At 69.3% G+C, this 56,912-nt stretch carries 50 protein-coding genes (1 of these 50 only partly in view); 30 read left to right on the top strand and 20 right to left on the bottom strand.

Annotation, left to right across the window (positions count from 1 at the left end; translation table 11 throughout):
• Positions 1-1,830, bottom strand: partial view of a M3 family metallopeptidase gene (locus tag CYFUS_RS07450; protein WP_095984608.1) — the 5' portion only. Its footprint begins 282 nt before the window's first position; the window shows 1,830 of its 2,112 coding nt (coding positions 1-1,830); it begins with the start codon at positions 1,828-1,830; the stop codon falls past the left edge of the window.
• A gap of 185 nt (positions 1,831-2,015) precedes the next feature.
• Here CYFUS_RS07450 and CYFUS_RS07445 point away from each other — a divergent pair, with 185 nt between their 5' ends.
• Positions 2,016-2,462, top strand: a complete 447-nt coding sequence (locus CYFUS_RS07445) for a hypothetical protein (RefSeq protein ID WP_095984607.1) — start codon at positions 2,016-2,018, stop codon at positions 2,460-2,462.
• Here CYFUS_RS07445 and CYFUS_RS07440 read toward each other — a convergent pair.
• Both CYFUS_RS07440 and CYFUS_RS07435 read right to left on the bottom strand, forming a co-directional pair.
• The gene (locus CYFUS_RS07440; protein WP_095984606.1) at positions 2,449-3,483 is read right to left on the bottom strand and encodes a hypothetical protein; all 1,035 of its coding nucleotides are present in this window, start codon (positions 3,481-3,483) and stop codon (positions 2,449-2,451) included. The genes CYFUS_RS07445 and CYFUS_RS07440 overlap by 14 nt on opposite strands.
• A 2-nt stretch (positions 3,484-3,485) precedes the next feature.
• Entirely contained in the window at positions 3,486-4,229 is a 744-nt protein-coding gene (locus tag CYFUS_RS07435) for a hypothetical protein (protein WP_095984605.1), read from the bottom strand.
• A gap of 179 nt (positions 4,230-4,408) precedes the next feature.
• Here CYFUS_RS07435 and CYFUS_RS07430 point away from each other — a divergent pair, with 179 nt between their 5' ends.
• Positions 4,409-5,224: a shikimate 5-dehydrogenase gene (locus CYFUS_RS07430; RefSeq protein WP_095984604.1), complete on the top strand. Its 816-nt coding sequence runs from the start codon at positions 4,409-4,411 to the stop codon at positions 5,222-5,224.
• Between the two features lie 21 nt (positions 5,225-5,245).
• Here the strand turns inward: CYFUS_RS07430 and CYFUS_RS07425 are convergent, their stop codons facing one another.
• From CYFUS_RS07425 to CYFUS_RS07405, 5 genes are all read right to left on the bottom strand, one after another.
• Complete coding sequence (locus CYFUS_RS07425) at positions 5,246-5,872, bottom strand: pentapeptide repeat-containing protein (protein WP_095984603.1); 627 nt, start codon at positions 5,870-5,872, stop codon at positions 5,246-5,248.
• Positions 5,873-5,883: 11 nt separating this feature from the next.
• Entirely contained in the window at positions 5,884-7,428 is a 1,545-nt protein-coding gene (locus tag CYFUS_RS52410) for a hypothetical protein (RefSeq protein ID WP_232537420.1), read from the bottom strand.
• Positions 7,429-7,573: 145 nt separating this feature from the next.
• The gene (locus tag CYFUS_RS07415) at positions 7,574-8,197 is read right to left on the bottom strand and encodes a pentapeptide repeat-containing protein (protein ID WP_095984602.1); all 624 of its coding nucleotides are present in this window, start codon (positions 8,195-8,197) and stop codon (positions 7,574-7,576) included.
• 10 nt (positions 8,198-8,207) lie between these two features.
• On the bottom strand, positions 8,208-9,731 hold the full coding sequence (locus CYFUS_RS52405; RefSeq protein WP_232537916.1) for a hypothetical protein: 1,524 nt from the start codon (positions 9,729-9,731) through the stop codon (positions 8,208-8,210).
• A 168-nt stretch (positions 9,732-9,899) separates the two neighbouring features.
• Complete coding sequence (locus tag CYFUS_RS07405; protein ID WP_232537419.1) at positions 9,900-11,165, bottom strand: hypothetical protein; 1,266 nt, start codon at positions 11,163-11,165, stop codon at positions 9,900-9,902.
• A gap of 115 nt (positions 11,166-11,280) precedes the next feature.
• Here CYFUS_RS07405 and CYFUS_RS07400 point away from each other — a divergent pair, with 115 nt between their 5' ends.
• From CYFUS_RS07400 to CYFUS_RS07370, 7 genes are all read left to right on the top strand, one after another.
• Positions 11,281-12,696 (top strand): hypothetical protein, encoded by a 1,416-nt coding sequence (locus CYFUS_RS07400; protein ID WP_095984600.1) that lies wholly within the window; start codon positions 11,281-11,283, stop codon positions 12,694-12,696.
• 21 nt (positions 12,697-12,717) lie between these two features.
• Positions 12,718-14,280 carry an acyl-CoA carboxylase subunit beta gene (locus tag CYFUS_RS07395; protein ID WP_095984599.1) on the top strand — a complete coding sequence of 521 codons (1,563 nt, stop codon included), beginning with the start codon at positions 12,718-12,720 and terminating at the stop codon, positions 14,278-14,280.
• Positions 14,281-14,377: 97 nt separating this feature from the next.
• On the top strand, positions 14,378-14,980 hold the full coding sequence (locus CYFUS_RS07390; protein WP_095984598.1) for a malonic semialdehyde reductase: 603 nt from the start codon (positions 14,378-14,380) through the stop codon (positions 14,978-14,980).
• 129 nt (positions 14,981-15,109) lie between these two features.
• Positions 15,110-15,742, top strand: coding sequence for a hypothetical protein (locus CYFUS_RS07385; protein WP_095984597.1), 633 nt, complete (start codon positions 15,110-15,112; stop codon positions 15,740-15,742).
• A gap of 50 nt (positions 15,743-15,792) precedes the next feature.
• Positions 15,793-17,304, top strand: coding sequence for an acetyl-CoA carboxylase biotin carboxylase subunit (accC, locus tag CYFUS_RS07380; RefSeq protein WP_095984596.1), 1,512 nt, complete (start codon positions 15,793-15,795; stop codon positions 17,302-17,304).
• Positions 17,305-17,334: 30 nt separating this feature from the next.
• Positions 17,335-17,844: an acetyl-CoA carboxylase biotin carboxyl carrier protein subunit gene (locus tag CYFUS_RS53805; protein ID WP_095984595.1), complete on the top strand. Its 510-nt coding sequence runs from the start codon at positions 17,335-17,337 to the stop codon at positions 17,842-17,844.
• A gap of 17 nt (positions 17,845-17,861) precedes the next feature.
• Complete coding sequence (locus tag CYFUS_RS07370) at positions 17,862-18,377, top strand: YfbM family protein (RefSeq protein ID WP_095984594.1); 516 nt, start codon at positions 17,862-17,864, stop codon at positions 18,375-18,377.
• A gap of 2 nt (positions 18,378-18,379) precedes the next feature.
• Here CYFUS_RS07370 and CYFUS_RS07365 read toward each other — a convergent pair whose 3' ends face one another.
• Positions 18,380-19,147, bottom strand: coding sequence for a TSUP family transporter (locus CYFUS_RS07365; protein WP_095984593.1), 768 nt, complete (start codon positions 19,145-19,147; stop codon positions 18,380-18,382).
• A gap of 83 nt (positions 19,148-19,230) precedes the next feature.
• On the opposite strand from CYFUS_RS07365, the gene CYFUS_RS07360 reads away from it, so the two are divergent.
• Positions 19,231-20,037 (top strand): hypothetical protein, encoded by an 807-nt coding sequence (locus CYFUS_RS07360; RefSeq protein ID WP_095984592.1) that lies wholly within the window; start codon positions 19,231-19,233, stop codon positions 20,035-20,037.
• 121 nt (positions 20,038-20,158) lie between these two features.
• Here the strand turns inward: CYFUS_RS07360 and CYFUS_RS51625 are convergent, their stop codons facing one another.
• Complete coding sequence (locus tag CYFUS_RS51625; protein WP_198316489.1) at positions 20,159-20,506, bottom strand: hypothetical protein; 348 nt, start codon at positions 20,504-20,506, stop codon at positions 20,159-20,161.
• A 943-nt stretch (positions 20,507-21,449) separates the two neighbouring features.
• On the opposite strand from CYFUS_RS51625, the gene CYFUS_RS51620 reads away from it, so the two are divergent.
• Both CYFUS_RS51620 and yhbY read left to right on the top strand, forming a co-directional pair.
• Positions 21,450-23,432: a DUF4388 domain-containing protein gene (locus tag CYFUS_RS51620; protein WP_232537771.1), complete on the top strand. Its 1,983-nt coding sequence runs from the start codon at positions 21,450-21,452 to the stop codon at positions 23,430-23,432.
• Between the two features lie 55 nt (positions 23,433-23,487).
• Positions 23,488-23,778 carry a ribosome assembly RNA-binding protein YhbY gene (yhbY, locus tag CYFUS_RS07350; RefSeq protein WP_095984591.1) on the top strand — a complete coding sequence of 97 codons (291 nt, stop codon included), beginning with the start codon at positions 23,488-23,490 and terminating at the stop codon, positions 23,776-23,778.
• Between the two features lie 6 nt (positions 23,779-23,784).
• Here the strand turns inward: yhbY and CYFUS_RS07345 are convergent, their stop codons facing one another.
• The gene (locus CYFUS_RS07345) at positions 23,785-25,089 is read right to left on the bottom strand and encodes a neutral/alkaline non-lysosomal ceramidase N-terminal domain-containing protein (RefSeq protein ID WP_095984590.1); all 1,305 of its coding nucleotides are present in this window, start codon (positions 25,087-25,089) and stop codon (positions 23,785-23,787) included.
• A 145-nt stretch (positions 25,090-25,234) separates the two neighbouring features.
• Here CYFUS_RS07345 and purF point away from each other — a divergent pair, with 145 nt between their 5' ends.
• From purF to CYFUS_RS07330, 3 genes are read left to right on the top strand one after another with little or no spacing between them, the layout of a single operon-like run.
• The gene (purF, locus tag CYFUS_RS07340) at positions 25,235-26,632 is read left to right on the top strand and encodes an amidophosphoribosyltransferase (protein ID WP_095984589.1); all 1,398 of its coding nucleotides are present in this window, start codon (positions 25,235-25,237) and stop codon (positions 26,630-26,632) included.
• A 25-nt stretch (positions 26,633-26,657) separates the two neighbouring features.
• Positions 26,658-28,322, top strand: a complete 1,665-nt coding sequence (locus CYFUS_RS07335; protein ID WP_095984588.1) for an ATP-binding protein — start codon at positions 26,658-26,660, stop codon at positions 28,320-28,322.
• The gene (locus CYFUS_RS07330) at positions 28,319-29,686 is read left to right on the top strand and encodes a sigma-54-dependent transcriptional regulator (RefSeq protein WP_095984587.1); all 1,368 of its coding nucleotides are present in this window, start codon (positions 28,319-28,321) and stop codon (positions 29,684-29,686) included. Before CYFUS_RS07335 ends, CYFUS_RS07330 begins: the two co-directional genes overlap by 4 nt.
• 25 nt (positions 29,687-29,711) lie before the next feature.
• On the opposite strand, the gene CYFUS_RS07325 is transcribed toward CYFUS_RS07330, so the two are convergent.
• Genes CYFUS_RS07325 through wecB form a run of 3 tightly spaced genes read right to left on the bottom strand, consistent with a single transcriptional unit; the run spans position 29,712 to position 34,397 of the window.
• Positions 29,712-32,231, bottom strand: a complete 2,520-nt coding sequence (locus CYFUS_RS07325; RefSeq protein WP_095984586.1) for an ATP-binding protein — start codon at positions 32,229-32,231, stop codon at positions 29,712-29,714.
• 9 nt (positions 32,232-32,240) lie between these two features.
• A complete protein-coding gene (locus CYFUS_RS07320) occupies positions 32,241-33,236 on the bottom strand; it encodes an RluA family pseudouridine synthase (RefSeq protein ID WP_095984585.1) in 996 nt (331 codons plus the stop codon).
• A gap of 33 nt (positions 33,237-33,269) precedes the next feature.
• Complete coding sequence (gene wecB, locus CYFUS_RS07315; RefSeq protein ID WP_095984584.1) at positions 33,270-34,397, bottom strand: non-hydrolyzing UDP-N-acetylglucosamine 2-epimerase; 1,128 nt, start codon at positions 34,395-34,397, stop codon at positions 33,270-33,272.
• A 93-nt stretch (positions 34,398-34,490) separates the two neighbouring features.
• On the opposite strand from wecB, the gene kdsB reads away from it, so the two are divergent.
• From kdsB to CYFUS_RS07280, 7 genes are all read left to right on the top strand, one after another.
• Positions 34,491-35,231 carry a 3-deoxy-manno-octulosonate cytidylyltransferase gene (gene kdsB / locus CYFUS_RS07310; RefSeq protein ID WP_095984583.1) on the top strand — a complete coding sequence of 247 codons (741 nt, stop codon included), beginning with the start codon at positions 34,491-34,493 and terminating at the stop codon, positions 35,229-35,231.
• A 151-nt stretch (positions 35,232-35,382) separates the two neighbouring features.
• A complete protein-coding gene (locus CYFUS_RS07305) occupies positions 35,383-37,089 on the top strand; it encodes an ABC transporter ATP-binding protein (RefSeq protein WP_095984582.1) in 1,707 nt (568 codons plus the stop codon).
• A gap of 355 nt (positions 37,090-37,444) precedes the next feature.
• Positions 37,445-37,678 (top strand): hypothetical protein, encoded by a 234-nt coding sequence (locus CYFUS_RS07300; RefSeq protein WP_051256490.1) that lies wholly within the window; start codon positions 37,445-37,447, stop codon positions 37,676-37,678.
• Positions 37,679-37,771: 93 nt separating this feature from the next.
• Positions 37,772-39,400, top strand: coding sequence for a CTP synthase (locus CYFUS_RS07295; protein ID WP_095984581.1), 1,629 nt, complete (start codon positions 37,772-37,774; stop codon positions 39,398-39,400).
• Positions 39,401-39,405: 5 nt separating this feature from the next.
• Positions 39,406-40,224, top strand: coding sequence for a 3-deoxy-8-phosphooctulonate synthase (kdsA, locus tag CYFUS_RS07290; protein ID WP_095991854.1), 819 nt, complete (start codon positions 39,406-39,408; stop codon positions 40,222-40,224).
• A gap of 40 nt (positions 40,225-40,264) precedes the next feature.
• Complete coding sequence (locus tag CYFUS_RS07285) at positions 40,265-40,843, top strand: KdsC family phosphatase (protein WP_095984580.1); 579 nt, start codon at positions 40,265-40,267, stop codon at positions 40,841-40,843.
• A gap of 82 nt (positions 40,844-40,925) precedes the next feature.
• Complete coding sequence (locus CYFUS_RS07280) at positions 40,926-41,525, top strand: response regulator (protein ID WP_232537418.1); 600 nt, start codon at positions 40,926-40,928, stop codon at positions 41,523-41,525.
• 121 nt (positions 41,526-41,646) lie between these two features.
• On the opposite strand, the gene CYFUS_RS07275 is transcribed toward CYFUS_RS07280, so the two are convergent.
• The 3 genes from CYFUS_RS07275 to CYFUS_RS07265 form a co-directional block, all read right to left on the bottom strand.
• A complete protein-coding gene (locus tag CYFUS_RS07275; RefSeq protein WP_095984579.1) occupies positions 41,647-42,090 on the bottom strand; it encodes an Hsp20/alpha crystallin family protein in 444 nt (147 codons plus the stop codon).
• A gap of 186 nt (positions 42,091-42,276) precedes the next feature.
• Positions 42,277-42,471 carry a CPXCG motif-containing cysteine-rich protein gene (locus CYFUS_RS07270; RefSeq protein ID WP_095984578.1) on the bottom strand — a complete coding sequence of 65 codons (195 nt, stop codon included), beginning with the start codon at positions 42,469-42,471 and terminating at the stop codon, positions 42,277-42,279.
• Entirely contained in the window at positions 42,471-42,830 is a 360-nt protein-coding gene (locus tag CYFUS_RS07265) for a DUF309 domain-containing protein (RefSeq protein ID WP_157758297.1), read from the bottom strand. Before CYFUS_RS07265 ends, CYFUS_RS07270 begins: the two co-directional genes overlap by 1 nt.
• Positions 42,831-42,872: 42 nt before the next feature.
• On the opposite strand from CYFUS_RS07265, the gene CYFUS_RS07260 reads away from it, so the two are divergent.
• Positions 42,873-43,709, top strand: coding sequence for a general secretion pathway protein GspE (locus CYFUS_RS07260; RefSeq protein WP_095984577.1), 837 nt, complete (start codon positions 42,873-42,875; stop codon positions 43,707-43,709).
• Between the two features lie 6 nt (positions 43,710-43,715).
• On the opposite strand, the gene serB is transcribed toward CYFUS_RS07260, so the two are convergent.
• From serB to CYFUS_RS07245, 3 genes are all read right to left on the bottom strand, one after another.
• Positions 43,716-44,918, bottom strand: a complete 1,203-nt coding sequence (gene serB / locus CYFUS_RS07255; protein WP_095984576.1) for a phosphoserine phosphatase SerB — start codon at positions 44,916-44,918, stop codon at positions 43,716-43,718.
• 21 nt (positions 44,919-44,939) lie between these two features.
• Positions 44,940-46,397 carry a serine/threonine-protein kinase gene (locus tag CYFUS_RS07250; RefSeq protein WP_095984575.1) on the bottom strand — a complete coding sequence of 486 codons (1,458 nt, stop codon included), beginning with the start codon at positions 46,395-46,397 and terminating at the stop codon, positions 44,940-44,942.
• A 63-nt stretch (positions 46,398-46,460) separates the two neighbouring features.
• On the bottom strand, positions 46,461-47,216 hold the full coding sequence (locus CYFUS_RS07245) for a TIGR02266 family protein (protein ID WP_095984574.1): 756 nt from the start codon (positions 47,214-47,216) through the stop codon (positions 46,461-46,463).
• Positions 47,217-47,320: 104 nt separating this feature from the next.
• Between CYFUS_RS07245 and nuoE the strand changes: the two genes are divergently transcribed.
• The 7 genes from nuoE (at position 47,321) to CYFUS_RS07210 (ending at position 55,589) form a co-directional block, all read left to right on the top strand.
• Positions 47,321-47,809 (top strand): complex I 24 kDa subunit family protein, encoded by a 489-nt coding sequence (gene nuoE / locus CYFUS_RS07240; RefSeq protein ID WP_071901486.1) that lies wholly within the window; start codon positions 47,321-47,323, stop codon positions 47,807-47,809.
• A gap of 26 nt (positions 47,810-47,835) precedes the next feature.
• Positions 47,836-49,170, top strand: a complete 1,335-nt coding sequence (nuoF, locus tag CYFUS_RS07235; RefSeq protein WP_095984573.1) for an NADH-quinone oxidoreductase subunit NuoF — start codon at positions 47,836-47,838, stop codon at positions 49,168-49,170.
• On the top strand, positions 49,167-49,679 hold the full coding sequence (locus tag CYFUS_RS07230) for an NADH-quinone oxidoreductase subunit J (protein ID WP_095984572.1): 513 nt from the start codon (positions 49,167-49,169) through the stop codon (positions 49,677-49,679). Before nuoF ends, CYFUS_RS07230 begins: the two co-directional genes overlap by 4 nt.
• Before the next feature lie 62 nt (positions 49,680-49,741).
• On the top strand, positions 49,742-50,053 hold the full coding sequence (nuoK, locus tag CYFUS_RS07225; protein ID WP_095984571.1) for an NADH-quinone oxidoreductase subunit NuoK: 312 nt from the start codon (positions 49,742-49,744) through the stop codon (positions 50,051-50,053).
• Positions 50,054-50,099: 46 nt separating this feature from the next.
• Entirely contained in the window at positions 50,100-52,337 is a 2,238-nt protein-coding gene (nuoL, locus tag CYFUS_RS07220; RefSeq protein ID WP_095984570.1) for an NADH-quinone oxidoreductase subunit L, read from the top strand.
• A complete protein-coding gene (locus CYFUS_RS07215) occupies positions 52,334-54,013 on the top strand; it encodes a complex I subunit 4 family protein (protein WP_095984569.1) in 1,680 nt (559 codons plus the stop codon). The genes nuoL and CYFUS_RS07215 overlap by 4 nt, the downstream gene beginning before the upstream one ends.
• 16 nt (positions 54,014-54,029) lie before the next feature.
• The gene (locus CYFUS_RS07210; protein WP_095984568.1) at positions 54,030-55,589 is read left to right on the top strand and encodes an NADH-quinone oxidoreductase subunit N; all 1,560 of its coding nucleotides are present in this window, start codon (positions 54,030-54,032) and stop codon (positions 55,587-55,589) included.
• The last annotated feature ends 1,323 nt before the right edge of the window (positions 55,590-56,912 follow it).

Genomic DNA, 56,912 nt, shown 5'->3' with positions numbered 1-56,912 from the left:
GCAGAGGAAGCGATCCTCCGGCAGCGGAGCCAGCACCGTGTTCTCCCGGGCCACGCGCCGCTGGATGTCGAGCACCTTGTCCGTGCCTCCCGGCTGGTAGCGGTGGTGCAGCTCCAGGTCGAGCGTGGCGAAGTACACCTGGCGCAGCGTCATGGAGGCGGCGCGGTAGATGCGCCCGGCGCGGATCTTGTCCTGCAACGCCTTGGGCAGCATCTCCCCGGTGTCCACGTGGCGCGCGAGCCGCGAGAGCGTCTCCTCGTGGAAGCACCAGTTCTCCATGAACTGGCTGGGCAGCTCCACCGCGTCCCACTCCACGTTGTTGATGCCGGCGGCCTCGGGGAAGTCCACGCGCGTGAGCATGTGCTGCAGGCCGTGACCGAACTCGTGGAAGAGCGTCTCCACCTCGCGGAAGGTCAAGAGCGCGGGCTTGCCGCCCACCGGCGGCGTGGCGTTGCAGACGAGGTAGGCCACCGGCAGACGCAGTCCACCCTGGGGCAGGCGCTTCCTGTCCAGCGCGCTGTTCATCCACGCTCCGCCCCGCTTGGTGGCCGGACGGCTGTAGGGGTCCAGATAGAAGGCGGCGATGTCCTGACCCGACTCGTCCGCCACGCGGAAGAAGCGCACGCTCTCGTGCCACACGGGCACCTCGCCATCGGCGGCGCGCACGGTGACGCCGAAGAGCCGGTGGGCGGTGTCGAACAGGCCCTCCAGCACGCGCGGCAGCGCGAAGTACGGGCGCAGCTCCTCGTCGGTATAGGCGTAGCGCTCCTCGCGCAGGCGCTCGGCCCAGAAGGCCGAGTCCCACAGCTTCAGCTCGAACGAGGCATCCCCCGTCTTGCGACGGGCGAACTCCGTCAGCTCGGTGAGCTCGCCCTGGGCGCGCGAGCGGGCCGCCCCGCGCAGCTCCCCGAGCAACTGCTCCACCGCCGGCACTCCGGGCGCCATCTTCGCCGCCAGGCTCACCTCGGCGAACGAGCCGTAGCCGAGCAGGCGGGACTTCTCCTGGCGCAGGGCGAGGATGCGCTCGATGAGGGGCTGGTTGTCCACCTCGCCCGAGGCGGCCCGGGTGATGTAGGCGCGGTAGACCTTCTCGCGCAGCTCCCCGCGGCGCGAGTGCTCCATGAAGGGCTGGAAGCTGGGGGCATCCAGGGTGATGCGCCACGGACCCTGCTCCGCGGTGGGCTCGGGGGCTCCGGGCTCCAGACCCTGCCGGGCGGCCTGGGCGGCCATGGCGAGCGCGCTGGGCGGCAGCCCCTCCACCTCCTCGCGCCGGGTGAGCGTCATGGACCAGGACTTGGTGGAGTCGATGACGTTGTTGGAGAAGCGGGTGGACAGCTCGGCCAGCTCCCGCTCGATGGCCTGGAAGCGCTCACGCGCCTCGCCCTCCAGCCCCACGCCGGACAGCTCCGCGTCGCGCAGGGCCGCCTCGATGATGCGGTGCTGGGCCTCCTCGAGTGACTTCCACTCACCGCCCTCGCGCAGCGCCTTGTAGGCCCGGTACAGGGGCACACTCTGCCCGATGCGCATGAAGCTCTCCACCACGTCGCCCTCGACGGCGGCGTGCGCCTGGCGCAGCTCCGGGCTGTTCTGCACCCCCATCAGGTGGTTGACCATGCCCCAGGCCAGGCCCAGCGGCTCGGTGATGGCGGACAGACGCTCCACCGTGCCCGCCCAGGTGGGCTGGACCTCGCGCTCGAGCTCGTCCAGCTGCGCGTTCATGCGCTGGAGCAGCTCGCGGAGCGCGGGCTCCACGTGCTCGGGGCGGATACGGTCGAACTGGGGAAATCCTTCGGTCTGAAGCAGCGGATTCTCGGCGACAGAGGCGTTCATGGCCCGCAAGGGTAAGACTCCCGCTCCGCGTTGGCAGCATTCTTGGAAGGTGGACCGGACGAGCCGTCGGGGAGTGCACGTCCCCGAGGCCCTCCCTCCCCACGGGACTTCCCTCGTCCGCCTCCCCATGCCTAGGGTGGCCCGGCTCCACCTCCCGGCCTCCGCCCATGATGAGATCCTCAGTGATGGCCCCCGTCCCCTCTCACGTGCCTCCTCCGAGAGCGAGCCTGCTGCCTGGCGCAAGGCACGTCCTGCGCACCCCCCACTTCATCGTCCGGGCCGACGATTTCCTGGGAATCCTGCTCACCGAGCGCACGGAGCTCCCCTACGCCTCACTCCAGGAACTCGAGGATGTCATGGACGAGCTGTGCGACACCCTGGATGAGCAGGGGCGCGCGCGCTACGCCCTCCTGGCGGATCTCCGGGCCGCCCCTGGCCGCAATGATCCCGCCTTCGAGACCACCATGAACAGCCTCACGCCCCGGTGGCTCGAGGGCTTTCGCAAGGTGGGCGTGCTGGTGCAGACGGTGATCGGTCAGATGCAGGTGCAGCGCTATGCCCGACAGGATGGCATCGAGCGGTTGATCACGACCGACGAGGCCCAGCTGATCGACTACCTCACCGCTGAGTGAACATCCCCCCGGGGAGGTGGCCGAAGATACGGCCCCTGATCTCGGCTCCCGCGCCCCACTCCAGCCCGTGAATGGTGGCGTCGAGCAGCCCGGTGTTCACATGCTCCCAGGTGCGTCCGCCATCCTCGCTGTGGTGGTACCAGTAGTTTCCCCCGTCCTTGAACGGATCACGGGCATAGGTGAGCACGCGCACGGTGTCTCCCGACACGGCGAGGTCATGAACGGAGTGGGGCTGGTCCGTGATGGGCCTCCACTCCTCCCCCGGCGCATCGCGGCGGATGGCCAGCCACGCACCCACCCGGCCGGCCAGCACACCTCCATCCCCCGCCTGCAACTCGACCTCCGGCATGGGCTCGTACGTCCAGGTCCGACCCTGGTCCGACAACCGGAAGAGCCCGCTGGGACCCAGGAGCCAGACGGTCCCATTCGGACCCGGTACGAGCCGATCCCGGATGAAATCCGGTTTGCCGGCGAGCGCCACGTTGGAGAACGTCCGTCCCCCATCCGTGCTGACCACCAGCATCCAGCTCGACAGCGCCCAGACCTCCCGCGGTGACACGGCGAGCAGCTCCCCCCACTGGGGAAGCACCCCTCGCTCCTCCCAGGAGTCCCCCTCGTCGACAGAGCGGATGATCTGGTGGATGCGCTCGTCGCTCCCGCCCCCCTCCACAGGTTTGGAGAGCACCCCGAACCAGACACCCTCGGCGCTGCTCAGATCCAACACGATCCCGTCGAAGAACGACACCAGGCACATCCCATGGCGACTCACCCGCCAGAGCGCACTCGAACCGGCATCCCAATGCCGGGTGATGAACGCGGAGTGGTCACCCACGAAGAACTCATCATGGAGCCTCCACCCGGGCTCCTCCGGCTCCACGGGCATCCACCTGCTGTTGCCCATGCCGATACCCCACCCCTCGCGCAGCGTGTGGCGGCCCCAGAGATAGGCACCTCCTCCCAGACAGAGCAGACAGGGCGAGAACAGGAGGACCAGCAGCACCTTCATCAGATGGCGCATCATGGTCAGTGCATCCCTCCATCCCACCAGCGCTGGTACATGAATGACTTCACCTCGCGATCCATCCGATCGGCCTGGTCCTGAAGCTCCTGCCGGACCTGGGTCGATGTCGCGTTGACGATGGTCGCCACGTCCTTGGACCCCACCCGGTCAAGGACCTCGAGGATCTGCTCCAGCCCATCCTTGTTGAGCAGATCCTGGAGGTCCGGCGTGGTGAGGATGGTCGTCAAATCCTGCGTGGACAGGGAGAGAAGCCCCGCTTCCAGATAGGCAGTCACGTGGGTCTTGTAGGCGAACTTCCGGAAGTCCTCCGGATGGCGTTCGAGTTCGGCGAAATCAGAGCCGCCCGCGACGCGCGCCTTTTCCATCTCCACCTGAAGCAACTTCAACGTCTTGTCGCGCCACTCGAGGCCGGCGAGAGACAACTGCTCGGGCCCCAGCGCGGCGAAGGCCCGAACGTACTTGTCGCCGTATTGCAGGTAATACGGAGGCGGCTGCATGCCCGGGTTGCGCGCGCGGAAGTCCTCCTCCCTCCGGCGGTAGTAATCCATCCGTCCCGGAGGCACCTCGCGCGGCGAGTTGGCGCCCGGCGAAGCAGCGGGAGCCTGGGAGAGGGTGTTGCGCGCTGGCGCGGCCAGGATCCTGGCTCCCGGCGCGTTCGGGAGCGGCGGCGCCGCGCCCTGGGTCGCGGCGGTTTCATCCAGGGAGGGAGCGGTTGCACCGGCACGGCCGGTCACGGGAAGGGACATGACAGTTCCTGAAGGGGGTTTTCACCCGCCTCGAGCAAGGCGCCTGCCACGGACTGCTTCCTCTGAAACACCCTCCGCGCCGACCTCCGACGCATCCACGCCGTGGATGGAACCTCCCGCGGTGTGGATGGGCGCACCGTTGCTGACCACCCCGGACAGCCGCCCTACACTCGCGGAGAATGAAACCCCCCATCGGACGCGATACGCAGCTGTGCATGTCATTGGCGGGAAGGCCCGGCAACTTCGGGTCCCGCTTCCACAACCACCTCTACGAGGCGCTGGGCCTCGACTACGTGTACAAGGCCTTCACGACGAAGGATCTACCCGCGGCGATCGGCGGCATCCGCGCGCTCGGCATCCGCGGCTGCGCCATCTCCATGCCGTTCAAGGAGGCGGTGATTCCGCTGCTCGACGGGCTGGAGGCCTCGGCCAGGGCCATCGACTCGGTCAACACCCTCGTGAACGATGGCGGCCGGCTCACCGGGTACAACACCGACTATGTCGCGGTGCGCAGGCTCATCGAACAGGCCCGGCTCGATCCCGACACGCCCTTCCTGCTGCGTGGCAGCGGCGGCATGGCGAAGGCGGTGGCCGCCGCGTTCCGGGACGCCGGGCTGCGGGCCGGGACGCTCATCGCCCGGAACGAGGACACTGGCGCCGCGCTCGCCCGGACCTATGGCTACCGCTGGCGAGCCGAGCTTCCCGACGAACCAGCCCCACTCCTGGTGAATGTCACGCCCCTGGGCATGGCGGGCGCCGACCAGGAGGCGCTCGCCTTCCCCGAGTCCCTCATCGCCGCGTGTGACATCGCCTTCGACGTCGTCGCGCTGCCCATCGAGACGCCGTTCCTCAAGCGGGCCCGCGCGCTCGGCAAGCGGCTGATCTCTGGCGGCGAGGTCGCCATGATCCAGGCGCTGGAGCAGTTCATCCTCTACACCGGCGTCACGCCGACGGAGGCCCAGGCCCAGGCGGCGGCGGCCTTCGCCCGGAGCTGAGGCCCACGAGCACGCACCCCTTCAGTAGACGATGCAGTCGAACTGCTCGATGACGGCCCTGAGTGCATCCGGGGTCGTCTCGTGCCGCCTGGCCATGGCGGGGGCGAACAACGTCACGGCAGCCGTGGGCGGCGGCTGCCGATCGAGTTCCTGCACGGTGACCTCACCAAAGCTGCCGGGCCATGTCGCGCGACGGAGTTCGCTGGCATTTTGAATAGGGTTCAAAATGGTGAAACATGGCCACTTGGGGAACCGCAAGGTCCGAGGATCACAGCCCATGAAGCGGCAACCATCCAGGCGCGCCTCGCTGAAGTCGCAGTCCTCGATGGCTCCGTTCTCCGCCCCTGTCGAGTAGTCGGGCCAGTGGCCAAAGTCACACCCCGAAAGGCTTCCCTTGAACCGGCAGCCCTTCAGGGAGGCATACACCCACTGCTGATGGTTCTTCAGTTCCTGCTTCACCTCGAAGGTGCAGTCGATGAACCGGGCATCCTTGATGATCAGATTCCTGGCGGACACCTTCAGGACAATGGTGCAGTCTTTCAAGGTCAGGTTGGAGCTGAGGAAATAAAGCGCGCCCTTATCCGTCAGCTCCAATCTTTCATTTTTGATTTCCTTGTCCCTGAAGATGACATTCCTCAACCCTGTCATGGCTGGACCTCTCAGAAGGTAAGCATCCGGAAGAGTTCGCCCGCCATGCGCCTGCCATGCAACGTGAGATTCGACTCCGTTCCGGAGAGAATCTCGTACTTGTGGCCTGTTGCAGGATCAATCACGTCGACCCCCTTGGGTCTCCACTCAAGGAGTCCCTCGAACTGGTCCTGGACCCTGCGATGAACGAAGCGGCCCCTGGCCTCACGTTCCAGCAAACGCGCCAGCCAGTACTTGCCTCGCTTCGTCGCCTTGGCGATGGCATCCCGCTCACCGAAGCTCAGTTTGTCGGGACCCCACTCCCTCGCCGCCTGCGTCACCGCTTCCTGGAGCTGGTCTCCCACGGAATCCTTCGCGGGGATGTCGCCGAGCCACTTCCCCCGTGGCAGGTGCCAGCGCTGCCCATTGCCCAGCAACACCTGCTGGTTGCCTCCCCGATGCCGGATGACCGTGGACCCTCCACGTCCAGGAGTCCCTCCTCCCGCCCCCTTCTTGAGCATCACCAGCGTGAGCCCACCTTCAGCACTCACCGCCACCGTGTGCACCGACTCCACCGCCTCGACCAGGGCTCGCGCCGCCTCTTCCGCCCGTGCCCGTCCCAACACCCCCGCTCCACCCGCCTGGGCCTCCCACTGCACCCCCGCCTGCACGAAGCCCGGCAACGCACGCACCCGGCTCGCCACCTGCCCCAGCGCTCCTCCCGCCACCGCCCCCACTCCCAGAATCAGCCCCCGCGCCGCCTCCCGCCCCAACACCCGCGCGAACTCCTCGCCCGCCTCGCGCAGTTCCTCGAAGCTGCTCGCCTCGTGGGCCCGCGTGGCCATACGCGCCCACCCGTCCATCAACCCCCAGACGGTGTCCACCCCCAACCACCCCACCAGAATCACCGTGAGCGTCGCCGCCAGCCCCTTCGTCACCGGCTCCGGCACCACCCACAGCGCCAGGTACAACCCCACCGTCCACACCACCAGCGCCACCACCGCCCTCGGATTGAGTTCGCGCGCCACCGCCTCACGTGTTTCGTCCACCACCGGGCCCAACGCCAACGCGAGCGCCAGGATGCGCCGGTCATCCGTGCGCAACCAGGGCCCATCATCCAACAAGCCCAGACAGTCTCCCCCTCCCCTCTTCCCGCACCACGTCAGGTAGCGCTCGCGCAGCGCCACCTCGGCCTCGGGAGACAGGGACACCTCCGCCCCCAGGGGCGCCAGGGTGAGCACCCGGTCGCGGTACACCTCCGCCAGCCACTCCTCCTCCAGCCCCAGTTCCAACAGCCTCCGTGCCTCCTCCCGCGGCCCCGCCTCCAGTTGCATGGAGCGCACGAGCCGTGAGATGGCCCGCTGCAAATCCTCGCGCGTGAGCGGCACCGGACACGTGGCCACACGCCCCGGCTCGATGACGTCCACGTCGTACACGGCCTCCCGCTCCATGCCGGATGCGGAGGAACGCGCCGCGGGTGCCGCCAACAACCCCCGCCCCGTCGCGCCCGTCGCACACGCGGCCTGCAGCACGAGCACCACGAGGAGCGCCACTCCCTCCATCTGCCCCTTCCTCATGCATCCCGAGCCTGAGCCCGTGGGCGCCCACCTCCGCGCCTCGCCTCCATGGACATCCGTCATCTCGAGACTCCCAATGCCACTGCTCCGCTCGTCCATAAATGCCTGATGAGATCGTCGCTGAGGCCCACGAGCGAGCACCCCTTCAGTAGACAATGCAGTCGAACTGCTCGATGACGGCCCTGAGTGCATCCGGGGTGGTCTCGTGCCGCCTGGCCATGGCGGGAGCGAACAACGTCACGGCAGCCGTGGACCGCGGCTGCTGATCGAGTCCCTGCACGGTGACCTCACCAAAGCTGCCGGGCCAGGTCGCGCGGCGGAGTTCGCTGGCATTTTGAATAGGGTTCAAAATGGTGAAACATGGCCACTTGGGGAACCGCAAGGTCCGAGGATCACAGCCCATGAAACGGCAGCCGTCCAGGCGCGCCTCGCTGAAGTCACAGTCCTCGATGGATCCGTTCTCTGCCCCTGTCGAGTAGTCGGGCCAGTGGCCAAAGTCACACCCCGACAGGTTTCCCTTGAACCGGCAGCCCTTCAGGGAGGCATACACCCACTGCTGATGGTTCTTCAGTTCCTGTTTCACCTCGAAGGTGCAGTCGATGAAACGAACTCCCTCGATGAACAAGTTCCTGGCGGGCACCTTCAATACGAGCGTGCAATGGCTCAGCGTCAGCTTGGAACCCAGGAAGTAGAGCGAACCCTTATCCGTCAATTCCAAACGCTCGTTTTCGATTCTCCTGTCTTCATAGAAAACCTTGTTGAAAATCATCCGCCGTCCCCTAGAAGGTGAGCATCCGGAAGAACTCTCCCGGCATCCGTCTGCCATGCCGTGCCAGATTCGACTCGGTCCCAGAGAGAATCTCGTATTGGTAGCCTGTCGCTCGATCAATCACGTCGACCCCTTTGTTCCGGCTGAAGTCGTAGAGGCGTTTGAACTGATTGGACACCCGTTCTTCCACGAAGCGGCCCCTGGCCTCACGTTCCAGCAAGCGCGCCAACCAGTACTTGCCTCGCTTCGTCGCCTTGGCGATGGCATCCCGCTCACCGAAACTCAGTTTGTCGGGACCCCACTCCCTCGCCGCCTGCGTCACCGCTTCCTGGAGCTGATCTCCCACGGGGTCCTTCGCGGGGACGTCTCCGAGCCACTTCCCCCGTGGCAGGTGCCAGCGCTGCCCATTGCCCAGCAACACCTGCTGGTTGCCTCCCCGATGCCGGATGACCGTGGACCCTCCACGTCCAGGAGCTCCTCCTCCCGCTCCCTTCTTGAGCATCACCAGCGTGAGCCCACCTTCAGCACTCACCGCCACCGTGTGCACTGACTCCACTGCCTCGACCAAGGCCCGCGCCGCCTCTTCCGCCCGTGCCCGTCCCAACACCCCCGCTCCACCCGCCTGGGCCTCCCACTGCACCCCCGCCCGCACGAAGCCCGGCAACGCACGCACCCGGCTCGCCACCTGCCCCAGCGCTCCTCCCGCCACCGCCCCCACTCCCAGAATCAGTCCCCGCGCCGCCTCCCGTCCCAGCACACGCGCGAACTCCTCGCCCGCCTCGCGCAGTTCCTCGAAGCTGCCCGCCTCGTGGGCCCGCGTGGCCATACGCGCCCACCCGTCCATCAACCCCCAGACGGTGTCCACCCCCAACCACCCCACCAGAATCACCGTGAGCGTCGCCGCCAGCCCCTTCGTCACCGGCTCCGGCACCACCCACAGCGCCAGGTACAACCCCACCGTCCACACCACCAGCGCCACCACCGCCCTCGGATTGAGTTCGCGCGCCACCGCCTCACGTGTTTCGTCCACCACCGGGCCCAACGCCAACGCGAGCGCCAGGATGCGCCGGTCATCCGTGCGCAACCAGGGCCCATCATCCAACAAGCCCAGACAGTCTCCCCCTCCCCTCTTCCCGCACCACGTCAGGTAGCGCTCGCGCAGCGCCACCTCGGCCTCGGGAGACAGGGACACCTCCGCCCCCAGGGGCGCCAGGGTGAGCACCCGGTCGCGGTACACCTCCGCCAGCCACTCCTCCTCCAGCCCCAGTTCCAACAGCCTCCGTGCCTCCTCCCGCGGCCCCGCCTCCAGTTGCATGGAGCGCACGAGCCGTGAGATGGCCCGCTGCAAATCCTCGCGCGTGAGCGGCACCGGACACGTGGCCACACGCCCCGGCTCGATGACGTCCACGTCGTACACGGCCTCCCGCTCCATGCCGGATGCGGAGGAACGCGCCGCGGGTGCCGCCAACAACCCCCGCCCCGTCGCGCCCGTCGCACACGCGGCCTGCAACACGAGCATCACGAGGAGCGCCACCCCCTCCCCCCGTCCCTTGCACCCAACTGGCCGGTGGTTCAATCCAGGCTCCGTGGAATTCAATCCGTTCTCCGGCTTCGCCGCGATTGGTGGAGGCATGGTCTGGCGTGTCACGACCTCTCGGCGAACAGGCCGCGCGGACAGCATTTCCACGGAGCGCGCCATCACTCAGTTGTCGAAGTAGGGCGAAAGCGGACCCGCCCAGAGACTGGGTACGTCTCGCGCGTTGGTGCCAGATGCAGGGGTCGGTTGATATGCGCGAAACTCGCCGTTCGCGGTGCCGACCTGCGGAAACAACAGGCGTTGAGAGTAATCCATCTTCATGATTTCGACGGAGCCGGTGGAGCTCACCGTATAGCTCTGCCCCACGGCAACCGACACGGCGGTGGGCACCGTGCACTTGCGGAAACCATAGCCTTGCGAGGGCGTGCAGCTCGACTGCGCGCCAGTCGACGTGTTCCTGATCGTCAGGGTGCCCACGTTCGTACCCGATGCGATGAATCCGCCGAGTTCGGTGAAGGTACGGGCATAACGCGCGTTCGCGTACGCGACAGTACAGCCGACGCAATCCGTCAAGTAGGCATAGTAGGGTTGCCCTCCCAGGTTCGTACCGTTCGACAACCGGAAACCGTATTGCGGCAACCGCGTTGCCGGATGCGCGGTGTCGTGGTCGTTCATGTAGGAACGGTACTGGCCATTGGCGGAGCCATATCGCCACGTGCCGCCATTATCCTCGGACCAGGCCACATGTTCGCGTGGATCGAGTGACAGGAGGGCGCCAGTCGCCGTCGCGCTCAACTCATTGCGAGCATGGGGGCCCGCCAGGGCGGTGTCGGCGAGCGGCGCGTTGAACGAGAAGAAGTTGGTCGCCGGGCTGGCGTGTGCATTGCTCACAATCAATCCGTACATCGTCCCGCCTTGGAGCGTCGCGGGAGTGTTCACCCAGGCGAGAACCGGGATCGCGTCATTGAACTCCGCCTTGGCCTCATTGTGACGGGTGCAGCCGTTGACGGTTTCCGTGGCGATCACGTTCGCCGGAAGCCCCGTGGTGGGGTTGATCTGCACGAGACTCCCGCGAAGAAGCCCGCCGTCTCCAGCGCCATAACCCGCATTGTTGGCGTCCCAGCAAGTCGCGCCGCGCAACTTGAAGCCGAAGTAGAACCGGTCGATGGTGATGGTGCTGGTTGGCACGAAGCGCAGCAGCGTCCGATAGTTCGCGGCTTTCAACGGCGAGTCGTTGACGTTCTCGATTCCGATTGGAATCGAGGCGGCCCTTCCACCCGCTGCCACGGCCACTGCCGCGACCGCTGCTGGTGCTGGGTTTCCATCCACCCACCGGGGGTTGCCGTCGTCGTTGCCGCCACCACACGCGGTGAACAGGGCCACCGAGGTGGCAAGCGCGGCGCTCAGCGTCGAGGATCGAAATGGAGTCATGATTGGCATGGTAGGCAGGTGCCGGAGCGCGCGTCCGGAAAAGCGGAGAGGTTCCCGCGCTCCCTCCGCCCCCCGCCTTGACAGGGCACCGCCCCCCTTGTTCTCACCTGAAGCCATGCTCTGCCTCGTCCTCGCGGCCTCGCTCGCCGCCGCTCCCGCGCCCCGCGCCGCCACCGCCACGGAAACCCTCGTCCATATCCCCCGGATGGATGCGATCCAGGGCCTCACCGCCTTCCTCGAACGGGCGGGCGAGCCCGCCGCGATGCTGCGGCCCGATGTCTGGTTCGCCGAGCTCCACCCCTTCCTCTCGCTCGATCCCCGCCAGCCCGACACCCTCACCCGCGCGGGCATCGATCCCGCCAGCCCCCTCACCCTGTCCCTGCTGTCCTCGGGTCGCATCTCCTGCACGCGCCTGGCCGACCCCAAGCTCTTCCAGGAGCGGGCCGCCGCGATGCTCCAGACCGCCAACCCCAAGGTGACGGAGGTGAAGCCCACCACCAGCGCGGGCATCACCTCCGTGCTCGTTCCCCGCGACTCCGGAGGCGACATCGGCTACGCCCTCAAGGGGAAGGAGGCGTGTGCCTTCGCGAGCGTGGGCGGGGGCTTCGTCGACGACGGCCAGGGCAAGGTGCTGTTCAAGGAGGCCTCGCGGCTGGTGGGCCTGACGCCCAAGGCCGACGCCCGGATGGTCAAGCTCCCCGGCACCGTCTACGTGTCCATCCCCAAACGCGGCCTCACCATGGGCCTGGACGGCTCCGCCACGGCGCTCCAGGTGGAGGGCACGGGCACGAACCTGCCTCTGCCCGCCTTCCAGTCCTCGGGCACGAGCCCCTACGGCACCATGATGCCCACCGGGCTGCTCTTCTCGCGCGCCCGCCTCGGCCCCGCCGGCGTGTCCGACGCCATGGACCACGTGCGCGCCCTCCTCCAGCAGATCTGCCCCGCCTGTCCCCAGGCCGAGCTGTCCTCCATCACGCGCGCGGTGAGCGGGCGGCTCACGGGCCACGTGCTGATCGCGGTGGACGGGGTGCGCCCACGGCCCAACCTGCGCACCCCCGACGGCCGCTTCTTCGCATCGCGTCAAGCGCTCGTCGCCGAGGTGACGGACCCGGCCGCGGTGAAGAGCGCGCTCGCCCCGCTCGCGAAGTTCCCCGGCGCCCGGGTGCTCGAGGATGGATATTCGCTGGACGTGAAGGGAGGCACCGTCTTCCTGCGCACCCGGGGCCGGCACCTCGCCCTGGGCAACGACGAGACCGTGGCCTCCAGCCTGCTCGCCGTCGTGCCCGCACAAGGCGCGAAGCCGCCCCACGCCGTGGACTTCACCGTGGACCCGGCCCGGTTGGCCAGCGGCCTCAAGCAGGTGTCCCTGATGGACGTGATCAGCGACAAGCGCCTCGCCGGCATCTTCACCGTGGGGCTCGAGCTGGGCCCCCTGCTCGCCCGGAGCAAGGGTATCGAGGGTTGGCTCGACAGCCTTCCGGGGGGAGGCCATCGCTTCTCCAGCCGCTGGACGCTGCCCGCCACGCCCTGATCGTGCTAGATGCGCGGACCTATGGACGGAACCTCGGAAACGGATCCCCTTCGCGCCCGGCTGCGGCAGTTGGAGAAGCAGGCGGAGCTGGGCGGCGGCGCCGACCGCATCGCCAAACAGCACGAGGCCGGCAAGCTCACGGCCCGCGAGCGCATCGACCTGCTGCTCGACCCCGGCTCCTTCACGGAGATGGACAAGTTCGTCACCCACCGCAGCAGTGACTTCGGCATGGGCGACAAGAAGATCCCGGGCGACGGCGTCGTCACCGGCTACGGCACCGTCGAGGGCCGGCAGGTGTTCGTCTTCGCCCAGGACTTCACCGTCTTCGGCGGCTCGCTCTCCGGCGCCTATGCCCAGAAGATCTGCAAGATCATGGACATGGCCATGCGCGTGGGCGCGCCCGTCATCGGACTGAACGACTCGGGCGGCGCGCGCATCCAGGAGGGCGTGGAGAGCCTCGCGGGCTACGCGGACATCTTCCTGCGCAACACGCTCGCCTCGGGCGTGGTGCCGCAGATCTCCCTCATCCTGGGTCCGTGCGCGGGGGGCGCGGTGTACTCGCCCGCCATCACCGACTTCATCCTCATGGTGAAGGACACCTCCTACATGTTCATCACCGGCCCGGACGTCATCAAGACGGTGACGCACCAGGAGGTGACGAAGGAGGAGCTGGGCGGCGCGCTCGCGCACAACCAGAAGTCGGGCGTGGCGCACTTCGCCGCGGAGAACGAGCAGGCCGCCATCGCCATGACGCGCGAGCTGCTCTCCTACCTGCCCTCCAACAACCAGCAGGATCCGCCGGCCCAGCCCACCGAGGACGACCCCTTCCGCGCGGAGGACAGCCTCAAGACGGTGGTGCCGAGCAACCCCAACAAGCCCTACGACGTGAAGGAGATCCTCCGCGCCGTGGTGGACGACCGGCACTTCTTCGAGGTGCAGGAGCACTTCGCCAAGAACATGGTGGTGGGCTTCGCGCGCATGAACGGGCGCTCGGTGGGGCTCGTGGCCAACCAGCCGGCGGTGCTCGCGGGCTGCCTGGACATCGACGCGAGCGTGAAGGCGGCGCGCTTCGTGCGCTTCTGCGACTGCTTCAACATCCCGCTCGTCACCTTGGTGGACGTGCCGGGCTTCCTGCCGGGGACGGACCAGGAGTGGGGCGGCATCATCACCCACGGCGCCAAGCTGCTCTACGCCTTCGCCGAGGCCACCGTGCCCAAGGTGACGCTCATCACCCGCAAGGCGTACGGCGGGGCCTATGACGTCATGGCCTCCAAGCACATCCGCGCGGACATCAACTACGCCTGGCCCACCGCGGAGATCGCCGTCATGGGCCCCGAGGGCGCCGTCAACATCATCTTCCGCGAGGAGATCAAGCGCGCCCCGGACGCCAACGCCGAGCGCACCCGGCTGGTGAACGACTACCGCGAGAAGTTCGCCAATCCCTTCAAGGCGGCGGAGCTCGGCTACATCGACGAGGTCATCCGCCCCGAGGAGACGCGCGCCAAGGTCATCCGCGCCCTGGAGATGCTCAAGAACAAGCGCCAGGAGAACCCTCCGCGCAAGCACGGCAACATCCCGCTCTGAGCGGCTCGCCGGGGGCCTCGTCACACAGGGGCCCCCCACGACGCACCGCATCCATCCGCGCTTGCGTGCTACCGGATGAGCCGTTAGGGAGGGGCGCATGGCCAACCCACGCCCGTCCCTCGATGATGCCTCCCTGAACACCCTCTTCAACGACGCGCGCAGCCACAACGCGTGGCTCGACCGCCCGGTGGAGGACACCGTCCTCAAGCGCCTCTACGAGCTCGCGCGCATGGGCCCCACGGCCGCCAACGCGCAGCCCCTGCGACTGGTGTTCGTCAAGAGCCAGGCCGCCAAGGAGAAGCTCAAGCCCGCGCTCTCCGCCGGCAACGTGGACAAGACGATGAACGCGCCGGTGACGGCCATCGTCGCGTACGACACCGAGTTCTACGAGCAGATGCCCAAGCTGTTCCCCGCCCGGGACATGAAGCCCATGTTCCTGGGAATGCCGTCCGAGGCACGTGAGAAGTCCGCCTACATGAACAGCAGCCTCCAGGGCGCCTACCTCATCCTCGCGGCCCGGGGCCTGGGCCTGGACTGCGGCCCCATGGCGGGCTTCGACAACGCCAAGGTGGACGCCACGTTCTTCCCGGACGGCAAGTGGAAGAGCAACTTCCTGCTCAACCTGGGCTACGGCGACCCGGCCAGGCTCTTCCCGCGCAACCCCCGTCTGGACTTCGCCGACGCCTGCCGGATTGAATGAGGGCTCCCCGGCTTGCGAAAGCAGGCAGGCAGTCGAAGACTATCTCCTGAAAATTCAGGGCGAATCCCCCGGGAAATTTTGGGGGGTGCGTTCGCGCTTCAAGGAGCGCACTCAATAAGGAGCCCCCGTTTGTCTCAACCCCGCCTGGTCCTCTTCCTCGCCGACATCGAAGGCAATCTCACCGCCCTGCGTCAGACGCTGTCCCGGGCGTGTGAGACCGCGCATGTCCCCCTGCCCGACGTGCGCTGGGTGGAGGCCGCCGCGCCCATGACCGACGCGGGCTGGCGCGTGGCCGAGGTGAAGCTGCAGCCCTCCGGCGGCAAGGCCGTCCCCGAGGACCACCTGGACTCGCTGGTGCGCGCCGTGGCGCGCGACTTCCGCGACCAGGCCGTGGGCCTCTACACCGACAAGGCCGGCAGCTACGGCCGCGCCTCCCTGAGCGAGCCCGGCCGCCCGTCCCGCTCGCTCGAGGGCGAGTACATCGACGTGGTGCGTCAGACGGCGCGGTGGCTCGGCGTGGAGGCGCCGGTGCTCGGCCGCCTGCTCGACGGAGGAGCGACCGCGCGCAACCTGCTCGCCGCGGCGGTGGACTTCGGCAACGATGCGCCCCCACAGGGCGCCGCCGCCCCGGGCAAGCCGAACCGGCGGGGTGAGCAGCCTCCCGCGCCGCCTCCGGAGCCGGACGAGGATGACCGCTTCGTCGAGGCGAAGCTGGTCGAGGCCCGCCGGCTGATGGAGCAGTACCTCAGCCACCGCAAGTAGCACGCGTCGAAAGGGCCGGGCGCCGCTCCCGTGTGCTAAAGGGGGCGCCCATGGCCAAGATTCGAAAAATCCTCGTCGCCAACCGCGGCGAGATCGCCGTCCGGGTGATGCGCACCTGCAAGGAGCTCGGCATCGCCACGGTGGCCGTCTACTCCGAGGCGGATCGCTCCGCCCTCCATGTGCGCACCGCCGACCAGGCCTTCCTCGTGGGTCCCCCGCCCTCGCGGGAGAGCTACCTCGTGCAGGAGCGCATCCTCGAGGCCGCCCGCCAGGCCGGCGCGGATGCCATCCACCCCGGCTACGGCTTCCTCTCGGAGAACGCGTCCTTCGTGCGCGCGTGCGAGAAGGCCGGCATCACCTTCATCGGGCCTCCCGCCAGCGCCATGGACGCCATGGGCGAGAAGACGCGCGCCCGGCAGAACATGATCAAGGTGGGCGTGCCCGTGGTGCCCGGCAGCACCGAGCCCTTCGCCAGCAGCGAGGAGGCGCGCGCCTACGCCGAGAAGATTGGCTTCCCCGTCATGCTCAAGGCCGCGGGTGGTGGCGGCGGCAAGGGCATGCGCCGCGTGGACCGGCTCGAGGACTTCGACTCCTCGTGGCGCGCCGCCAAGAGCGAGGCGCTCAACGCCTTCGGCAACGACGCCGTCTACATCGAGAAGTACCTGGAGAAGCCCCACCACGTGGAGATCCAGGTGTTCGCCGATGCGCATGGCAACACCATCCACTTGAATGAGCGCGAGTGCTCGGCGCAGCGCCGCCACCAGAAGGTGGTGGAGGAGACGCCCAGCCCCATCCTCTCGCCCGAGCTGCGCGCGAAGATGGGCGAGGTGGCGGTGAAGGCCGCCCAGGCGGTGGGCTACGTGGGCGCGGGCACGGTGGAGTTCCTCGTCGACGTGCACCGCAACTTCTACTTCCTGGAGATGAACACCCGGCTCCAGGTGGAGCACCCGGTGACGGAGTGGGTGACGGGGTTGGATCTGGTGGCCTGGCAGATCAAGGTCGCCGAGGGAGAGAAGCTCCCGCTCACCCGGGCGCCCACGCCCAACGGCCACGCCATCGAGGTGCGCATCTACGCGGAGGATCCGGGGCGCAACTTCATGCCGAGCCCCGGCCGCATCACCGAGCTGCGCGTGCCCGGCGGGCCCTACCTGCGCGACGACTCGGGCGTGTACCCCGGCTACACCGTGCCCAACTTCTATGATCCCATGATCTCCAAGCTGTCCGTGTGGGCCCCCACGCGCGCCGAGGCGATCGAGCGGGCGAAGCGGGCGCTGGACGAGTACGTGGTCAAGGGCATCACCGCCAACGTGCGCTACCTGCACGCCATCCTCTCGCACCCGGAGTTCACCGGGGGCGACTACGACACGGGCTTCCTGCCGCGCCAGCACGAGGCGCTGCTCGGCAAGACGGAAGATCCCCAGCTCACCGAGGCGGCGCTGCTGGCCAGCGTGGTGTACGCCTACCAGCGCGACCAGAAGCGGGCCAAGAGCCTGCCCCAGGCGCCCGCACAGGGCGAAGTGGGCATCTCCGCGTGGCGGCGGGCGCTGCGCCACGGCCGCTAGAACCGTCAACCCGGGACACGACAACGAGCCATGCGTTACTTCGCGAAGCTGCACGGACAGAAGGAAGCGGTGCCGGTGGACATCGAGCCCGCGGGAGACCACCGCTACAAGCTCACGCACGCGGGGAAGACCGTGGTGGTGGACGCGCTGGCGTTGGAGGGCGGCGCGCTGTCGCTGTTGATGGACGGTCACTCGTACAACGTCGAGTTCGACGAGGCGGGCGACGAGGTGCGGGTGCTCGTGCGCGGGCAGTGGTCGCGCATCGACGTGGCGGACGAGCGGCGGCTGCGGCTGCGCCAGGGCACGGCGGGCTTCAGCGTGGAGGGCAAGCAGCTCATCGCCGCGCCCATGCCCGGCAAGGTGGTCAAGGTGCTGGTGAAGCTCGGCGACGAGGTGAAGGAGGGCCAGGGGCTGGTGGTCGTCGAGGCGATGAAGATGGAGAACGAGCTGAAGAGCCCCAAGGCGGGCAAGGTGGTGGAGCTGCCCGCCAGGGAAGGCACCGCGGTGGAGATCAACGCGCGGCTCGTGGTGGTCGAGTAGCCTCCCCCGGAGGGGTGATGGAAATGCTCTGCACGTTGCGCAGTCTGACGGAGACCCAGCGCCGGGCGCTGCTCGCGGCGCCCGACCAGCTCGAGGCCTTCCTCGATGACGAGGAGGACTTCGGGGACGCGGAGGGCGCGCGCTTCCAGGAGCTGGACATCGGGGAGACGTGGCATGGCTTGCAGTACCTGCTCACGCACACCGCGTGGGAGGGCCAGGCCCCGCTGGACTTCCTCGTGCGCGGCGGCGAGGACGTGGGCGACATCCCCTCGGACGAGGGCACCGCGCGCCTGTTCACCCCCGCCCAGGTCCAGGAGCTGTCCCGGGCCCTCCAGGCGCTCCCCGCGAGCACGCTGCGCCAGCGCTACGAGCCGGCGCGCATGCAGCGCGAGGACATCTACCCGGGCTTCTGGGAGGAGCCTCCGCCGGATCTGGATCCCCAGGAGGAGCTGCTGTCCTACTTCGAGGAGCTGAAGAAGTTCGCGGCCAGCGTGGCCCGGCGCGGGCACGCGCTGCTCGTGTTCATCGGCTGAAGTCAGGCCATGAACACGTCGCGGCCCAGCTTGAGCACGAGCGCCACCACCACGGCCAGCACCACCTTGCGCACCAGCCGGTCGCCGCCGCGCACGGCGAGGTGCACGCCCAGCCACGCCCCGATGAACTGGGCGGCCGCCATGGGCAGCGCCACGTACCAGAGCACCAGCCCGCGCCAGGTGAAGAGGCACACCGCCGCGAAGTTCGTCGCGAAGTTCACCACCTTGGCGTCCGCCGAGGCCTGCGTCAGTCCATGCCCGAGCAGCCCCGAGAAGGCGATGATGAGGAAGGTGCCCGTCCCCGGCCCGAAGAAGCCGTCATAGGTGCCGATGACGAGAGCGATCACCGCGCCCAGCGCCCGCAGGCGCGCGAGCGGAGGCTCGGGCCGCTCCCCGGGCGGAGGTCCCCGGCGGAAGGCCAGGAAGGCGGCCACCACCACCAGCAGCGCGAGCACCACCGGCTTGAGCACCTCCGGGCGCATGAGCAACACCAACCCCGCGCCCATGAACGAGCCCACCAGCCCCAGCGGGAAGGTGATGGCGGCCAGCTCCCCACGCACCAGTCCCGCCCGCCAGAAGCGCACCAGTGATGCGATCGCGCCGAACACGGACTGGCCCTTGTTGGTGCCCAGGGCCACGTGGGGAGGCAGGCCGGTGGACAGGATGGCAGGCAGGGTGATCAACCCGCCCCCTCCGGCGATGGCATCCACCACACCCGCGGTAAGGGCCGCGACACACAACAGGGCGATCTGAAGCGGGGAGAGGTCCACGAGCGAGCACCTAGCACGTCCAAAGCTTGCGCGCGCGCCCACTCTGGGCGTCAATCGGGCCAAGACACCCCCGAGGTCCCCTCGTGCTCGCGTCCCTCGTTTCCATGATGACCGCCGCGTGGCTGATGGCCGCGCCCACGGAGGCGGCGGCCGGCCCCACCTGCCGCTCCATCGATGGGCACGTGGCGTGCGGCTACCAATGCAAGTCGGATGGGCAGCGCGTGCGGTGCGCGCAGACGCCCCAGGGCTCCTGCCAGGTCATTGACGGGCAGGCCATCTGCTTCGATCCGCCCGCCTACATCGTCCGGGTCTACGGCTCCGCGCTGCCCACGCCCGAGTGCAAGACGATCGACGGACAGGTGGCGTGCGGCTACCAGTGCGTCACGCAGTTCGGCAAGGTGCAGTGCGCGCGCACTCCGGCGGGCATCTGCGGCGGCCGCAATGGCGAGATCGTCTGCTTCGATCCGCCCCCCGAGGTGTACGCCTTGTATGGCCGGGAAGCGCCCCGCGCCGAGTGCAAGGGCTACGGCTCGGACCTGGCGTGTGGCTACAAATGCACCGTGGGCTCCGGCAAGGTGGCCTGCAATACGACGCCCATGGGGGTCTGCAAGAGCGACGGTTTGCAGCTCAAGTGCTTCGATCCGCCCGCCCAGGCGATCTGCGCGTGGGGCAAGTCGCTGCCCCCACTGGAGTGCCAGTCGAGCGATGGACACCCGGTGTGCGGCTACGGCTGCGTGAAGGCCTATGCCAGGGCGGCCTGCGCGAGCACGCCCAAGGGAATGTGCAAGGTGTTCGATAGCGAGGTGCACTGCTTCGACCCCCCCGCCGCCCAGGACGCGGACGCCGAATGTCTGAAGCTCATTGGAATGGCCACGTTGGATACCCCGTGAGACAAGCCCGGCAGCCAGCTTTCCCCGAGCCAATGGCGGGGTTAGCGTGGCCCAGGGCACACTAAGGAGCCGCACCCGCGATGGCCGAGGGAGACGTCCGGCAGTACTTCGTGAGGAATGATCAGGGCGCCATCTGGGGTCCCCTGGAATTGGCCACCATCGAGTTGCTCATCGACAACGGCGCCATCCAGGGACGGCTCCAGGTGTCCGAGGACGGCATCCACTTCGCCCAGCCCGGACTCTTCCCGCATCTGCGCGAGGCCTTCCCTCGCGAGATGTGGGGCGACGTCATCGCCCCGGGCCCCAGCACGCCCGTGCCCAGCAACCGCCCGCCCCACGCGGCCGCGCCCATGCCGCCCGCCACCCCACCGCCCGGAAGCGTGGGCGTGCCCATGGCGGGACCCGGTATCGCCCGCCCCCCCGTGGCGGCTCCCGGAGGCCCCGCCCCGGGACCTGGAGCCCGGCCCATGGCGCCGCCTCCGGGTGCACCTCGCCCGGGACCCGGCGCGGCTCCCCCGCCCGCTCGTCCCACCGCTCCCGGAGCCGCCCCCCACGGCGGCCCGGGTGCACCCCCCGGCGCAGGGCCTCGGCCCACGGCTCCTGGCGTACCCACCGCCGCCGCCCCCGGCGTCGCGACCCACGGTGCCCCGGGTGCGCCTCCCGGTGCAGGGCCTCGGCCCACGGCTCCTGGCGTACCCACCGCCGCCCCTGGAGCCGCCGGTCCTCGCCCCACGGCGCCCGGCGTGCCCACCGCCGCCGCTCCTGGCGTCGCGGGCCCCCGGCCCACGGCTCCTGGCGTGCCCACCGCCACCGCCCCCGGTGTCGCTCCCCACGGTGCCCCGGGTGTGCCTCCCGGTGCAGGGCCTCGGCCCACGGCTCCTGGCGTACCCACCGCCGCCGCTCCTGGTGTCGCCGGCCCCCGGCCCACGGCTCCTGGCGTGCCCACCGCCGCTCCTGGTGTCGCTCCCCACGGTGCCCCGGGTGTGCCTCCCGGTGCAGGGCCTCGGCCCACGGCTCCTGGCGTGCCCACTGCCACCGCTCCTGGTGTCGCCGGCCCACGGCCCACGGCTCCCGGAGTACCGACCGCCTCCCCTGGAGCCGCCGGTCCTCGCCCCACTGCTCCTGGAGTACCCACCGCTGCTGCTCCTGGCGTGCCCACCGCCGCTGCTCCTGGAGCCGCCGGTCCTCGCCCCACTGCTCCTGGAGTACCCACCGCTGCTGCTCCCGGCGTGCCCACCGCCGCTGCTCCTGGAGCCGCCGGTCCTCGCCCCACGGCGCCCGGCGTACCCACCGCCGCCGCCCCTGGAGCCGCCGGTCCTCGCCCCACGGCTCCTGGCGTGCCCACCGCCGCTGCTCCTGGCGTGCCCACCGCCGCTCCTGGAGCCGCTGGTCCTCGCCCCACGGCTCCTGGCGTGCCCACCGCCGCTGCTCCTGGCGTGCCCACCGCCGCCGCGCCCGGGGCTCCCCTTACCGCGCCAGCCCCCGCTTCCTTCGAGGCCACGGGCACTCCCGCCGCCTCGGCAACAGACGATCTCCCCACTCGCGGTCAGCTCTCGGCCATGTCGGCCGTGCGCCTCTATGGCCTCATCGCCGCGGGCAACCATACGGGTCTGCTCTCGCTCACCCTGGCCGATGGCACCCTCGGCATCCACTTCCGCAAGGGCAATCCCGAGCTCGTCGAGTCCTCCCATCCCGAGGATGCCCTGGGCTCCTGGCTCCTCCAGGCGAAGCTCGTCACCCCGGAACAACTCCAGCAGGCCGAGTCCGCCCGGAGCCGCTTCGGCGGCGAGGTGCTCGCGGCCCTCTTCGGCCTGGGGCTGCTCCAGCCCGCCTCCGCCTTCGCCCAGCTCGCCCAGCGCGCGCAGAACATCCTGCTCAAGGCCCTGCGCGCCGAGTCCGGCTCCTTCGCCTTCGAGGCCAGGGAGCTGCCCGCCGCCAAGGCGATGCCGCTGGGCAACAAGTGGGCCGTGCTCGGCGACCTCGTGCGCCGCATTCCCACCGCCGACCTGCGGCGCCTGTTGCAGCCCGTGCTCGCCCTGCCCGTGATGAAGTCCAACGGACGCGTGTCCACCGGAGATCTGCGGCTCACCCCGCATGAGGTGCGCGTACTCGCCTTCATCGACGGCGCGCGCTCCACGGCCCAGCTCATCCAGGATCTCCCCCAGGACGCCGACCATCTGCTGCGGCTCGTGTTCCTCCTCCGGGAACTCGACGGCGTGTCCTTCGCCGCCGTGCGGACGGCCCCGGCCTCCGGCCCCGCCACGCCATCCATGAGTGGCATCCCGGCCGCCAAACCCGCCGCTCCCTCGGCCCCGGCTCCCGCTGCCGCCAAGCCCGCCGCTCCCTCGGCTCCCGCCGCTGCCAAGCCCGCCGCTCCCCAGGGCCCCGCCACGCCCTCCATGAGTGGCGTCCCGGCCGCCAAACCCGCTGCTCCCGCGGCCCCGGCTCCCGCTGCCGCCAAACCCGCCGCTCCCTCGGCTCCCGCCGCTGCCAAGCCCGCCGCACCCTCGGCCCCAATCCCCGCCGCCAAGCCCGCCGCGCCCTCGGCCCCGGCTCCCGCTGCCGCCACGGCGAAGCCCGCTGCTCCCACGGCCCCTGCTCCCGCCGCCGCCGCCAAGCCCGCCGCTCCCTCGGCTCCGGCCCCCGCCGCCGCACCCTCGGCCAAACCCGAAGGTTCCGCTCCCGCGGCCCCGTCCGCTCCGGCTCCCGGCACGAGCGACATCGCAGCGCTCCAGGAGCTCGCCCAGAAGATGAAGGAGCAGAACCACTTCGAGCGCCTGGGCGTCGGCGCGGACACCAACGGCCCGGCGGTGCGCATCGCCTACTTCAAGCTGGCCAAGCTGTACCACCCGGACACGATCCCTCCCGGCGCGCCTCCCGAGATGGAGAAGCTCAAGGCCGACATCTTCGCCTACATCGGCGAGGCCCATCGCGCGCTCGCGGACGAGAAGAGCCGCGTCGCGTACATCGAGGAACTCAAGTCCGGCGGCAAGCAGGAGGCCGAGGTCGACGTGGTGGCCATCCTCAAGAGCGAGGAGCTGTTCCGCAAGGCGGGCGTCTACCTCAAGGGCCGCAAGTTCGCCGAGGCCGTCAAGCTGCTCGACGAGGCCATCCAGCTCAACGGCGAGGAAGCCGAGTTCTACGCCTGGCGCGGCTACGCCCGCTTCTTCACCTTCGAGGACAAGAAGGTGGGCTTCAACGAGGCCTACAAAGACATCCAGCTGTGTCTGAAGAAGAACGACAAGGTCGCCGCCGGGCACTACTTCCTGGGCGTCATCGCCAAGCTGTGCGGGGACATGAGCGGTGCGCTCAAGCACTTCCAGAAGACCGTGGAGCTGCAACCCAACCACATCGAGGCCCAGCGCGAGCTGCGCATGGCCGCGCAAAAGAAGTAGGGTGCGCCACCCCGGGAGCGCCACCGCGCGCCTCCCCACTTGAAGGAGAAGCATCTTGCCGTTGACCGGAAAGCAGCGCCGCCAGCTGCGCGCGCTGGGACATCACCTCGAACCCGTGGTCATCGTGGGCCAGGCGGGCGTCAGCGAGGGCGTCATCGCCGCCGTGACCCAGGCGCTCCACGACCACGAACTCATCAAGGTGAAGATCAACGAGGGCCCGGAGGAGCGCCACGAGGCCGCCGAGAAGCTCGTCCAGGGCACCGGCGCCGAGCTCGCCCAGTTGCTGGGCCGCACCGTGCTGCTCTTCAAGAAGCGGGACGAGGACTCGAAGTTCGACAAGCTCTAGCGCCGCTCACGGGGTGAAGCCCGCCGCCCGCGCGGCCAGCTCCGCTCCGGCGCCCAGTTGCTCCAACAACGTGGCGCCGAAGTACTGGCGGCGCGCCTCGCCCTCTCGCGCCCGCACGGCCTCGGGAGTCTCCACGTAGCCCACGTACCCGTCCGCCAGTCCCAGCACGTCGCGGGCGCCCGCGCGCCGGGCCAGGGACGACCCCGCCGCCACCGTGGGCTCGCCCGGCACCAGCAGCCACTCGAGCGGCCCCAGCCGCAGCGCCCCCACCTCGGTGCGGCGCGCGGACGAGGCACACAGGAAGTTGTCTCCCGCCGCCCGGGCATACGAGGGCACCAGCCGCGAGGCGTCCGGCCTCGGCAACGCCACCTCCACCCGCGCGAAGCCCAGCTCCGGACGCTCCACCGGCGCCGGCATCACCCGCGCCGCCAGCTCCGCCACGGCCCGCGCATACCCGTCCACGGACTCCAGACCCTCGCCCCCCTGCCCCACCGCCATGGCGTTGCCACTGGCCCCCTGGAGCAGGAGCGTCACCCCGCCCTCCGCCTCGCGCAGCTGACTCACGCGTCCGGGCCAGTCCGGATCCACCACGTCGCGCTTGCGCGGCACCATCGTGGGGTGCGAGGCGAACAGCAGCAGCTCCGCCACCGGCCCCCGCTCGCCGCGCAGCACCGCGCGCGTCAGGTTTCCATCCGGCGACTCTCCCCCCGAGCGCGAGCGCACCAGGCCAGGCTCGCGCGCCTCCCCCACCTCCAGGGAGACCTCGGTGAGCTGGGAGGCGGCCTGGCGCAGGGCCTCACTCGCCCCCTCCACCGCCGCCTTCAGCGAGGCCTCGCGAAAGCGCCCCGTCCCGCCAAGCTGAGCGGCCAGCCGGGCGTCATATCCGCCAAAGGAGGAGTGCGTGTGCGTGGCCACCACCACCACCGCGCCAAGCCCCAGGCTCGCGGTCCGCTCGCGTACCGCGGCCACGAGCGCATCGGGCACCAGCATCAACTCCAGCGACACCAGCCCCACCTTCATGTCACCCGCGGCCAGCACCACCGCGCGCGCCCGCGGAGGCAGACCCGCCCCGGTCGCCTCGGGAAGCGGCAGCCCGTAGCCGGCCACCACCACCGGATAGGGAGGCGCCAGGTCCACCCTCGCCGCACCGGCCCGCAGGGGACCCCCGGCACGCGCCTGGCCCACCAGTACGGGCACCCCCTCGCCCCAGCGTCCACACCAGTTCCAGGACGCGAGCGCATAGGCGCACCCGAGGGTCAACAGGGTCATTGCCACCAGGCCTCGCAGCCGTTGTCGCCAGGAAACAGACATGTGACGCAAGAGCCTATCCGGAGCCGGGAAATTCCCGGGGATCCTCTTGGGACTCCTGGATTCCGGTGTCACCTCGCGGAATACCTTCGAAGGAGGCAGCCGTTCTCCGTTCCGTTCAGCACCCGAAGGGGGTAAGGCACGCCGCATGTGTGGAATCTTCGGAATCGTCGGTCACCCAGAGGCTTCCAACCTGGCGTACCTGGGTCTGCATGCCTTGCAGCACCGGGGGCAGGAGTCCGCGGGCATCGTCGCCTCGGATGGGGAGCGCCTGCGCACGCACCTGTCCATGGGGCTCGTGGCGGACATCTTCACCGCGCCGGTCATCGAGTCGCTGCCGGGAGGAGCCGCCATCGGGCACGTGCGCTACTCCACCGCGGGCGGCAGCCGGCTGAAGAACGCCCAGCCCTTGAGCGTGGAGTACGTGGGTGGCCAGATGTCGGTCGCCCATAACGGCAACCTCGTCAACGCCGATGAGCTGCGCAAGTCGCTCGAGGCCGATGGCGCCATCTTCCAGTCGGACGCGGACACCGAGGTCATCATCCACCTCATCGCCCGCTCCAAGAAGGCCACCTTCGAGGACAAGGTCGTCGAGGCACTCTCGCGCGTGAAGGGCGCCTACAGCCTGCTCTTCCTCACCCAGAAGAAGCTCGTGGCGGTGAGAGATCCCTTCGGCTTCCGCCCGCTGGTGCTCGGCCGGCTCAAGAACAGCTGGGTGCTCGCCAGCGAGACGACGGCGTTGGATTTGATTGAAGCGGAGTTCATCCGCGAGCTCGAGGCCGGGGAGATGGTCGTCATCGACGAGGACGGCCTGCGCACCAGCAACCCCTTCCCGCCCACGCGCCTGGGCCGGTGCATCTTCGAGCACGTGTACTTCGCCAAGCCCGACTCGGTCCTCTTCGGCACCAGCGTGTACGAGACGCGCAAGGAGCTGGGCCGGCAGCTCGCGCGCGAGCAGCCCGTGCCGGGGGCGGACCTGGTCATCGCGGTGCCGGACTCGGGCGTGCCCGCGGCCATCGGCTACTCGCAGGCCAGCGGCATCCCCTATGACGTGGGCCTCATCCGCAGCCACTACGTGGGCCGCACCTTCATCGAGCCCCAGCAGTCCATCCGCCACTTCGGCGTGAAGCTCAAGCTGTCCGCGGTGCGCCAGGTGCTCAAGGGCAAGCGCGTGGTGGTGGTGGATGACTCCATCGTGCGCGGCACCACCAGCCGGAAGATCGTGAAGATGCTCAAGGCGGCGGGCGCCGTGGAGGTGCACCTGCGCATCTCCTCGCCCCCCACCCAGTGGCCCTGCTACTACGGCATCGACACGCCCAGCCGCCAGGAGCTCATCGCCTCCAGCCACTCCGTGGAGGAGATCGCCCGCTACGTGACGGCGGACTCGCTCGGCTACATCTCCCTGGAGGGCCTGGGCACCGCGGTGGGAGACCGCGAGCGCACCACCTTCTGCACCGCCTGCTTCTCCGGCAAGTACCTCACCGGCAACTTCGGTCCGGCCTCCACCAGCGAGGAGAAGCCCGGGCCCAAGCTCGTCAGCGCCTGAGGCGCGCGGCCCCGCGCCCCAGGACATGGCGAGCCCCTCCCAGCCAGATCTGCGCACCGCCGAGCGGCAGTTCACCCGCTCGGTGCTCGCGGGGCTGTGCCTGCTGGGCCTCGTCGCCGTGGCGGGCCCCCTGCTGTCCTACCGCGGGGACGTGCACGAGATGCACGCTCAGTTCCGCTCGCGGCTGGAGCGCGAGGGCCGGGTGTACGCCGAGGCGCTCAGCCTGCACATCCAGCTGCTCGAGTCGGAGCTGTCCCGCGTGGCCCTGGGCGTGGGTCCCGAGCTGCTGGAGGGACGGGCCATCGAGGACATGCAGGACCTCACCGCGCCCGACCTCGGCCTGTTCCGCCAGGGCATCCTCCTGTTGGACACCGCGGGCAACGTGCGCTGGAGCGAGCCACTCGTGCGCACCCCGAGTGACGTGGTGCGCATGCGCTCGTGGTTCCAGCAGGTCCTCCAGCACCAGGAGCCCGTCGTGGACGCGCTCGCTCCGGGCTCCTCCACCTTCGTCGTCGCCGTGCCGGTGATGGGCGAGCAGCGTGCCCTGGGGGTGCTCGTCGGCCTGCTCGACGCCAGCATGGAGCTGCCCGGCTCGCGGCCCATGAGCAGACACCTGAAGCTGGTGGTGCTCAACCGGAGCGGCGACATCCTCCTGCCCTCGCCACCGCCCTCGTGGGCCACCCAGCCCGGCTTCGCCTCCAAGGTGGACGAGCTGCTCGCCCGGGGAGGCCAGGAGGTGGACGGCACGGGGGGAGACGAGCTGTTCGCCTGGGCCACCGTGGTGCCGGACACGCGGCTGCGGCTGGTGATGGCGGCGGACGAGACGGCCACCGTGGCCGCCATCCGCGAACGGCTGCTCGCGCAACTGCTCGTGCTCGCGGGGCTCCAGGTGGGCACCCTGCTGCTCTTCAGCCTGCACTGGCGGCGCGTCTACCGCCTCTTCCTGGAGATGGAGCGGCGCGCGGCGGAGAAGGAGACGATGGCGGCGCTCGGCTCGGCCGCGGGCCTCATCGCCCACGAGGTGAAGAACTCGCTCAACGGCCTCAAGGTGGCCACCGGCCTGCTCTCGCCCGGAGAGGAACAGGCCCTGGCGGTGCGCGCCCTGCGCGGGCAGATTGATCGGCTCGCGCACCTGGCCACCTCGCTGCTGCACTTTGGCAAACCCCCGAGAGTGCAGCGCATCCCCGTGGACCTGCCGCACCTGGTGCGCGAGGTGCTCGAGGGCCTGCGCGTGCTGCCCGAGGCCGAGGAGGTACGCCTCACCGCCCACCTGCCCGAGGCGCTCGAGCTCCAGGGAGACCCGCTGCTGCTGGCCACCGCGCTGGACAACCTGGTGCGCAACGCCATGGAGGCGGCCGTGGCCGCCAAGGACCTGGGACGGATCACGACGCCCGAGGTGAACGTGCGCGTGCGCCAGGAGGAGGGCCACGCCGTGGTGGACGTGGAGGACAACGCGGGCGGCCCTCCGGAAGGCTTCGAGGCGCGGCTCTTCGAGCCCTTCGTCACCTCCAAGCCCAAGGGCGTGGGACTCGGGCTGTCCATGACCCGGCGCGCGGTGGAGCAGCAGGGAGGCCGTGTCTCCTTCATGCGCATTCCCGGCGGCAGCCGCTTCACCGTGACGCTGCCCCCACCCGACTCCGCCTCCTCGTCCGATTCCCAGGAGCCGCCCTTCCCAGGAGCCGCCCCATGAGCGTCCCCCTGCTCTTCATCGATGATGACCGGGCCTTCTCGTCGCTGGGCGCGGCGGCGCTGCAACGCGAGGGCTACGCCGTCACCCTGGCGCGCTCGCTGCACGAGGCCCGCGCCGCGCTCGCGCGCCTCACGCCCGCCCTGGTGGTGCTCGACCGGCGGCTGCCGGATGGAGACGGGCTCACCTTCCTGCCCGAGCTCAAGGCCCAGGCGCCCGGCGCGGCCGTGGTGATGGTGACGGCGCATGGCGACATCGCCAGCGCGGTGGACGCGGTGCGCGCGGGCGCGGCGGACTACGTGGCCAAGCCCGTGGAGCTGGCGGACCTGGTGCTGCGCGCGCGCCGCGCCCTGGACACGGGCCGGCTGAAGGACCGGCTGGCCGCGGCCGAGGCCGAGCTGTCCGGGCGGCGCCGGCTCGTGCCTCCCGCGTCGGCGGCCATGCAGCGGGTGTTCGCGACGCTCGAGCGCATCGCCGCCTCGCCCCGCAGCGCGGTGATGCTGCTGGGGGAGACGGGCACGGGCAAGGAGATGCTCGCGCGCCACCTGCACGCCTTGTCCTCCCCGGACGACGACGCGCCCTTCGTCCACGTCAACTGCGCGGCCCTGCCCGAGCAGACGGTGGAGAGCGAGCTGTTCGGCCACGAGAAGGGCGCCTTCACCGACGCGCGCACCGCGCGCCGGGGGCTGGTGGAGGTGGCGCACGGGGGCACGCTCTTCCTCGACGAGGTGGGCGAGCTGCCCCTGGGCCTGCAGGCCAAGCTGCTCACCTTCCTCGACTCGGGCCGCTTCCGGCGCCTGGGCGGCACCACGGAGCACTCCAGCAGCGCGCGCGTCGTGGCCGCCACGCACCGCGACCTGCCGGGCCTCATGGCGCGCGGCGAGTTCCGCGAGGACCTGTGGTTCCGCCTGGGCGTCTTCCGCATCGACATCCCGCCCCTGCGCGAGCGCCCCGAGGACATCCTCCCACTCGCCGAGGGCATCCTCGCCGACCTGCGCCGGGAACTGGGGCGCCGGGGCGCCTCGCTCGGGCCCCGCGCCCGTGCCCGGCTCGCCGCCTACGCCTTCCCCGGCAACGTGCGCGAGCTGCGCAACCTCCTCGAGCGCGCCCTGGTGATGGAGCCCGGCCCCGAGCTGGAGCTGGACGTGCTGGAGGGGACGAAGCCCGCGCTGGCCGGAGCCCCGGCGGCGAGCCCTCTCGAGCCGAACGCCTTCGTGCTCTCCGGACCGCCTCGCGCCCTGGACGAGGTGGAGCGCGCCTATACCCGCTGGGTGCTGGAGCAGATGGGCGGCCGGCGCATGGAGGCGGCCAAGGTGCTCGGCCTCTCCTACCCCACCTTCCTCAAGCGGCTGGGCGAGGGGACCTGAAGCACCGAGGCACCGCCGGCGGCCCTCACTCCTCGGGGACCCGGTAGGGCAGTTCCAGCGTGAAGGTGGCGCCCTGCCCCGGCTGGCTGTCCACGGTCAGGCGTCCGCCGTGGGACTCGACGATTTCCCGGCTGATGTAGAGCCCCAGACCCAGGCCCCCGTAGTGCCGCACCGTGACGGCGCGCTCGAAGCGGCTGAAGATGCGCGGCAAGTCCTCGGGGACGATGCCCACGCCCTCGTCGCGCACGATGAACCGGGCGTGCACGCCGTCCGACTCCAGCCGCAGGGTGATGGGCTTGCCCGCGCCGTAGCGGGCCGCGTTGGTGAGCAGGTTGACGATGACCTGCTCCAGGCGGAGCGCGTCCCAGCAACCCACCACGGGCGCGGGCGCATGGAGCGTCACGTCGCAGCCCGCGCGGGTGAACACGTCGCGCAGCCGCTCCACCACCTCCTGGACCAGCCGGGTGAGATCCATCTCGGCGCGATCCAGGGACACGCGGCCGGTGACGATGCGGCCCACGTCGAGCAGCAACGTGATGAGCTGCGAGAGCCGCCGCGCCTGACGTTGGGCCTCGTCCAGCTTCGCGCGCATCCGCTCGCCGGCCTCCGCGGGCAGGTGACGCTCCAGGGAGGACAACTGGAGCCGCAGCACGGTGAGCGGTGTCTTGAGCTCATGGCTCGCGATGGAGAGGAACTCGTCGCGCAGCCGGATGGCGTCCTGGGCATCGCGGTACAGCCGCGCATTGTCCAGACACAGGGCGGCCCGGCGCGCCAGCTCCTCGGCCAGCGTCAGGTCCGCGCTCGAGTAGTGACGGCCGCTCTCCCCCTGCGCCAGCATGAGCGTGCCGAGGGTCCGGCCACGTGCCACCAGGGGCACGCAGATGTAGGAGCACAGATGGAGCGCGCTCAGCGGCGCCTCGGCCTCGGGAGTGCGCGCCATCTGGGCGACCTGGCCCTCGGAGAACTCGGGGATCCACTCCGACTCGCCCGTGCGCAGCACCTTGCCGACACCATGGTCGGCGGACAACCCGACGGGCTGGAGCCGGAGCACCTGGAGCGCCACCCGGGCCCGTTCCGGATCCCGGTGCAGTCCCGCGAGCTGCTCCACCCGGCCCTCCTCGGTGAGCACGTGCACCGCGCAGCAGTCGGCGAAGCGGGGCACCACCAGCTCCATCAAGCGCTCCATCGTGGAAACGGAGTCGAGCGAGCTGCCCAGGAGCGTGCTGGCCTCGTACAGGAAGTGCTGCCGCTCGGCGAGCGCCTCCACCTCGCGCCGCGCGCGCACGTGGTCCGTCACGTCGTAGGAGAAGAAGGCCACCCCATCCACGTGGCCCGCGGTGTCGCGCAGCGGCTCGTAGGAGAAGTTGAAGAAGCGCTCCTCGCGGGGCGCCCCCGTGCGCGGATCCTCCGCCACCCGGTACTCGCGCGCGACGAAGCTCTCCCCCCACAGGTAGACGCGGTCGAGCACGTCGAGCATGCCCTGGCGCATGTGGTGGGGCAGGGCATCGCGCATCTTCTGGCCCACGAGGCCGCTGTCACCCTGGTGGGCCTGGTGCAGGGGGTTGTCCAGCTCGATGACGTGCTCGGGGCCGCGCATGAGGCAGACCGCCAGGGGGGCCTGCATCACCACGGCTTGCAGACGGGTGCGTTGGAACTCGGCCTCGGAGCGCGCGGCCTGCTCCTTGTCGAAGAGCCGGGCGCGCTCGAGCGCGAGTGCTCCCTGGTGGGCGAGCGACAGCAGGAAGTCACGGTCCGCCGAGTCGAAGACGTGCAGGGGCGCGAAGGTGAGGGACAGCACCGCCATGGGCGAGCCCTTGGCGAGCATGGGCAGACAGGCCAGGGCGCCGGACCACTCGGGCCGTCCCGAGCGGAAGACCCGGGTGATGGGCAGGTTCGACTCCATGGGCACCTGGGACAACCGGTAGCCGGGCCCCCCGGACACGCTCTCGCGGCTGAGCACCCGGAGCGAACGGCCATCCATCTCGGGCAGTGCCACGGACAGCCGCCGGGCGTCCATCGCCTCCAGGGCGCCGCGCGCGATGACCTCCACGACCTCGGCGGCGGAGGCCACCGAGCACAACTTCGTCGTCATCTCCTGCAGCAGGGCGAGCCGCCCGACGCTCTTCTCCCTGGCCACTTCCGCTTCCCGGCGTGCCGTCACGTCGCGCAGGAAGATGATCAGCCGGGCGCCATGCGGGACGGCGCACGCCTCGTACGAACTCTCGCCGATGGGGGCGAGCCACTCCGCGTTGGTGGTCACCCCCTCCGCCCGGGCGCGCAGGTAGGCCGTGCCGAACGAGGTGTCGAGCAACGTGGGGAAGAGCGACCAGAGCACCTGGCCGAGCAACTCCTCGCGCGGGTGACCAAGCAACCGCACCGCCACCGGGTTGAGCGCCACGATGCGCCACTGCTCGTCGAGCACGAACGCCCCATCGGGAAACAACTGGAGCGGGATGTCGAAGGGCAGTTCCTCCTCGAGTTCCATCCGATCGCGCGACGGTGCCTGTCCGAGGGCGTCCTCGGGGGAGGAGGGGGCTTCACTCATGCGCGAAAGTTATGCACCGTCCGCGCCAGGGAGGATCAACCCGGCCGGTGTCCGGTTGGCGATGAAGTCCTGGAGGTCTCCGGGGAGCGGGGACTCGAACGTGACGCGCTGGCCGGTGGCCGGGTGGGGGAAGGACAGGCGCGCGGCGTGAAGGGCGTGGCGGGGCAGGCGCAAGCGCACCCACGCCTCGGGCTCGAGGCAGCGCTTGCTGAACCGATCGAAGTAGCCGGGGTCCGGCCCGTACATCTTGTCGCCCACGATCGGAAAGCCCGCCTCGCGCAAGTGGACGCGGATCTGGTGCTGGCGTCCGGTTTCGGGGTGGCAGCGCAGCAGGGCGAAGGGCTCGCCCTCGAGGGTGAAGCGACGGAGCACCTCGAAGCGCGTATGGCTTTCCTTGCCCAGGATGGGGTCGATGCGTACCGCGATGCGGATGAGGTCGGTGCCCTCGGCGATGGGGGCATCCACGCGGAAGGAGTCCTCGGGGGGATGGCCCTCGCAGATGGCGAGGTACTCCTTGTGCACCTCGCGCGAGATGAAGAGCCGACCCAGCACGCGGCACGCCTCGGTGGTGCGTCCGCAGACGACCAGGCCACTCGTCTCGCGATCCAGGCGGTGCGCGGGCTCGGCGGAGGCATGGCCCAGACGCTCGCGCAGCAGGGAGACGAGCGTGCCCTTGTGGTAGCGGGCGGTGGGGTGCAGCGGCAGTCCGGCGGGCTTGTCGAGCACGAGCAGCCAGTCGTCCTCGAAGACGACGGGCAGCTCGGTGGGCGTGTCGGGCTCGGCGCTCGCGGGCCGGCGGATGCGGAAGGAGAGGCCCGGGTAGACGGGCGTGGAGGGCTTGAGCCGGCGCTCCTCGCAGAGCACCCCGCGCTGGATGACGCCGAGCAGCCGCTCGCGTGGCAGCCGGCGGAGCTTCTGGGCGAGGTAGCGCTCGAGCCTCCAGCCGGCGTAGTTCGGCTCGACGACGAAGGAGATGTCGACGAAGCCCTCGGGGGTCTCACTCATGAGGCCCCTGGCATAACACGGTGCGCGGGGCGGCTAGACCGCCGCGCGGCGAGGCGGAGCGACGGCGCCGAGCGTCTCCTCGTAGAGCTGGGCGATGCGATCGCCGGAGCGGCCGTCCCAGCGGTCGGGCACCCTGCCCTTCTTCTCGTGCCCGTCGAGGATGCGGTCGGCGGCCTGCTGGATGTGGGCGGGGCTCGTGCCCACGACGAGGTTGGTGCCCACGTCCACGGTGATGGGCCGCTCGGTGTTCTCGCGCACGGTGAGACAGGGGATGCCGAGCACGGTGGTCTCCTCCTGGAGGCCGCCCGAGTCGGTGAAGACGAGCCGGGCCTGGGAGGTGAGCGCGAGGAACTCCAGGTAGCCGAGCGGATCCACGAGGCGCAGACCCGGGGTGCGATCCAGCGTGGGCCCGAGGCCCAGGTCCGCGATGCGCTTGCGGGTGCGCGGGTGGACGGGGAAGACGACGGGCAGGCGGCTGGCCACGTGACCGAGCGCGGAGAGCAACCCGCGCAGCGTGCCTTCGTCATCCACGTTGGAGGCACGGTGCAGGGTGCACACCGCGTAGCCGCGCGGGGTGAAGCCCATGTCCTTGAGCGTGGGCAGACGCAGGGCCTGCTCGCGCGCCGACAGGAGCGAGTCGATCATCACGTTGCCCACCATGCGGATGCGCTCGGGCTCGATGCCCTCCCGCAGCAGGTTGGCATCCGCGTCGGCCGAGGGCGTGAGCAGCAGGTCCGAGATGCGGTCCACCAGCAACCGGTTGATCTCCTCGGGCATGGTGAGGTCGCCGCTGCGCAGCCCCGCCTCCACGTGGGCGAGCTTGATGCCCATCTTCGCCGCCACGAGCGCCCCGGCCAGGGTGCTGTTGACGTCGCCCACGACGGACACGAGATCGGGCTTTTCCTGGGTGAAGACCTTCTCCAGCTCGAGCATCACCCGGGCGGTCTGCTCGGTGTGGCTGCCCGAGCCGATGCCCAGGTGGACATCGGGGGCGGGCATGCCCAGGTCGGTGAAGAAGACATCGCTCATCTTCACGTCGTAGTGCTGCCCGGTGTGGACGAGGGTCTGGGCGAGCGCGCCGCGCTCGCGGATGGCCCGGTGGATGGGCGCGACCTTCATGAAGTTGGGACGCGCCCCGACGATATGGAGAACCTTCTTCATGGGGAGCGAAGCTAGGCACCCGCCCCGCATCGGCCAGGGGGCCCCTGGCCCCGGGGGTCTCGCAGCGTCCTGAATCTGATAGACAGCGCCGCCATGTCCGCCCCCCGTCCCGTCGCCGTCATCCCCGCGCGCTACGCGAGCACGCGCTTTCCTGGCAAACCCCTGGCGCCCATCGCCGGCCGGCCGATGATCGAACACGTGTGGCGCCGCTGCCAGGAGGCCCGAGTCTTCGGCGAGGTGCTGGTGGCCACCGACGATGTGCGCATCCGGGAGGCGGTGGAGGGCTTTGGGGGCACGGCGGTGATGACCTCGCCCGAGTGCGCCACGGGAACGGACCGGGTGGCAGAGGTGGCCCGGGCGCGTGCGGACGTGGACGTGTGGGTGAATGTGCAGGGAGACGAGCCGCTGGTGGACCCGGACACCCTGAGGGTGCTCGCGGGCCTCTTCGCCGACCCGGCGGTGGAGATGGGCACGCTGGTGCGGCCCCTGGAGGCGGCCGAGCACACCAGCCCCCACGTGGTGAAGGCGGTGCTGGCGCTCAACGGGGACGCGCTGTACTTCAGCCGCGCCCTGCTGCCCTTCGTGCGCGAGCCGGGTGAGGCCGGCGCGGTGCGGCACTGGGCGCACCTGGGCCTGTATGGCTACCGGCGCGCGACGCTGCTGCGCCTGGCCGGGCTGAGCCCCACCCCCCTGGAGGGGGCGGAAAAATTGGAGCAGCTACGAGCCCTGGAGCATGGGGTGCGCATCCGCTGTGGCCAGGTGGCGGGACACACGGTGGCGGTGGACGTCCCCGGGGACGTGGCGCGGGTGGAGGCGGTGTTGCGCGGCGGCTGAAGCGGCCTGGCGGGCGGGCGGACGGACGTGGGACGAGAGAGTACGGGCCGGACGCCCTGTCGCGAGGTAGGCTGCGCATGTGTCCGACGCCAAGAACAAACCTGACGCCCCCAAGAAGCCCCGGTTCTCCCGGGCGACATTCAGCCGCCTGATGGGGCTGGCGCGCCCCCAGGCGCGCCGGATCATCGCCGGCACCTTCTTCCTCGTGCTCGCGAGCGCACTGGGACTGGTGTACCCGAAGATCATCGGGGACATCATCGACCAGAGCCTCAAGTCGGGGAACCGGGAGCATATCGACCGGGTGGCGCTGGCCATGGTGGTCGTCTTCCTCTTCCAGGGCGTGGCGATGGCGCTGCGCTTCTACCTCTTCACCACCGCGGGCGAGCGCGTGGTGACGCAGCTGCGGCAGAACCTGTTCGCGAGCCTCATGTCCCAGGAGGTGGGCTTCTTCGACGAGCGCAAGACGGGAGAACTCACCAACCGGCTGTCCTCGGACACCACGGTGCTGCAGAACGCGGTGAGTGTGAACATCTCCATGGCGCTGCGCAACGCGGCCCAGGCGTTCGGCGGCATCGGGCTGCTCTTCTACACCTCGCCGGTGCTCACCGCGCTGATGCTGGCCATCGTGCCCGCGGTGGCGGTGGGGGCGGTGTCGTATGGGCGCAAGGTGCGCGGCCTCTCCAAGGAGTCGCAGGACGCGCTGGCGGTGGCCAACGAGGTGGCCGAGGAGAGCCTGTCGGGCATCCGCACCGTGCGCTCCTTCGCCGCCGAGCGCCACGAGGTGGAGCGCTACCAGACCGCCACCGAGCACGCCTACGACGTCGCGCGCCGCCGGGCGAAGCAGTCCTCGTTCTTCCTGGCGGGGGCCTCGTCCGCGGGCTACCTCGCCTCGGCGGTGGTGCTCTGGTACGGCGGGCGGATGGTGCTCGACGGGAGGATGACGGTGGGCAACCTCACCTCCTTCCTCATCTACTCGCTCATGGTGGCCTTCGCGCTGGGAGCGCTCGCGGACCTGTGGGCGGACTTCATGCGCGCCGCGGGCGCCGCCGAGCGCGTCTTCGAGCTCATCGACCGCGAGCCCGCCATTCCCTCCTCGGGGGGCGAGCGCCTGGCGGCCGTGCAGGGCCGGGTCGAGTTCCAGGACGTGCGCTTCGCCTACCCCACGCGGCGGGACGTGCCGGTGCTCAAGGGCATCCACCTGGCGCTCGCGCCCGGCGAGGTGGTGGCCATCGTCGGCCCCTCGGGCGCGGGCAAGTCCACGCTCGCCGCGCTGCTCGCGCGCATGTATGACCCGCAGGAGGGCCGGGTGCTGCTCGACGGGCGGGAGCTGAGCGGCCTGGACACCGAGTGGCTGCGCCAGCAGGTGGGCACGGTGGCGCAGGAGCCCATGCTGTTCGCCACCTCCATCGCGGACAACATCCGCTATGGCCGCAAGGACGCCACGGACGCCGAGGTGGAAGCCGCCGCGCGCACCGCCAACGCCCACGAGTTCATCTCCCGCTTCCCGGAGAGCTACCAGACGATGGTGGGCGAGCGTGGCGTGCAGCTGTCCGGCGGGCAGAAGCAGCGCATCGCCATCGCCCGTGCGGTGCTCAAGGATCCACGCCTGCTGGTGCTCGACGAGGCCACCAGCGCCCTGGACGCCGAGAGCGAGCACCTGGTGAAGGAGGCCCTCGAGCGGCTGATGCGTGGGCGCACCACGCTCATCATCGCCCACCGCCTGTCCACGGTGATGGGGGCCGACCGCGTGGTGGTGATGGAGGCGGGCCAGGTGGTGCAGAGCGGCGACCACTCCACCCTCATGGGCCAGGAGGGCCTCTACCGCCGGCTGGTGGAGCGCCAGTTCGTCGCCGCCTGAGCCGCTCCCGCCCTTCCGTCTGCCCAGGGTACGGCCTCGCCCCACACCTCCCGACCAGTGGCGCGGAGAGGAAGGGGTGGTTAGAAAAGGCAGCGCAGACGAAAGGAGGTGATGCCTTGACTGAGAGCAAGAGTCAGGCGTCCACCTCCGTCGGTACGGCGCGCTGATGAGGCCACCGTCCGGCGGGAGTTGACGCCGAAGGTAGATTGGCCCGCCCGGGCCCACGCACCCCACCATTCGACGGGGCCGTGGACCGGGCGGGCCTTTTTTGTCTTCCCCCCGGGAATGCGAGCGGGCGGACCCTGTTGAGCCCACCGAGGGGGGAAGGCTCGTTTGATTCGCTGGAGGCCCGACCTTGTCCATCACACCCTGCCCGAGTCCGCTCCCTTGCGCCCTGCGAGACGAGTCGGTGGTGGAGGTTCAACGCAACCTGTTCTGCGCCAACTATGACGCCTGTCTGCACCTCGCAGTGAAGCGGGGCTGGGACGGGTGGACGTGCCGGCACTGCCCGCTGCGCGAGCACCGGGGGAGCGTTCCCCAGGCACGCGACTACGCCGAGAGCCGTCCGCGCAGTCAGGGCCAGGACTGACAGTCCCGGACTCACCGTGATTCAGGGCCTCGACGGTGGCCAGGGAACCTACAGAAACATTGACGCATCGGGCCTCTCTTGGCAGGAAGGGTCATGCGCTCCAAGAAGACCAAGTACATCTTCGTGACCGGCGGCGTGGTGAGCTCGCTGGGCAAGGGGCTTGCTTCGGCTTCCATCGGTACCCTGCTCGAGAATCGCGGGCTGGAAATCACGCTGCTCAAGCTGGACCCCTACATCAACATCGACCCGGGCACGATGAGCCCGTTCCAACATGGTGAGGTCTTCGTCACCGACGACGGGGGCGAGACCGACATGGACCTGGGTCACTACGAGCGCTTCACGAACGCTCGGATGTCCCGGCTCAACAACTTCACCACCGGCCGCATCTACCACTCCGTCATCCAGAAGGAACGGCGGGGCGAGTACCTGGGCAAGACGGTGCAGGTGATTCCGCACATCACCGATGAGATCAAGTCCTGCATCCGCCAGGCGGCGCAGGGCGTGGACGTGGTCATCGTGGAGGTGGGCGGCACCGTGGGTGACATCGAGTCCCTGCCCTTCCTCGAGGCCATCCGCCAGATGCGCTACGACGTGGGGGCGGGCAACACGACCTACGTGCACCTCACGCTGCTGCCCTACATCGGCGCGGCGGGCGAGGTGAAGACCAAGCCCACCCAGCACTCGGTGATGAAGCTGCGGGAGATCGGCATCCAGCCGGACTTCCTGCTGTGCCGCACGGACCGGGAGATCAGCCGCGAGCTCAAGGACAAGATCGCCATGTTCTGCAACGTGGACACGGGCAACGTGTTCACCTCGCCGGACGTGGGCAGCATCTACGAGCTGCCCCTGGAGCTGCACCGCCAGGGCCTGGACGAGCGGCTGACCGAGGCGCTCAACATCTGGAGCCGGGCGCCGCGGCTGGAGCGCTGGGAGGACATCGTCCGCAAGGTGTACTCGCCGAGCCGGGGCGAGGTGACGGTGGCCATGGTCGGCAAGTACGTGGACCTGAAGGAGAGCTACAAGAGCCTCAACGAGGCCCTGATGCACGGCGGCATCGCCAACGACGTGCGGGTGAACCTGCGCTTCGTGGACTCGCAGGACGTGGAGGACAAGGGCGCGGAGGCCATCCTGTCCGGCGCGGACGCCGTCCTCGTGCCGGGCGGCTTCGGGGTGCGGGGCACCGAGGGGAAGATCTCCGCGGTGCGCTATGCCCGGGAGAAGCGGGTGCCCTTCTTCGGCATCTGCCTGGGCCTGCAGATGGCGGTGGTGGAGTTCAGCCGCAACGTGCTGGGCTTGAGTGGAGCCAACTCCCTGGAGTTCAATGAGCACACCCCCCATCCGGTGGTGACGCTCATGGAGAGTCAGGTGAAGGTCCAGGACAAGGGAGGCACCATGCGTCTGGGCACCTATGCCTGCGCGCTCAAGCCGGGCTCGCTCGCCCACAAGCTGTATGGCGAGGACACCATCCAGGAGCGTCACCGCCACCGCTACGAGGTGAACAACAGCTACCGCGCGCGCATGCAGGAGGCGGGGCTGCTGGTGTCCGGACACAACCCGGAGCTCAACCTCGTGGAGATGATCGAGCTGCCGGACCATCCGCACTTCATCGGCTGCCAGTTCCACCCCGAGTTCAAGAGCAAGCCCTTCGCGCCCCATCCGCTCTTCTCGGGCTTCATCCGGGCAGCGCTCGCGCAGCGCGACGCGGGGAGGACCCAGGCGTGAGCACCATCCAACTGTGCGGTCATACCGTGGGTGAGGGCCACAAGCTCTTCGTCATCGCCGGCCCGGACAGCATCGAGTCCGAGGACATGGCGCTGCGCCACGCGCGGATGCTCAAGGAGATGACGTCGCGGCTGGGCGTGCCCTATGCCTTCAAGTGCTCCTACGACAAGGCCAACCGCACCAGCGGCAAGTCCTTCCGGGGCCCGGGCCTGAAGGAGGGCCTGCGCATCCTCGCGCGCGTCAAGCGCGAGGTGGGCGTGCCCATCCTCACCGACGTCCACGAGACGAGCCACGTGGGCCCCGCCGCCGAGGTGGTGGACATCATCCAGATTCCCGCCTTCCTCTGCCGCCAGACGGACCTGGTGGAGGCCGTGGCGCGCACCGGCAAGGGCGTCAACCTCAAGAAGGGCCAGTTCGTGGCGCCCAAGGACATCGTCCACTCGGCGCGCAAGGCCGTGGAGGTGGGCAACCCCAACGTGCTCGTCACCGAGCGCGGCGCCACCTTCGGCTACAACAACCTGGTGGTGGACATGCGCGGCTTCGCCCAGATGCGCGAGGCGGGGCTCGTCGTGTGCTTCGACGCCACCCACTCCGTGCAACTGCCCTCCTCCGGGGATGGGCAGACGGGCGGGGAGCGCAAGTTCGTCTCCCTCCTGGCGCGCTCGGCCGCCGCCGCCGGAATAGACGCGCTTTTCACGGAAGTACATGAAGACCCGGACCGTGCCCTGTGCGACGGTCCGTGTTCGCTCTCCCCCCAGATGTTCGAGGACGTGATACGTCAGGTGCTCGCCATCCGACGTGCGCTAGGACACGAGCCGTCATGAGAGAATCGAAGTCGTGGGGAGGAAATCCGAGGAACACGACATGACGGACCTGCCGCCAAAGCCCAGCCGGGACGAGCTGACGGAGCGTGCCGCGCGGGTGCGCCTGCTCGTTTTCGACGTGGATGGGGTCCTCACGGACGGCGGCCTGTATTACGGCGATGGCGGCGAGGTGATGAAGCGCTTCGACGTGAAGGACGGCCACGGCCTGGTGATGGCCCGGCTGGCCGGCCTGCGCACCGCGCTGCTCACCGCGCGCTCCTCCTCCATCGTGGAGGTGCGGGGCCGCGAGCTGGGCCTCTCCGCCGTCTTCCAGGGGCGCAAGGACAAGTCGGCGGGCCTGGACGAGCTGCTCTCCCAGCTCGGGGAGGCCCCCGAGGCGTGCGCCTATATGGGGGATGACCTCAACGACCTGGGTCCCTTGAGCCGGGTGGGCCTGTCGGCCTGTCCGGCTGACGCGGCGCTCGAAGTTCGGCAGGAAGTGCATTACATCGCACGCAACCGGGGAGGTCACGGGGCAGCGCGCGAACTGGTGGAACTGTGCTTGCGGGCGGCGGGGCATTGGGAAGCCACCGTCCGACAGATGAAAGCCGCCGAGGCCCTACAGGCTGTCAAGTTGTGAAAGCAAAGAATTTTCGCTTCCCGGTTAGGTGTCCTATCCTATGAGTGCCGGAATGAAGCAGGGCAGAGATGAGGAAAGTTCGATGACGGATCAGCTCTACACGACCCACGACATCAGCCGGTTGCTCCAGGTGGACCCGTCCACGGTGAGCAAGTGGATCGACCGCGGCATCCTCATGGCGTTCCGGACGCCAGGCGGCCACCGGCGGGTGCGCTCGGCGGACCTGCGCACGTTCCTCATCACGCACCAGATGCCGGTGCCCGAGGAGTTGGGCAGCAGCACCGTGCGCCTGCTCGTGGTGGACGACGAGCGTCAGGTGCTCGACGCCATCAAGCGCGCGTTCAAGCCCTACGCCAACCAGGTGGAGCTGCAGACGACCACCAGCGGCGTCGAGGCGCTGCTGCTCGTGTCCGAGCAGAAGCCCCACGGCATGCTCATCGACCTGAACATGCCGGACATCGACGGTATCGAGGTGTGCCGCCGCATCCGCGCCCGCAAGCAGATGGAGGGCGTGCGGCTCATCACCATGACGTCCGCCCACTCGCCCGAGGTGGTGGAGCAGTCCAAGCAGGCGGGCGCCGTGGCGTGCCTGCCCAAGCCGCTGGACGTGCAGCAGGTGCTCGACCTGTTCCGCGTGCCGCTGGCGCTCGGGGGCACCACCCCCGCCGCCGTCAAGCGCTAGACGCGACGAAGGGCGGAGCCCGTGATGCGCCCCGCCCCCCGAATCACTCCCGGCGTGCCCGGGTGGACGAGTCGGACCCCGGACCTCGGGGCCCGAGTCCACCGGTTGCGCCGTTCGTGCGTCAGCCATTCACCTTCACTTCGATGACGCGCGGCTTGGTCTCCTCACGCCGGGGCAGCGCCAGCGTCAGCACGCCATTCTCGTAGCGCGCCTCCACCCGGGACGCGTCCACCGTGCGCGGCAGCACGAAGGAGCGGGTGAACACACCGAAGTTGCGCTCCAGACGCCGGGTGCCCTCGTCCTTCAGCGACTCCGGACGCTTGCGCTCGGACTTGAGGGTGAGCGTGTCGTTCTCCACCTTCACCTCGATGGACTTCGCATCATGGCCCGGCAGGTCCACATGCAGGGTGATGCCCTCGGCGGTCTCGTAGATGTCCGCCGCGGGGGCGAACTCACGCGCGCCGGACGGACGCTCGCGGAAGAACTGGTCGAACTCCCTCATGACCAGAGGGCCCAGCGCCACGGCACCATTGCTCATCTCGAACGGGTTCCAACGGCTTTGCATGGACGTCTCCTGTGCGCGCCAGACTCCTCGCGGAGCCACGGCGCGTGGTTGTGGTGAAACGGAAAAGGGGTTGTCTGCTCGCGCGCGGCGCCCTCGCTCTCGGGGGCGCCGCGCCTCTCACAACTCCAAGAGAACCATGGTTTGGAGCGTGTCAAGGAAGCGCGCCGCGCGCCTCGGACCGCCGCCTCAATCGTCCTCGCGCCCGAGGGAAACGAAGACCTCGCCGTCCTCACGCGTGACGCGCACGACCCACGGCCGGCAGCACACCGGGCAGTCTTCCACGTACGTCTCCGAGGCGACCCCCAGTGCATCGGCGGCCACCTCCACCTGCTCCCCACAGTAGGGGCAGAGCTGCAACGAGTCATCGGCGAAGGGCTGCATCAGCGCTCTCCTCCCGAGGCGTCCAGCGGCCAGACGAGCAGGGGTCTGTCGGCTCCCTCGCCCGCTCGCCACCGGGTGATGTCCCGCCTCAACCGGTCCACATCCACGCCCTCGCACAGGGGGGCCAGGGACTCCATCCGCTCGAGGGCCCGCGAGAAGAGTGTCCACGCGCCCCGAGTGTTGCCCGCGTCGCGCTTGAGCCAGCCCGCCGCGGCGAGGATGAGTCCTTGAAGCAACAGTCGGCGCGGGCCGTGCTCGTGCCGCCAGGCCTCCTCCCACGCCTCATGGGCCGCGTGGAAGGCGCCCGCGTTGAAGAGCGTCATCCCCTCCTCCAGACAGGTAGCGAACGCACGAGGCATCGAAACGCGACTCCAGGCTCCTTCCTTCGTAGACTGGAGGTCATGGCCGCACCTCGCAACCGGATTGGAGAAATCCTCGTCAAGGCCCGTGTCCTCGACGAGATGCAGCTGCGCAGCGCGCTCGCCCAGCATGATCAATGGGGTGGGCGCCTCTCGCGCATCATCAGTGACATGGGGATCGCCTCGGAGGAGACCCTCACCCAGGCGATCGCCGAGGGCTTCGGCATGCAGCGCGTCCAGTTGGGCACCACCAGGGATGCCGGCGCGCTCGCCAGGCTGGACGTCCACCTGGCCGAGCAGAAGGGCATCTTCCCCGTGTCCCTGCGCGACAACGGCAAGACGCTCGTGCTGGCCATGGCGGACCCCTCGGACCTGGCGACCATCGATCAGGTGGCCGCACTGAGCCGCACCCGCGTCATCCCGATGGTGGCGGGCGACCTGGAAATCCAGAACGCCATCCAACGGCACTACCGCAATCAGGAACCCACCGTCTCCCCCACCGCCCGCACCGCGCCCACCGGGCGCCCGGGTACGCCCGGAGACGAGGAGGAGTTCAAGATCGTCGACATGACGGGCAAGACGGTGAGGAAGTCCATCGCCGACATCGCGCCGAACCTGGCGCGCGAGAACGCGGCCCGGCAGAACCCCGCCCCCATGCCGCCGCGTCCGAGCATCGGCTCGAGCGCCGCGGATCTGCTCGATGAAATCCTCAACGCCTCTCCCGCCGAGACGTTCTCCGCCGAGGAGATGCAGCGGTTGCAGGCCGTGCAGGTGAACCAGGAGAAGAGCTCGAAGATCTTGCGCGCCCTGCTCGAGCTGCTGCTGGAGAAGGGACACATCCAGCAGCGGGAGCTGGCGGCCCGCATGCGCGCGCCCTGAACCGCCCTACTCCCCCACTTCGCGCAGCTCGCGGGCCGTGAGCCCCAGGAAGTAGAGGATGGTGTCCAGGCCGCCCGCGGAGATGGAGGTGTCGGCCGCCTGGCGCAGCTTGGGCTTGGCGCGGAACGCGATGCCCAGCCCCGCGCGCTCCAGCATCAACAAGTCATTGGCGCCATCGCCCACGGCGATGACCTGGTCGAGCAGGATGCCCTCCGCCCGGGCGATGTCCTCCAGCAGCTCCGCCTTGCGGCGCGCGTTGACGATGGCGCCCAGGGTGCGGCCGGTGAGCTTGCCGTCCGCCTCCTCCAACAGGTTGGAGTGGGCGTAGTCGATGCCCAGGCGGGCCTTGAGCGCCTCGGCCGCCACGGAGAAGCCTCCGCTGATGATGGCGGTGCGGTAGCCCAGCCGCTTGAGCACGCGGATGAGGGTCTCCGCTCCCTCGGTGAGGGGAAGGCGGGCGGCGAGCTCGTGCAGCACCCGCGCGTCCAGCCCCTTGAGCAGCGCCACGCGCTGACGCAGCGACTCGTCGTAGTCCATCTCGCCGTGCATGGCGCGCTCGGTGATGCGCGACACCTGCTCGCCCACGCCATGGGCCCGCGCCAGCTCGTCGATGACCTCGATGCGGATGAGCGTGGAGTCCATGTCCATCACCACCAGGCGCTTGGCGCGCCGGTAGAGGCTCTCGCGCTGCAACGCCACGTCGAAGGCGCTCGTGGCCATGGACAGCTCCAGCAGGGAGCGCTGGAGTTCCTCCGGCTCCTTGCTCGCCGGCAGGGCGAGGTGGATCTCGAACGAACCGGGCTCCACTTCGGACAGGCGGTGGATGCGCTCGATGTTGGCCTCGTGCCGGGCCAGGCACCCGGTCACCGCGTGCAGCTCGCGCGCGCCGAGGGAACGACCCACCACGGTGACGACATGCCGGCTGGGAGACGCTGCGGCCTGGGCTCCTGACTCGCCCACCGCTCGGGACTCCAGGAACACGCCCAGCGCCTGGGCCGCGGAGCGCAGTTGCTGGAGAACGTCCTGCCCCTCGGGCACACGCACGAGCAGGCACAGGGTGAGCTGGCCCTGCACCACCACCTGCTCGATGTCGAGCAGCACCGCGCCCGCGTCGGCGAGCAGGCCCGTCAGCCGCGAGGCGATGCCGGGATGGTCCCTGCCGGTGAGGGTGAGGAGAAGGGACTCGTGCGAAGCGGAAGGGGAGGTCATGGTGTCACGGCCCGGGGGGTACTACCGCGGCTCCGAGGAGAGGATGAGATCGCCCTTGGCGAGGAACTGCGCCTCGGGGAGGGACTTGTAGAAGTCCTCCAGCAGGGCGTCGAGGTCCGGGTAGCGCTGGTCCACGCGGTCCTGGGTCATCTTGTCGAAGAGCGCATCCAGTCCGGAGGGCGCCTCGGGATTGACCTCGGAAGGCAGGGGCGAGCGGCGGCCGGGAATCTGCCCGGTGAGCATCTCGTAGAGGAGGATGCCCAGCCCGTAGACATCGGAGGCGGGACCCGCGTCCTTCGCGCGCTGCGGCTGGAGGAGCTCCGGCGCCAGGTACACCATGCCGCCGGCGCCCACGAAGACCTGGGGCAGCCCCTTGGAGGCATCCTGCTCCACCACGCGGCTCAGCCCGAAGTCGCCGAGCTTCGCGTTGCCGTGGATGTCGAAGAGGACATTCTCCGGCTTGAGGTTGTGGTGGGAGAGGCCCACGGCGTGCGCGGCGCGCAGCGCGTAGGCCATTTGGAGGAAGCAGCGCAGCGCGAAGGACACGGGCACGCCCTTGCCGCCCCCCTCCTCCAGCATGGACTTGAGGTTGCCCTGCAACAACTCGAGCACGTAGTAGGGGCGCGCCGCCTCCACGTTCTGGTCGAGCACCTGGACGATGCCCGGATGGCGCACCTGGGCCTGGGCACACAGCTCGCGCTTGAGCCGCTTGAGCACCTCGCCCCGCTGCAGGAAGGAGAAGTAGCCGAAGATGTCCTTGAGCTCCTTGATGCAGACGTCCAGCCCGAGCGCGTTGAAGCGGCCCTTGCTCGCGATGCCCAGCGGACCGGAGCCGAGGGCCTCCTGCTTCTGGTAGCGCTGGTCCAGCACCTCCACGGCCTTGGGGCCGGGAGTCGAGGCGGAAGCCATCGGGGACACCGGCGCGGCGGGGGGCGGCAGCTGCACGGCTTCGTTGCGCGCGCTGGCCACGGGAGACGGGGCCGGAACCGGCGGCTCCACCGCGGGGGACGCACTCACGGTGGAGACCTGGGCGGGACGCGCGCGAGGCAGGGCCGGCGGCTCCGCGGACGGCCGCACCTCGGAGGGAGCGACCTCCGACTCGTCATCGGGAGGGGGGGGAGGCTTGAGCGCCTGGGCCTGGGCGACCGTGTCCTCGGTGGTGAGCGCCTCCAGTCCCAGTTGCTCGGCGAAGAACTCCCCCACCTCGGCGATGAACTGGTCCTGCATCCCGGTGTCCACCACGCGCTCGCCCAGGTCGGTCAGGCGCAGCTGCGCCTCCCGGGGGTCCAGGGCGATGTAGTGGTACTTGCGCAGGAAGAGGTAGTAGCTGTCGAACTCCAGCGAAACGGACGGCTCGAGCGAGGCCTTCACATCGGCCAGCTTGTTCGAGCGTCCCAGACGGCCGTTCTCCCTCAGGCTCTGGAGGATGAACAGCGCCTCGCCGCAGATGGTGTCGCGTTGGATGACGGGCGTGGGCATGGGGGCGCGACTCTACGCGCTCACGCCACCGGGACCAATGGAGGAGAGGAACGGAAGAGGACTTCAGGGGATGTGGAGCAGCTGCTTCACCGTCTCCAACACTTCCTGGAAGCGCACGGGCTTGCGCAGGTAGATGTCCACCCCGAGCTGCATGGCGCGCTCGCGCGCCTCGGGGCCACCCGCGGAGATGGCCACCACGGGAATGGACTTGAGCGCCTCCTCGGCGCGGATGCGCTCGATGAGCGCGAAGCCGTCCATCACCGGCATGTACAGGTCCGTCATCACCAGGCTGAAGCGGCTGGAGCGCAGCGCCTGCAACGCGTGATGCCCATCGGGAGAGAAGTGCACCTCCAGGGGCACCCGTCCCGCCAGCTCGCCGCTCGCCAGCTTCTTGAGCACGTAGCTGTACATCTCGATGATGTGGGGATTGTCCTCGACGATGAGGACACGATAGCCCTCCGCGGGGGCGGCCGTCCGGTCCGACGCGCGGGTCTGTCCTGGCGCACTCAAGATGTCACCCAATCGCTGCCGGTCCTCCGCTTGGAGCACCCGGATGCCGACACCCCCGGGTGCTTCGGGCGACACGGGCCGGACCCACGCCACCGTTCCCACGACTTCTACCGGATCCAGAAGCCCCGGGAAAGAAAGTGCCAACCCCACGGACTCGCCCACGGTGAAGGAACGGTCGGTCTGCACGAAGATTCCTCCTCGTGACAGGTTCTCCGTCACCTCCGTCATCCGTGCCTGGTCCGGAAAGCGCACGCGTAACACGAGCGGCACTCGGGGTCCTTCACGCTGGTCGTCTGATCCCCGATTCATAACAAGGGGTTGAAATCGCTCGGAATTTTGCTGGTGCCGGCGCAGTGTAGCGCCGAGGGTTTATGTTGACAACGCGGGCGTCAGAGACTTACGAACCCCCCGCCATGGCGGAGTCCCTGTTCACCCCCGAAGAGCAGAAGAAGTTCGACACGGAGATCGCGGAGATCCTGTCGCACTATCCCGCGGACCGGAAGAGCGCCGCGATGCTTCCCGCGCTGCGGTTGATGCAAGACATCAAGGGGTGGTTGCCTCCCGAGGGTCTCAAGCTCGTCGCGCAGGTCCTCGGTGTCACGCCGGAGCGCGCCTATGAGGTCGCCAGCTTCTACGTGATGTACCACCTGAAGAAGCCCGGCAAGTACGTCATCGACGTGTGCACCAACCTGCCCTGCGCGCTCCGGGGAGCCGAGAAGATGCTCGCCCACCTGGAGAACAAGCTCGGGTTGAAGGCCGGAGAGGCGAACGAGCGCTTCACCTTGCGCGAGACGGAGTGCCTGGCCTCGTGCGGCACCGCGCCGTGCCTGCAAATCAATGAGGACCACCACGAGAGCCTCTCGAGGGCCAAGCTCGACGAGTTGATCGACAAGCTCTCCTGACCCGCTCCATCAAGGAACCTGATTTCATGGCGACAACGGCATTCGAACCCGTCATCTCGACCGCGTGGGGCACGCCCCAGTCGTGGACGATGGACGCGTACAAGAAGCGCGGGGGCTACCAGGGACTCGCCAAGGCGCTGGAGCTGACGCCCGCGCAGATCATCGACGAGGTGAAGAAGTCCAACCTGCGCGGGCGCGGCGGAGCGGGCTTTCCCACCGGGCTCAAGTGGAGCTTCGTCCCCAAGGACAACCCCAAGCCCAAGTACCTCGCGGTCAACGGCGACGAGTCCGAGCCGGGGACCTTCAAGGACCGCAACATCCTCACGCATGATCCGCACATGCTGCTGGAGGGCATTGCCATCGCGTCCTACGCGCTCAACGTGCACACCTGCTACGTGTACCTGCGCGGCGAGTTCAAGTTCCCGGCGGAGCGGCTCAACCAGGCCATCAAGGAGGCGTACGCCGCGGGCATCTTCGGCAAGAGCCTGATGGGCAAGGACTACGCGCTGGACTGCTACCTGGTGCGCGGCGCGGGCGCCTACATCTGCGGCGAGGAGACGGCGCTGCTGGAGAGCCTGGAGGGCAAGAAGGGCTGGCCGCGACTCAAGCCGCCCTTCCCCGCGGTGGTGGGCCTGTTCGGCAGCCCCACGGTGGTCAACAACGTGGAGACGCTCTCGAGCGTGCCGCACGTGTTCACCCGGGGCGCGGCCTGGTACGCGGGCCTGGGGACGGACAAGTCGGGCGGCACGCGCGTCATGTGCCTGTCGGGCTCGGTGAACCGGCCGGGCGTGTACGAGGTGCCGCTGGAGACGACCTTCAACCAGCTCATCTTCGACGACAAGTACGGCCAGGGCCTGCCCGCGGGGCGCAAGGTGAAGGCGGTGGTGCCGGGGGGCTCGTCGGCGCCCATCCTCAGCCCGGACGAGCTGGACACCGCCATGGAGTTCGAGGCGCTCAAGGTGAAGCAGAGCATGGCGGGCTCCGGCGGCGTCATCGTCATGGATGACACCACGTGCATGGTGCGCAGCCTGTGGCGCATCGCGCGCTTCTACGCCGAGGAGTCGTGCGGCCAGTGCACGCCGTGCCGCGAGGGCACCCCGTGGCAGGCGCGCATCCTGCGCAAGATCGAGGAGGGCCGGGGCGAGCCGGGCGACGTGGAGCAGCTGAGCAACGTGGCCTCGTCCATCGCGCCCTACCCGCCCATCGGCCTGGGCAACACCATCTGCGCGCTGGGCGATGCCGCGGCGCTGCCGACGCATTCCTTCCTCATGCGCTTCCGCGACGAGTTCGAGGCGCACATCCGCGAGCACCGCTGCCCGTTCGGCGACAAGCCCTGGGGCGCGTTCGGAGACTGGTCTTGAGCATCGAGCACGTCCTCTTCGGAGTCTTCGCCCTGCTGACGGTGGCGTCGGCGGTGATGGTCATCGTCGCCAAGAGCCCCATCAGCTCCGCCATGTCGCTGGTGGCCACCTTCTTCTTCCTGGCCGGCATCTACGTGCTGCTGTGGGCGCACACCGTGGCGGTGCTGCAGGTGCTCGTCTACACGGGCGCCATCATGGTGCTCTTCCTCTTCGTCATCATGCTGCTCAACCTGGGCGAGTCGACCGTGACGGGCCCCCGGGTGACGCTGGCGCGCGTGGCCGGAGGCGTGGCGGCGGCGGGACTGCTGGCGGTGCTGGTGACGGCCATCTGGCGCATCCCATCGGCCAGCACGTTCACGGGCAGCCAGGCGATGAGCCAGGGCTTTGGCACCCTGGCGGTCATCGGCCAGACCATCTTCACCCAATGGCTGCTGCCCTTCGAGGCCGTCAGCCTGCTGCTGCTGGTGGGCATGGTGGGCGCGGTGGTGGTGGCCAAGTCGCGGATTTGAGCGCGTCCCCTTCAACCCTCTGCTAGAAGGCGGGCCGCGTCCGCCCTCCTTCCCCCGGCGTCATGGTCCACTCCGTCGACATCAAGTACTACCTCGTCCTCGCCGCCGTCCTGTTCTGCCTGGGCATGTTCGGCGTGCTGGTGCGCCGCAACGCCCTGGTGGTGTTCATGTGCGTGGAGCTGATGCTCAACGCGGCGAACCTGACGTTCCTGTCCTTCGCGCGGCTGAATGGCGACGCCACGGGCCACGTGTCCGCCTTCTTCGTGATCGCCGTCGCGGCGGCGGAGGCCTCCATCGGGCTGGCCATCGTCATCGCCGTGTTCCGCAGCCGAGGCACCGTCAACATCGAAGAAATCCGGACCATGAAGCACTGACGGTCCCCCTCCCCTTCCTTCCCGCCCTACGAGAGCCCTCAGAGCAATGGATGCCCTCAAGTCATTCTTCATGACCGCGCCGGTGGAGCCCGCCGTCTTCGCGCAGTCGTTGTGGCTCATCATCGCACTGCCGCTGCTGGGCGCGTTCGTGTGCGGCGTGTTCGGCAAGAAGCTGGGCCGCGCCAACGTGAACTTCATCGCGTGCGCGATGGTGGCCGGCTCCTTCGCGCTGTCCGTGCTGGCCTTCTGGTGCGTCAACCACGCGCCGTCGGGCGGCACGCCGGTGTCCATGGAGAACGCCTTCTCCTCCAGCGCCATCCGCTACGCGCTCGGGTACGACTACGGCATCTGGTTCGCCGCCGGTGACTTCCGGGTGAACCTCGCTCTGCTGGTGGACCACCTGTCGGGCATCATGCTGCTGGTCATCACCGGCGTGGGCTTCCTCATCCACGTGTACTCCACGAGCTACATGGAGCACGACGAGAGCCCCTGGCGCTACTTCGCCTACCTCAACCTCTTCATCGCGGCGATGCTCACGCTGGTGCTCGCCGACAACCTCGTCCTGCTCTTCGTGGGCTGGGAGGGGGTGGGTCTCGCCAGCTACCTGCTCATCGGCTTCTGGTACACCGACGCGGCCAAGGCGTGGGCGGGCCGCAAGGCGTTCATCGCCAACCGCATCGGCGACTTCGCCTTCCTCATCGGCTCCTTCCTCATCGTGTTGCTGGTGGGGGCGTTCAACAGCCAGGCGAGCACGAGCAACTTCGCTCCGGTGGGCATCAACCCCGAGGCCGCCCAGGTGCGCTTCCGCGAGGGCCTGGCGATGAAGGGCCCGCTGACCTTCCAGGGGCTGGAGGTGATGGCCAACTCGGTGCCCGCCTCGAGCGACAAGGCGCCCAACGCGCTCACCCTGCAGACGCCCATCCAGGCGGGTCCGCTGGCGGGCCGCACCTTCGGCGGCGTGCTGACGGCGGCGCTGCTGTTGTTCCTGCTGGGCGCGGCGGGCAAGAGCGCCCAGTTCCCGCTGTACGTGTGGCTGCCGGACGCCATGGCCGGCCCCACGCCCGTCTCCGCCCTCATCCACGCGGCGACGATGGTGACCGCGGGCGTCTACCTGTTCTGCCGCATGAGCTACCTGCTGGTGCTCAGCCCCACGGCCATGCTGGTGGTGGCCAGCATCGGCGCCTTCACCGCCCTCATCGCGGCGCTCATCGCGTTCGCGCAGGACGACATCAAGAAGGTGCTCGCCTACTCCACGGTGTCGCAGCTCGGCCTGATGTTCATGGGCGTGGGCACGGGCATCTTCTGGGCGGCGGTGCTGCACCTGGTCACCCACGCCTTCTTCAAGGCCTGCCTCTTCCTGGGCGCCGGCAGCGTGATGCACGGCAACGGCGACGAGACGGACATCAAGAAGCTGGGCGGGCTGCGCCAAGAGATGACGTGGACGTGGTCCACCTTCCTCATCGCCACCCTGGCCATCACCGGCATCGCCCCCTTCTCCGGCTTCTTCTCCAAGGACGCCCTGCTGCACGGCGTGCACCACAACCACCTGCACGGCTTCGAGTCGGCCTCCACGCTGCTCTACGCGGTGGGGCTCGTCATCGCGGCGTGCACGGCCTTCTACATGACCCGCCTGTACGTGCTCACCTTCGAGGGCAAGCGCTCGCCCGAGGCGAAGACCGAGCACGCCCACGAGAGCTCCGGGTACATGACGGTGCCCCTGGTCATCCTGGCCATCCTGAGCGTGGTGTCGCTCGTGTACGCGCTGCCCCTCATGCCCAGCCGCAACGGCCCGCAGCCGGTGATGGAGAACTTCCTCGGCCCGGTGTTCGCCAGCGCCGAGCGCATCGCCACGCGGGGCGCGTTGGTGTCGCTGGACCACAGCCTGCCCACGATGGCCGACTACCTCATCGCGTGGGTCGTGGCGCTGGTGGGCGGCGGCGCGGCGGCGTTCGCCTACCTGAAGTACTACCCGAGCCGGGTGGGTCAGCCGGCGCCGGCGTTCGCCCGCGCGGTGCGCCGCTTCACGCAGAACAAGTTCTATGTGGATGAGGTCTACACCTTCCTGATCATCCGGCCGGTGAAGAACCTCGGTGTCCTGCTGTTCAAGCTGGTGGACACCATGCTCATCGACACAGTGTTGGTGCGCGGCACGGCGTGGGTCACGGCCCGCGTGGGCGGCGCGCTGCGCTACGCGCAGACGGGAGATGCCCAGGCCTATGCCGCGGTAATGGCCCTGGCCCTGCTCGGCGGCGCGGTTTACGCGATCATCCAGGTGCTGCAGTGAGCCTCTTCGACACCCATCTGCTCAACATCGTCGTCTACCTGCCGCTGCTCTTCGTGGCGCTCCTGTGCCTGCTGCCCGCGGGCGAGCGCGGACAGGTGCGCGCGGTCACGCTCATCGGCATGCTGGTGGACCTGGCGCTCGGCGTCTGGGCCTACCTGCGCTTCGAGCCCGCCGGTCCCGAGTTCCAGCTCGAGCACCGCGTGCGGTGGCTGGAGCAACTGGGCGTGAGCTACCACGTCGGCGTGGATGGCCTGTCCATCAGCCTCGTGCTGCTCACCGTGTTCATCGGGCCCCTGGTGGTGCTGGCGTCACGCACGGCCATCACCGAGCGCGTGAAGGAGTTCCACATCGCCCTGCTGCTCCTGCAGGTGGCGATGATGGGCGCGCTGGTGTCGCTGGACGTGCTGCTCTTCTACGTCTTCTGGGAGGCCATGCTCATCCCCATGTACCTGCTGGTGGGGGTGTGGGGAGGCGAGGATCGCCAGGCGGCGGCGGTGAAGTTCTTCCTCTACACGCTGGCGGGCTCGCTGCTCATGCTGGTGGCCATCGTCGCCCTGTACTTCATCAGCGGCACGGCCGGCACCCGCTCCTTCGACTACGCCGCGATCTACAACAGCCTGGCGGAGGCCAACCGGCAGCTCGCCACGTGCGGCGAGGACTGTGGGCGGCTCACCGGCATGGCGGGCGCGCTGTACCGCTGGGGCCCCTGGATGTTCGCGGCCTTCGCGCTGGCGTTCGCCATCAAGGTGCCCATGTGGCCGCTGCACACCTGGCTGCCGGATGCCTACGTGCAGGCGCCCACCGGGGGCACCGTCCTCCTGTCCGCCGTCATGGCGAAGATCGGCGTCTATGGCTTCTGGCGCTACGCCATCCCCTTCTTCTCCGCGGCGATGCACCAGGTGCGGCCCGTGCTGGCGGCGCTCGCGGTGGTGGGCATCGTCTACGGCGCGCTCATGTGCCTGGCGCAGCGCGACATCAAGAAGCTCATCGCCTACTCGTCGGTGAGCCACCTGGGCTACTGCATGCTGGGCCTCGTGGCGCTCACCAGCGAGGGTGCCAGTGGAAGCGCCTACCAGATGCTCAACCACGGTGTGGCCACCGGCGCGCTCTTCCTCCTGTTCGGCCTGCTCCACGAGCGGCGGCAGACGCGCCTGATGTCCGACTACGGCGGCATCGCCAAGGTGGTGCCGGTGTACACGGCGGCCTTCCTCATCATGACGTTCTCGTCCGTGGCGGTGCCGGGCACCAACAGCTTCGTGGGCGAGTTCCTCGTGCTGCTGGGGACCTTCAAGAGCAACCTGGGCCTGGGCTTCGGCGTCTTCGCCACGCTGGGTGTCATCCTGGGCGCGGCGTACATGCTGTGGATGGTGCAGAAGGTCTTCTTCGGGCCCCTCACCCACCGCGACAATCAGAACCTGACGGACCTCAACGCGCGCGAGCTCGTCACGGTGCTGCCCTTCGTGGTGCTCGTGGTCGTCATGGGCCTCAAGCCCCAGCCCTTCCTCGATCGCATCAACCCCGCCACCGAGCGCTTCGTCAGCCGCGCCAGCCTGGGCGCGCCCGGCAGCCAGATCCAGCCCGCCGACGTGCGCATCAACGTGATGGGCCTGCCCTCCTCCGGCGAGGCCGCCGCCCCTCATGCCCAGCCGGCGGGTCCGCTCGCCGACCGGCGTTAGCCGAAAGCCTTCCATCATGAACCTGCCCACCCTCACCTCGGCAGACTTCCTCCCCCTGATTCCCGCGTTCATCCTGGTGCTGGGCGCGTGCATCCTGCTGCTCTCGGAGGTGTTCCTCTCCGCGAGCTCCACCCGCGGCTACCAGGCGGTGCTGGCCAGCCTCACCGCCGTCATCGCCGGCGGCGTGTCGCTGCAGCTCTTGTTCGAGCCCGCGCGCGAGGTGTTCCTCGGCTTCGGCGCGTTGGATCCCTTCTCCAGCTTCCTGACCTTCATCGTCTGCGTGTCGCTGGCGCTGGCCACGCTCACCTCGGCGGGCTTCCTGCGGCGCCGGGGCGCCGAGCGCGGTGAGTTCTACGCGCTGATGCTCTTCGCGGGCGCGGGCATGAGCCTGTTGGGTGTGTCCAACGAGCTCATCACCGTCTTCATCAACATCGAGGTGCTGTCCATCTCCACGTACGCGCTCACGAGCTTCCTGCGACGTGGCACGCGGCCGAGCGAGGCGGGCTTCAAGTACTTCATCCTCGGCGCCTTCTCCTCGGCGGTGCTGCTCTACGGCGCGGCGCTCTTGTACGGCGCCACGGGCACCACGCTGCTGTCGCACATGGCGCAGCCGCTGCGCGATGCGATGGAGACCCACGCGGCGCTCGTCTACGCGGGCGCGGTGCTGGTGGCCGCGGGCTTCGCCTTCAAGGTGGCCGCGGTGCCCTTCCACATGTGGACGCCGGACGTCTACGAGGGCGCTCCCACTCCCGTCACCGCGCTCATGAGCGCGGGCGTGAAGGCCGCCGCCTTCGTGGCGCTCGTGCGCGTGTTCGTCACCGTGGGCAGCGGCATCAACGGCAAGCTGCCCTTCGCCCTGTTCTCCACCCTGGCGTTGCTCACCATGGTGGGCGGCAACCTGCTCGCCATCCCGCAGCGCAACATCAAGCGCATGCTGGCCTACTCCTCCATCGCCCACGCCGGCTATCTGATGCTGGGCGTGGCCGCCCTCTTCGTCGTGCAGCCCGGCCAGCAGTTCCAGCTGCTCGGGCCCACGTCGCTCACCGGCGCCAGTGTCGAGGCCACCGCACGCGTCGAGGCCCTGCGCGGCATCCTCTTCTACCTGCTCGCCTACGCCGTCACCGCGATCGGGGCCTTCGGCATCGTCTCCCTCCTGGAGCGCCGCGAGGACGAGGAGCGGGGCACCGCGTGGGACCTGGAGCGCCTGAGCGGACTGGCCCAGCGCCGGCCGGGTTGGGCCTTCGCCATGGCCGCCTTCATGCTGTCGCTCGCCGGCATTCCTCCCACCGTCGGCTTCATCGGCAAGCTCCTGCTCTTCCGCGCCGCGGTGGACGTGGGCCTCGTCGGGCTCACCATCGTCGCGGTGCTCTCCAGCGCGGCTGGCGCCTATTACTACCTGCGCGTGGTCGTCTACATGTACATGCGCCCGGTTCCCGAAGGCGCCCACCCGCTGGAGCGGGCCTGGATGACGGAGCTGGCGCTCATCATCTCCACCGCGGCCGTGGTGCTGCTGGGCATCCTGCCCGGGCCCCTCACCGAGTGGATCGCCCAGGCCGGCAGCCTGCTCAATCGCTGAAGTCGCGCGGCCTTCGTTTCACCCACGCCCGGGCGGCTCTCGCCCGGGCGTTTTCGTTCCGGCACTCGAGCGCGCACGGCCGGACGCCCTCCCCATTCCGCACCGCCCGGATCTCACGGAGCCGTCAGATGCCACAGTGAGGACGTGAACGGACGCGAGGGGAATCGATCCAGCTTGGCGCCAATCCGACGAAAGGTGTCCACTGCGGGCAGACCCCGCCAGCGGCCTCGCCTCGAGCACCAGGAAGGGCCGGAGCAGCGCGTGGGTGAAGGAGCCCTCACGACGAACCCAGGGCGATGAAAAAGAAGACGGCCCGGAGCCCTCAGAAAGGGCTACCGGGCCGCGGGTTCTTCTCAGGAAGCCATCTGGAGGGCTGAAGGCGGTGGGGGGGAACCTCCTTCGACCAGCTCCGACGTGCTCCGTCTCCATGCTTTAGCACTCCCCGTGCCACCCTTCCCCGCCATGGAAAGCCCAGGGATTCCGAGGGTTTGGCTTCCGAGAGGGAGACGCAGGGGCCGGGCCGCTTTCAGCTCTGCATTGCAACCCTGCAATCACCTTTCACATGTGAAAAGCCCCCAGCCCTTTCCTCCCGGGAGGTGGGGTGCCGGCTGGCTCTCGAGGCGCAAAAAGAAGACGGCCCGGAGCCCTCAGAAAGGGCTACCGGGCCGCGGGTTCTTCTCAGGAAGCCATCTGGAGGGCTGAAGGCGGTGGGGGGGAACCTCCTTCGACCAGCTCCGACGTGCTCCGTCTCCATGCTTTAGCACTCCCCGTGCCACTCCTCTCCTCCACCAGAACTCCAAGGATTCCAGTGACTTGGCTCCTGGGCGAGAGACGCGGGAGCCGGGCCGCTTTCAGCTCTGCATTGCAACCCTGCAATCGCCTTTCACATGTGAAAAACCCCCAGCCCTTCCTTCCCGGGAGGCGGGGTGCCGCCTGGCTCTCGAGGCGCAAAAAGAAGACGGCCCGGAGCCCTCAGAAAGGGCTACCGGGCCGCGGGTTCTTCTCAGGAAGCCATCTGGAGGGCTGAAGGCGGTGGGGGGGAACCTCCTTCGACCAGCTCCGACGTGCTCCGTCTCCATGCTTTAGCACTCCCCGTGCCACCCTTCCCCGCCATGGAAAGCCCAGGGATTCCGAGGGTTTGGCTTCCGAGAGGGAGACGCAGGGGCCGGGCCGCTTTCAGCTCTGCATTGCAACCCTGCAATCACCTTTCACATGTGAAAAGCCCCCAGCCCTTTCCTCCCGGGAGGTGGGGTGCCGGCTGGCTCTCGAGGCGCAAAAAGAAGACGGCCCGGAGCCCTCAGAAAGGGCTACCGGGCCGCGGGT

The organism is Cystobacter fuscus, assembly GCF_002305875.1.
Lineage (GTDB): Bacteria > Myxococcota > Myxococcia > Myxococcales > Myxococcaceae > Cystobacter > Cystobacter fuscus_A.
The sequence above is the reverse complement of the archived record's forward strand: the minus strand, read 5'-3'. Positions and strand labels throughout refer to the sequence as shown.

Coding starts and splice junctions, on each gene's coding strand:
- CYFUS_RS07445 (WP_095984607.1), top strand. CDS start 2,016: ATGGCCCCCGTCCCCTCTCACGTGCCTCCTCCGAGAGCGAGCCTGCTG.
- CYFUS_RS07440 (WP_095984606.1), bottom strand. CDS start 3,483: ATGATGCGCCATCTGATGAAGGTGCTGCTGGTCCTCCTGTTCTCGCCC.
- CYFUS_RS07435 (WP_095984605.1), bottom strand. CDS start 4,229: ATGTCCCTTCCCGTGACCGGCCGTGCCGGTGCAACCGCTCCCTCCCTG.
- CYFUS_RS07430 (WP_095984604.1), top strand. CDS start 4,409: ATGAAACCCCCCATCGGACGCGATACGCAGCTGTGCATGTCATTGGCG.
- CYFUS_RS07425 (WP_095984603.1), bottom strand. CDS start 5,872: ATGACAGGGTTGAGGAATGTCATCTTCAGGGACAAGGAAATCAAAAAT.
- CYFUS_RS52410 (WP_232537420.1), bottom strand. CDS start 7,428: ATGAGGAAGGGGCAGATGGAGGGAGTGGCGCTCCTCGTGGTGCTCGTG.
- CYFUS_RS07415 (WP_095984602.1), bottom strand. CDS start 8,197: ATGATTTTCAACAAGGTTTTCTATGAAGACAGGAGAATCGAAAACGAG.
- CYFUS_RS07405 (WP_232537419.1), bottom strand. CDS start 11,165: ATGACTCCATTTCGATCCTCGACGCTGAGCGCCGCGCTTGCCACCTCG.
- CYFUS_RS07400 (WP_095984600.1), top strand. CDS start 11,281: ATGCTCTGCCTCGTCCTCGCGGCCTCGCTCGCCGCCGCTCCCGCGCCC.
- CYFUS_RS07395 (WP_095984599.1), top strand. CDS start 12,718: ATGGACGGAACCTCGGAAACGGATCCCCTTCGCGCCCGGCTGCGGCAG.
- CYFUS_RS07390 (WP_095984598.1), top strand. CDS start 14,378: ATGGCCAACCCACGCCCGTCCCTCGATGATGCCTCCCTGAACACCCTC.
- accC (WP_095984596.1), top strand. CDS start 15,793: ATGGCCAAGATTCGAAAAATCCTCGTCGCCAACCGCGGCGAGATCGCC.
- CYFUS_RS53805 (WP_095984595.1), top strand. CDS start 17,335: ATGCGTTACTTCGCGAAGCTGCACGGACAGAAGGAAGCGGTGCCGGTG.
- CYFUS_RS07370 (WP_095984594.1), top strand. CDS start 17,862: ATGGAAATGCTCTGCACGTTGCGCAGTCTGACGGAGACCCAGCGCCGG.
- CYFUS_RS51625 (WP_198316489.1), bottom strand. CDS start 20,506: ATGGGCCGGGCTCCAGGTCCCGGGGCGGGGCCTCCGGGAGCCGCCACG.
- CYFUS_RS07345 (WP_095984590.1), bottom strand. CDS start 25,089: ATGTCTGTTTCCTGGCGACAACGGCTGCGAGGCCTGGTGGCAATGACC.
- purF (WP_095984589.1), top strand. CDS start 25,235: ATGTGTGGAATCTTCGGAATCGTCGGTCACCCAGAGGCTTCCAACCTG.
- CYFUS_RS07335 (WP_095984588.1), top strand. CDS start 26,658: ATGGCGAGCCCCTCCCAGCCAGATCTGCGCACCGCCGAGCGGCAGTTC.
- CYFUS_RS07330 (WP_095984587.1), top strand. CDS start 28,319: ATGAGCGTCCCCCTGCTCTTCATCGATGATGACCGGGCCTTCTCGTCG.
- CYFUS_RS07325 (WP_095984586.1), bottom strand. CDS start 32,231: ATGAGTGAAGCCCCCTCCTCCCCCGAGGACGCCCTCGGACAGGCACCG.
- CYFUS_RS07320 (WP_095984585.1), bottom strand. CDS start 33,236: ATGAGTGAGACCCCCGAGGGCTTCGTCGACATCTCCTTCGTCGTCGAG.
- wecB (WP_095984584.1), bottom strand. CDS start 34,397: ATGAAGAAGGTTCTCCATATCGTCGGGGCGCGTCCCAACTTCATGAAG.
- kdsB (WP_095984583.1), top strand. CDS start 34,491: ATGTCCGCCCCCCGTCCCGTCGCCGTCATCCCCGCGCGCTACGCGAGC.
- CYFUS_RS07305 (WP_095984582.1), top strand. CDS start 35,383: ATGGGGCTGGCGCGCCCCCAGGCGCGCCGGATCATCGCCGGCACCTTC.
- CYFUS_RS07295 (WP_095984581.1), top strand. CDS start 37,772: ATGCGCTCCAAGAAGACCAAGTACATCTTCGTGACCGGCGGCGTGGTG.
- CYFUS_RS07285 (WP_095984580.1), top strand. CDS start 40,265: ATGACGGACCTGCCGCCAAAGCCCAGCCGGGACGAGCTGACGGAGCGT.
- CYFUS_RS07280 (WP_232537418.1), top strand. CDS start 40,926: ATGACGGATCAGCTCTACACGACCCACGACATCAGCCGGTTGCTCCAG.
- CYFUS_RS07275 (WP_095984579.1), bottom strand. CDS start 42,090: ATGCAAAGCCGTTGGAACCCGTTCGAGATGAGCAATGGTGCCGTGGCG.
- CYFUS_RS07270 (WP_095984578.1), bottom strand. CDS start 42,471: ATGCAGCCCTTCGCCGATGACTCGTTGCAGCTCTGCCCCTACTGTGGG.
- CYFUS_RS07265 (WP_157758297.1), bottom strand. CDS start 42,830: ATGCCTCGTGCGTTCGCTACCTGTCTGGAGGAGGGGATGACGCTCTTC.
- CYFUS_RS07260 (WP_095984577.1), top strand. CDS start 42,873: ATGGCCGCACCTCGCAACCGGATTGGAGAAATCCTCGTCAAGGCCCGT.
- serB (WP_095984576.1), bottom strand. CDS start 44,918: ATGACCTCCCCTTCCGCTTCGCACGAGTCCCTTCTCCTCACCCTCACC.
- CYFUS_RS07250 (WP_095984575.1), bottom strand. CDS start 46,397: ATGCCCACGCCCGTCATCCAACGCGACACCATCTGCGGCGAGGCGCTG.
- CYFUS_RS07245 (WP_095984574.1), bottom strand. CDS start 47,216: ATGAATCGGGGATCAGACGACCAGCGTGAAGGACCCCGAGTGCCGCTC.
- nuoE (WP_071901486.1), top strand. CDS start 47,321: ATGGCGGAGTCCCTGTTCACCCCCGAAGAGCAGAAGAAGTTCGACACG.
- nuoF (WP_095984573.1), top strand. CDS start 47,836: ATGGCGACAACGGCATTCGAACCCGTCATCTCGACCGCGTGGGGCACG.
- nuoK (WP_095984571.1), top strand. CDS start 49,742: ATGGTCCACTCCGTCGACATCAAGTACTACCTCGTCCTCGCCGCCGTC.
- nuoL (WP_095984570.1), top strand. CDS start 50,100: ATGGATGCCCTCAAGTCATTCTTCATGACCGCGCCGGTGGAGCCCGCC.
- CYFUS_RS07210 (WP_095984568.1), top strand. CDS start 54,030: ATGAACCTGCCCACCCTCACCTCGGCAGACTTCCTCCCCCTGATTCCC.